Consider the following 41,917-nt stretch of genomic DNA (forward strand, 5'->3'; position numbering starts at 1 on the left):
GCTCGTGTGCCGCTCCGGACAACGCTCGAACAAGGCCCACGCTCTGCTGCGCGACGCGGGACTGACCGGCGGGCGCGGTTTTCGAGCACGTCGAGCGGCACGTTGTGAGAGTCCGCGATGTGTGCGGTCTCGAACTCGGCGGGGGTCCGCACGTCGACAACGCGTGGCGCGGTGGGCGACTCGAGTAGCTTTCGAAGCTCGACCGAGGTGATCGCGTCGGTGACTGTCGCGGTCATTGGTCCTCCCGGGGTGGGCGGTGGCGTTGTGCTCTATCTACCCCGGCCGGCCGTCGACGCCGATGTTTGGATCAATGTGAATCTGAGGTGATCTGGGTGATCTGGGTGATCTGCAGCGTTTCCGCGCCGTCACGCTCCTCGGCGGCCTCGCAGACGCACACCAGGGCGCCGTGTCGCCACGGCCCGAACTGCGTACCGCGCCTGCGCAGCAGATGCTGCCAGTAGACCTTGTCGCGTTGGTCGCGCGAGAACGCGAAGTCCAGGTTGACGGGCAGCCCCGCCCAATCGACCTGGTCACTGACCACTTCGTCGGCCGTCTCGCCGTACCGCAGCCGGCACTGCAGCGGGCAGCCGTTCTTGATGACCCGATCGGGTCCATCACACTCCTGAGCCACGATGACGTCACTCCTTCAGGTGCGCGACCTTGTGAGTGCATCGTGCGACGCAGAAGTTTCGGCTGCGGTTGTGCGATGTTTCTGCTGTGTTACGGCTTCGGCGGCAGCGGCCGATCGGCGCTAGTAGACGTCGCGGTGGTAGCGCTTATCGGCGCTCAACGACTGGACGTAGTCCTTCGCCGCCTCCGGGTCGAGCTTGCCGAATTCGGCCGCGATCTCGCAGAGCGCCCGGTCGACGTCCTTGGCCATGGGATCGGCGGTGCCGCAGACGTACACCTGGGCGCCGTCCTGCAGCCAGCTCCACAGCTGCGCCCCACGGTTGCGCATCAGGTGCTGCACGTAGACCTTCTGCTGCTGGTCCCGGGAGAACGCCAGGTCCAACTCGGTGAGGAACCCGTCGTCACGCATCTGCTCGAGCTCGTCGCGGTAGTAGAAATCGGTGGCGGCGTGCTGCTCGCCGAAGAACAGCCAGTTGGGTCCGGTGTGGCCGAGCGCGCGCCGTTCCTGGAGAAAGCCGCGGAAGGGCGCGATACCGGTTCCTGGTCCGATCATGATCATCGGTGTGTCCGAGTCGCTCGGCGGCCGGAAGTTGCTCGACTGCTGCAGATAGACGGCGACTCGATCGCCGGGGGAGCGGTCGGCCAGGTAGGTCGAACACACCCCGCGGCGCGGCACGCCCTGGAAGTTGAAGCGCACCGGGGAGACCGTCAGGTGAACTTCCCCCGGACACGCCTTGGGGCTCGACGAGATCGAGTACAGCCGTGGCTGAAGGCGCTTGAGCACGCGCAGCCACTCGTGGGCCGATGCGGACACCGGTAGCTTGGACAGCAGGTCGATGGACTGGCGACCCCAAGTCCAATCCGCCAGTGCGCGTTTGTTTTCCGGCTTCAGCAGCTCCGCGAGCGTCGAGTCACCGGTGCGTTCCTGGACGAACCGCACCAGGTCCCGGCTGATGTGGGCGATCTCGATGCGCTCGGTGAGCGCGGAGCGCAACGACATCAGGCCGTGCTCGCCGACCTCGACCGGGGTCTGGCCGTTCAGCCCGGTCACCGACAGCCATTCGTCGACCAACGCGTCGCTGTTGCGCGGCCACACCCCGAGCGCGTCGCCGGCCTCGTAGGTCACGCATTCTTCCGGCAGGTCGAACACCAAGTGCCGCACGTCTTTTGTCGATTCCGGCTGACTCAACACGGTGTTGCGGACCATGCCGGTGATCAGCGGGTGCTTCTTGCTGTAGGCGCTCGTCGCGTGGCCATTCGAGTGGGACGGTGCCGCTACCGGGGCGGTGCGGGCCGCCGCCACCGCGGCTCCGTCGCCGCCGACGGCCGTGGGCGTCTTGGTCAGCGCGTCGATGACGTCGCGCACCCACTTGGCCGCGGTGTCGTCGTAGTCGGGTTCGCAGTCCACCCGATCGGCGATGCGGGTCGCCCCCAGCTCCGCCAGCCGCGCGTCCAGCTTGCGGCCGTGACCGCAGAAATCGTCGTAGTTGGAGTCGCCCAGCGCGAGCACCGCATAGCGCGTGTCGGTGAATCGCGGCGCACCCTCGCCGGTCAGCGCCCGCCAGAGGCCTGCGCCGTTGTCGGGCGCTTCGCCGTCACCGGTGGTGCTGGTGACGAACAACAGTTCCTTCGTCGTCGCCAACTCGGCCACGGGGAAGTCGTCCATGCTCTGCAGTGCGACCGGAAGTTCGGCGGCGCCCAATTGCGCGGCGATCTCGGCGGCGAGTTCCTCTGCGTTTCCGGTCTGCGATGCCCACAGCACCACGATGGGGCCGCGCTCGGCCGCGGGTTTCGCATCGGCCGGCGCGGCGGGCGGTTGCGCGGCCGCGGGCGTCGGTTGGGCGCCCTCGGGCAGCGCCACCGGCTGAGGTCCGTCGATGCGCGAGAACAGTCCCGCCAGAAGGCCGTCCACCCATAGCCGGGTGCTGGAATCGAACGGCGCGCTCAGCGGCAGGGTGGGCACCCCGCCGGTGCGGCGTCCCGCGTCCGAGCGAAGCCCGGACAGCATGCCGGCCAGGTAGGAGCGGCCGAGCTCGTTGAATTCCGGCTTGGGTTGTGTTGCCACACCCAACAATTCACCGAGGGCGTCGACTTGTGACACGCTGATTTCTCGTACCTCCGTGGGCGCGGGTTCTGGTGTGTCGGTGGGCGCCGGAGTCTCGGTGCCCGAATCGAGTTGAGAGACTGCAATCTTCGTCAGCGTGACGGCGCACGCCTTGAATTCCGGCTGGCTGGAGATCGGGTCGACCGCATCGTTGGTGACGGCGTTGATCGACAGGTATTCGCCGAAGGCGTCGTTCCAGTGGAAGGGCGCGAAGCAGTTGCCGGGCCGCACCCGGTCGCTGACGACGGCGGGCAGCACGGCACGGCCTCGGCGGGAAGCGATTTCGACCCGATCGTCGTCGGCGATCTGCAGGCGCGCGGCATCGTCGGGGTGGATCTCGACGAACGGCCCGGGATTGAGTTTGTTGAGCTTGGCGACCTTGCCGGTCTTGGTCATGGTGTGCCATTGGTGTGGCAGGCGACCGGTGTTCAGCAGGAACGGGTAATCGTCGTCGGGCATTTCCTCGGGCATCAGGTGCGGGCGGGCGAAGAACACCGCACGACCCGTCGCCGTGGGAAAAGCGAGTCGCGGCACGCTGCCGTCCTCGCGCACCAACTGCGTCTGGCTGACGCCGTCGTTGAGATAGCGGATCGGGTTGCGGTCACCGTCGCCCTCCGGTGGGCACGGCCACTGCAGCGGGCTCTGACGCAGCCGCTCATAGCTGACGCCGCGCAGGTCGTAACCGGTTTTCGGGTTCGAGAACCGCTTGATCTCTTCGAAGACTTCCTCGGCGGAGTCGTAGCTGAAGGCCTCCGAAAAGCCCATCTCGCAGGCGATCCGGGCGATGATCTGCCAGTCGGGCAGGGCGTGGTTCGGCGCCCGGATCGCGGGCTGGAACAATGTCATGTTGCGCTCGGAATTGACCATGACCCCTTCGGACTCCGTCCACAGGGTCGCCGGCAACAACACATCGGCGTATTCATTGGTCTCGGTCTCGAAGAATGCGTCCTGGGTCATCACCAATTCGGCGCGTTCCAGTCCGGCCAGCACCGTCTTTCGGTTGGCAACGGAGGCAACGGGATTGGTGCAGATGATCCAGCATGCCTTGATCTGCCCATCGGCCATCCGGGAGAACATGTCGATGGTCCCACTGCCCACCTCGGTGCGCAGCGTACCGCGGGGAACGCCCCACAGGTTTTCCACGAATTCGCGGTCGTCGTCGGATGCCACCGAACGCTGGCCCGGCAATCCCGGCCCCATGTAACCCATCTCGCGACCGCCCATCGCGTTGGGTTGTCCGGTGAGGGAGAAGGGGCCACTGCCCGGCTTGCAGATCGCGCCGGTGGCCAGGTGCAGGTTGCAGATGGCGTTGGTGTTCCAGGTGCCGTGTGTGCTCTGATTGAGGCCCATCGTCCAGCAGCTCATGAAATTCTCGGCCTCGCCGATCATTTGGGCCGCCGCGCGGATGTCGTCTTCGGGGATGCCGGTCGCCGCGCTGACCATGTCGGGGGTGTACTGCTCCAGGAAACTGGGCATCACCTCCCAGCCTTCGGTGAATTCGGCGATGAAGTCGGCGTCGGTGTGGCCGTTCTCGACGATGAGGTGCAGCAGCCCGTTGAGCAGGGCCAGATCCGAGCCCGGGGCGATTTGCAGGAACAGATCGGCCTTGTCGGCGGTCGCGGTGCGGCGCGGATCGACGACGATCAGCTTCGCGCCGGCCTTGACCCGGTCCATCATGCGCAGGAACAGGATGGGATGGCAGTCGGCCATGTTCGCGCCGATGACGAAGAAGACGTCGGCACGCTCGAAGTCCTGGTAGGACCCGGGCGGTCCGTCCGCACCCAGCGAGAGCTTGTAGCCGGAACCCGCGCTGGCCATGCACAGTCGCGAGTTCGACTCGATCTGGTTGGTGCCGATGAAGCCCTTGGTCAGCTTGTTCGCCAGGTACTGCGCCTCGATGGACATCTGGCCGGACACGTACATCGCGAACGCGTCCGCGCCGTGCTCATCGACGATCGCTCGTAACCGCCTCGCGCACTGGGTGATCGCCCGGTCCATGTCGATGGGCTCGAGTGGTTCCCCGCGGTCGGCCCGCGCATGCGCCGAGTCCATCCGGCCCGGCGCGCCGAGCATGTCCGCGGTGGTGGCGCCCTTGGTGCACAACCGCCCAAAGTTGGCCGGATGTTCTTTGTTTCCAACCGACTTGGCGACGTGATCGCGGCCCGTTTTCGGATCCGTTGTGATCTGCAACACCATGCCGCAGCCGACGCCGCAGTAAGCGCACATGGTGTTCACGGCGTTCTCACGCGCCATGGACTCCCTAGCCACGCTTACGTCCCTCCATCGAGTGCGTACGGGGTTAGCTCCGTATCGGGTGAGTTCATTGTGGAGCAGGCATGTTTCGGCACCGCTGCTCGAAATTTCCCCCGGTTTACTTCTTCCTCTCAACGGCCAACGCGCCGGTGTGAAATCGCCGGGGGAATTCAGGGCTCAGGATCGCGTTAGCGCAGGTCACCGTTGACCGACCGCCCCGCTTGAGGTTACTCAGCGCGCGCCTCGAAACGCTTCTCAGAACGGGGTTTTTGACCAAACCGACGGGACATTCACAGTCTTCGCTAAGCTCACCGCGTGCGTCAGCTCATTGTGATCTTTCTGGTTTTGCTGGCCTCCGGCTGCGGCTGGAAGCCGACCGCGCCACCGCAGGCCCGACCCGACACCTGCAAGGACTCCGACGGGCCCACGGCCGACACCGTGCGCCGGGCCATCACCGCGGTTCCCATCGCCGTCCCCGGCACCATCTGGGTCGAGATGGGCCGGGGGCACACGCGAAACTGCCGGTTGCACTGGGTGCAGATCATCCCGACCATCGCCAGCGAATCAAGTCCGCAACAACTGCTGTTCTTCGACCACAACACGCCGCTCGGTAGCCCCACCTCGAACCCGAAGCCGTATATAACCGTGCTACCGCCTTCGGATGACACCGTCACCGTTCAATACCAGTGGCAGAAGGGAAATGATCAGCTGTGCTGTCCCACCGGGATCGGAACGGTGAAGTTCCGGATCGGCCCGGACGGCAAGCTGCAAACGCTTGGCAAGGTCCCGAATCAATAACGTTCCACATCAACGACTTCCCTGCCCACCCGGGGTGCCGCCGGAAACCAATGGCGTTGTGTAACAGTCTGATCACGCCAGCGCGGCCCCAAGGCCGTGGCCAGGCGCGATCCAGGATTCAAAACGACCCGGGGCGAAGGCATTTCGGTCCCATCACGGCGGCGGCGAACCCGCACGGCGTTGATTCAGGAAATTCTCACCGTACGATGCGGAATTGCTTGGGAAGCCCTGTCATCCTGGACGACCGGTGCCGGGCGATCATTGCGGAGCCACCGACACGGGCCGGCCGCCGGGCGCCCCGGCATCCGGGTGTGACGCCTACGAGCAGTGAGGCTGGAAGGCAGGGTTGATGGGGCGGTCACGGCGGATCTCGCACTGGGACCCCGAAGACGATGTGGCATGGGAAGCCGGTAACAAGGTCATCGCCCGGCGCAACCTGATCTGGTCCATCGCGACGATGCACGTCGCTTTTTCGATTTGGTACCTGTGGTCGGTGATGGTGCTGTTCATGCCGCAGTCCGTCTACGGTTTCTCCACCGGCGACAAACTGTTGGTGGGCGCCACCGCGGCGCTGGTAGGGGCGCTGGTGCGCATCCCCTACGCCATGGCCACGGCCCGGCTGGGTGGCCGCAACTGGGCGGTGTTGTCGTCGGTGGTGCTGCTGATCCCCACGGCGGCCGCCATCGCGCTGTTGGCGCACCCCGGCCTGCCGTTGTGGCCGTATCTGGTGTGCGCGGCGTTGACCGGCCTGGGCGGCGGAAACTACGCGGCTTCGCTGGCCAACGTCGAATCCTTCTTCCCGCAGCGTCGCAAAGGGTTCGCGCTGGGCCTGACCGGCGGAATCGGCAACCTGGGCGCGGCGAGCATCCAGGCCGTCGGGCTCGTCGTACTGGCCACCGCGGGCAACCAGGCGCCGTATTGGGTGTGCGCCGTCTACCTGGTGCTCTTGGCCGTCGTCGGCGTCGGGGCCGCACTGTTCATGGACAACCTGGATCACTTCATCGAGGTCGCACACGTGCGCTCCGTGCTCGCGGTGCCCGACACCTGGGCGATCTCGTTTCTCTACATGTGCGCCTCGGGCTCGTTCATCGGGTTCGCGTTCGCGTTCGGCCAGGTCATCGCCCACAACTTGATCGCCGGCGGGCAGACCCACGCGCAGGCGGCCCTGCACGCGGCGGAGATCGCCTTCATCGGACCGCTGCTCGGATCGGTGGCGCGGGTGATCGGCGGCAAGCTGGGCGACCGCTTCGACGGCGGCCGCGTCACGCTCACCGTGCTGGCCGCGATGATCGGCGCCGGCGGGTTCCTGGTCGCTGTGAGCATCCACGACGACCTGACCCGCGCCCCCGGCGCACCGGTGTCGATCTACACGACCGCCGGCTACATCGCCGGATTCATCGCCCTGTTCATCTTCTGCGGCGTCGGCAAGGGCTCGGTGTTCAAGCTCATCCCCTCGGTCTTCGCCGAGCGCAGCCGCGCGCTGGACCTGGACAACACCGAGCGCCGCCACTGGGAACGCGTCAGGTCGGCGGCGTTGATCGGCTTCGCCGGCTCGTTCGGCGCGCTGGGCGGCATGGTGATCAACCTGGCGCTGCGGGAGTCCTACACCACCACCGGCACCGAGACGCCGGCCTTCTGGGCGTTCATGATCTGCTACGTCGCCGCGGCGCTGTTGACCTGGGCGAGGTACGTGCGGCCGCAACGCCCGGCCGGCGCGCCCGGCCGGGAGGCGATCGCCGAACAGGCCGTCAGCTTGTGAGGGCTTCGGACAAGTTCTCCGGGTGCAGCATCTCGGCGTAACGCAACCGCTCCGGGACCCCGAACCCGTCGACGATCGTCTCGGCGTGCGGGCGCAGCGCCCGGCACCGGTCGTTGATTCCGCGGGTGACCGCCTTGGCGCGCTCGGTGGACAGGTAGCGGTGCTCGATGTACCAGGCCTTGTCGTCCTCGATCACCGACAGCGCGTACAGGTCGCACAGGATGCCGAGAAGTTCGCGGGCCTGCTCGTCGGGACAGGCATCGATCCCGGCGACGAACGCTTCCAGCACCACGCGGTCGATGTGGGCGCCGGCCGCATGCAGCACGTGATCCTGCACCGAGTTGAAAGCATCGAATTCGGACATCTCCTTGGATTTCGCCTGCAGCCGGCGCGCCACGGATGCCAGCAGATATTCCTCGCGGTCCTCGAACATCTTGATCTGGGTGCCGCGGTTGAACAGGCTGCCCTCTTCTTCGCTGTCTTGCCGCGCATCCACGATCGTTTGGATGATCGTTTCTGCCGCAGTGCGTTTGACGACGCGTTCGCCAACGGTGTTGGCGGCGAAGCGAACCCATTCGACCGGGCTCATGCTCTTGATGTCGTCGGCGTAGGCGGTCAGCAGTTCCTTGGCCACCAGCTGGGTCAGCACGTGGTTGTCGCCCTCGAATGTGGTGAAGACGTCGGTGTCACCCCGCAGCCCGATCAGCCGGTTCTCGGCCATGTAGCCGGCGCCGCCGCACGCCTCGCGGGACTCCTGGATCGCGCGGCTGGCGTGCCAGGTGTTGGCGGCCTTCAGCCCGGCCGCCCGCGCTTCCAGTTCGCGCTGCTCGTCGGCGTCGGGTGCATCCGCGCTCTGCACGTCGTGGCACTTGCCGACCAACTCGTTCTGCGCGAATTGCAGCGCGTATGACTTCGCGATCAACGGAAACAGTCGACGCTGGTGCACGAGGTAATCCATGATCAGCACCTCGGAACCGTCATCGGGTGCGCTGAACTGCCTGCGCTGCAACGCATACCGGGTGGCGATGTCTAAGGCCACCCGGCCTGCGGCGCCCGCGCTGCCGCCCACCGTGATCCGGCCGCGTACCAGGGTGCCCAGCATGGTGAAGAACCGGCGGTTCGGGTTCTCGATCGGCGAACTGTAGGTGCCGTCGGCCGCGACGTCGCCGTACTTGTTCAGCAGGTTGACCCGCGGGACACGGACATGGTCGAACACGATGCGGCCGTTGTCGACGCCGGGCAGCCCGCCCTTGTATTCGCAGTCCGACGTGGTGACGCCGGGCAGGTCGTTGCCGTCCTCGTCGCGGATAGGAACAAGGACGCAGTGCACACCGTGATTGACCGGCTTGCCGTCCTCGGTGGTGATCAGTTGTGCGAAAACCGCTGCCATGGTGGCGGTTTCGGCGGCGCCGCCGATGTAGTCCTTGCGGGCCGACGGGGTGGGGGAGTCGATGACGAACTCTTGGGTCTCCGGGTCGTAGGTCGCGGTGGTCTCCAGCGACTGCACATCGCTGCCGTGGCCGGTCTCGGTCATCGCGAAACAGCCGCGCAACTCGAGGCTGATGATCTTGGGCACGTACATCTCGTGGTGGCGTTCCGTGCCCAGGTTCTCCACGGCCCCGCCGAACAACCCCCACTGCACGCCGGCCTTCACCATCAGCGACAGGTCCGACATCGCCAGCATCTCGATCATCGTGATCGCCGCACCGACGTCGCCGGTGCCGCCGTGTTCCTTCTTGAAACTGTCGGCGGCCGCGCCGAACGCCGCCATGATTCGCATCTGCTCCGCCACCTTGGTGCGGGCGATCACGGTGTTCGGGGTGTAGTGCGGGCGGAAGAGATCCTCGGTGAGTGCGTCCCGCATCCGGTTTCTGACATCGCGCCAGCGCCCGTCCAAGGCGTTGCGCAGATACTCGGCAGTGGTAGTTGTTTCAGGCGCCATAAGCCGACAGTAATGGGCGGTTCGCGTCGCGGCGAACATCGATGACAGTTCATGTCGCCGAACGGAACTTCGCGGCGGGGGGTCAGCCGCCGGCGCCGGAAACTCAGCGCTCGGGGTGACGGGCTTGCGGCTCGGGATCGGGAGACGGGCCGCGGCTGTGGCCGAGGGGCGACCGCAGCCGATAGAGCGTGAACCCGGCCGCGATGACGCCGAACAACACGAGCATCCCCATGTCGAACACCCACCAGCCGCTGTAGTGGGTCCACGTCACGGCGTCGGCGGCCAGCGAGTCGACCCTGCGCAGATTCACGGTGGAGGCCGCGGCCGCGAAACCCCACTGGGCCGGGACGAACCAGCTGATCTGCTGCAGGCCCAGCACGCTGACCAGCTGCACCAGGCTCCCGTTGAACAGCGCGGACGCCAGGACCACCGGAACCACCAGCGGCAGCACCTCCCGCGGTGACTTGCCCAGGGACGACAGCGCGAGGCCGATGACCGCGGAGACGATCGCGGTGACGGCCACGCTCGCGTAGAGCTCGACCGTGGCGTTGTGCAGCAGAACGGCGCTGCGTCCCGGCTCGCCCTTGACCGCGGTGACGATCGCGAACACGACGGCCGTCCAGATGGCCGCGGCCAGGCCATAGACGGTGAATTTGGCGGTCAGGTAGGCGGGCGCGGACAGCCCGACCTCCTGCTCGCGCCGGAAGACGCGCTGTTCGCACACCACCGCGCGGATGGTCAGCGCCGTCCCGATGATGACCGCGGCGATGTTGAAGGCGGCCAGAATCTCGATGGCTTCGTGCGGGTTGGCGCTGCCCGGGTCGGGCCGCGTCAGGCCGGAATCACCCGGGATCAGCAGCGCGAGCCCCGCCAGCACGAACGGCAGGATCACCAGGAACGCAAAGTAGCTGCGATCGCCGAGCAGCAGGCGAAGCTCGCGCCGGGCCATCAACCGGATCTGCCGGTTTCTCGACAGCGCGGGCGGTGTCGGACCGGGCGCCGCGACTTCGGGCGGGGCGGTCGGTGCCGCCGTCTGCGGCCGCGCGCGGAAGGCGCGGTGGGCCCCTTCGGGATCGGCGCCGACCTGCGCAAGCACCCTCGACCAGTCGTTGGTGCCCATCGCGGACTCGACCTGCAGGGGCGTTCCGAGGTATGCGACTTTGCCCGCGCCGGTGAGCACCAACACCTGGTCGCACGCGTTCACGTCGGTGAGCGACGAGTGCGCCGAAATCGCGACCACGACGGCGCAGCCGATGTTGGCCTGGTGCCGCAGCATCGCCATGACGTGCCGCTGCTGGGCCGCATCCAGTCCGGCGGTGGGTTCGTCGACCACGAGCAGGCTCGGCCGGCTGACGAGCTCGACCGCCAGGGCGGCGCACCGGCGCGCCTCGGGTGAGAGTTTGCGGATTCTGGTGTCCCGGTGCGGTGTCAGCTCGAGTTCGTCGAGAACCTGGCTGACAACGCGCTGGCGCTGCTCGGCCCCGGTGTCCGGTGGCAGCCGCAGTTCGGCGGCGTACTCCACCACCTGCGCGACGGTGAGCTGCCGGTGCAGGCGGTTGTCGCGCGGGACCACCCCGATGCGGGTGCGCATGAACTCCGGCTCGGCGTGGACATCGTGGGCGTCCACGATGACGCGTCCGGCGCTGAGTTCCCTGGTGCCGGCCAGCAGCGCGAGCAGCGCGGAATTGCGTGCGGCAGACGGTCCGATGACCGCGGTCATGGTGCCGGGACGCGCGGTGAACGAGATGCCCGACAGCGTCTCGCGGCCGTCGACCGCCAGCCCCAGCTGATAGGCCGTCATACCGGTGGTGCGCGACGCGGTGAGCAGCGGCAGCCGAAAGGTGGAGTTGGGTTCCTCGGTGCGAAAGGAGGGGCGCGGGGTGCGCAGCTTGCTGGTCACCATCCGCTCGATCAGGCTCGGGCCCTTGTGCTGCTCGGGCTCCGCGGCGGGCGGCGGGCCCGGCGGAGCCGGTGGCTGAGCCGGGGGTGCTGCGGGCGGGAGAACCGCGCCGGGCGGCGGTGGTGGCGGTGGGCCGGGCTGGACAGGCCGCTGGGCGGCGGGTGGTGGAGGCATGGCCACGGGCATCCGCTGGGTTGCGCTCTGCGTGGGAAGCCGCGGATCGGGTGTGTTCGGACGGCCCGGCGGCGGCGCGCCGGGTGGAACCGGAGGCGCCTGGGGTGGATACGCCGGGCCGGGGGGCGGAGGAGGTCCGAGCGGTGCGCCCGAGGGCGCGGTTTGAAAGACCAGGCGCGGACCCTGCTGGGGATCCCCGATGCTGATTCCCAGGCCGTCGCGGATCTCGAGGGTCGGCACTCGCGACCCGCCGGCGAAGATGCCGCGGCGGCTCAGATCGATGGCCACCCAGTGAGTCCCCGTGAACCGCAGGATCACGTCCACCCGGGGCGCCGGGGGCGGTTGCGGGGGATTGCCCAGATGCGCCAGCGGAATGTCACAACCCGGGCCGTAGCCCACGATCACGTCGCGGCCCGGCGTGAAGACGTACCGCGTCGGTCCGGCCCATACGGTCAGCGAGGCCGGAAGGGCCGAACCCTCGGTCGGCATGGCCGCCACCTTTCGTCACCGGTCAGCTCGATTTGGTCTCGCCTTCAGGACTGCGTCGCCCGCGGGCGTCGGTCGCCGCACCCGTTTAAGTGTCTACCCCTGCCCGAGCGTCACCCGCCAGCGTCGCGCCGCTCACAGTGGGTTGCGGCGCCCCGCAAGGGAGGTGGCAAGCGAGGCGTTGTCGAGCAGCCGGCGCAGCACCTCGACCGCATGCATCAGCACCTGCCGGTCCGCGTCGTCGAGCAGCGCCAACTGCGGTTCGATCGCGGCGGCACGGTCGGCACGAACCGCGTTGAGCGTGCGCCGGCCCTCGGCCGTGATGCGGATTCGGACCGCACGCGCGTCCCCCGGGTCGACCATCCGGGTCACCAGGCCCGCCTCCTCGAGGCGGCGCACCTGCGTCGTCATCGTCGGTTGCGAACAGTGGTCGACGGCGGCCAGGTCACCGATGCGGGCTTCGCCGTGGGCTTCGATGGTGGCCAGCAGTCTGGCCTGCGCTGCCGGCAAGGGCATCTGGATGCGCTGGGTGGCCATGCGGTTGAGCCGCGCGACCACGGCGAGCAGGTCGGCACCCAGTCCCTGCGCTCCCTCGAGCTTTGCGGCATCGACATCGTTGTCCATGTATCCATGGTTGCATAGCTTTGCTAAGCGAGGCCAAAAAGACGACGCGTGCCGCGCAAAACCCATCTTCAGCGGACACTCCTGCTGGCGGCTGGCAGAATCGCCCAAGTGACCTTGCTGCGTTTCCGGCGATCGAAGGAAGGGGCGCTGCGGCCGAATGAGTTGGCACAGGCCGCGGTCATGGGGGCCCTCTGCGCGGCGATCGAGATCCTGGCCGCAGTAATCCCATTCGCTCAGGGACTCGGCGTGCTGGGCACCGTGCCGATGGGACTGCTGGCCTACCGCTACCGCCCCCGGGCGCTGATGGCCGCGACGGTGGCCGGCGGGGTGATCGCCTTTTTGATCGCCGGGCTGGGCAGCCTGTTCATGTTGATCGACTGCGCCTGGGTCGGCGGATTGTGCGGCATCGTCAAACGCAAAGGCCGCGGCTTGCCGACGGTCGCCCTGTTGTCGTTGACCGCTGGTGTCCTCTGGGGCGCCGGCTGGGTCGCGGTGCTGGCGGTGCTGACCCGGCTGCGGCATTTGTTCTTCGACGTCATCACCGCCAATGCCAACGGCGTCGCAGCGTTTTTGAACTGGGTCCACCTGCAGGGCGTCGGCGCGGGGCTGAAGCGGTACGTCGCCGACGGGATACAGCACTGGCCGTTGCTGATTTTCCCCTACATGGTCCTGTTGGTCGTGATCGTTGCGTTCATCAGCTGGTCGGCGCTGTCCCGCCTCCTGGAGCGGATGCGCAAAATCCCTGACGTCCACAAGCTGGACAGCTCCGGTGACGTTCAGGCGCAAGGCAGCCCGGTGGGACCGGTGCCGGTGCGGTTGGACAGGGTGCGGTTCCGGTACCCCGGCGCCGAGCGGGACGCGCTGCGCGAGGTCAGCCTCGATGTCCAGGCCGGCGAGCACATCGCGGTGACCGGCGCCAACGGTTCGGGCAAGACGACGTTGATGCTGATCTTGGCCGGCCGGGCACCGACGGCAGGCAGCGTCGAGCGGCCGGGAACGGTGGGGCTCGGCGAGATGGGCGGCACGGCAATTGTGTTGCAGCATCCCAAAAGCCAGGTTCTCGGTACCCGGGTCGCCGACGACGTGGTGTGGGGATTGCCCCCGGACGCCGAGATCGACGTCGACCAACTGCTGCACGAGGTCGGCCTCGAAGGCCTCGCCGAACGCGACACCGGAAGCCTGTCCGGCGGCGAACTGCAGCGCCTCGCCCTCGCGGCCGCGCTGGCGCGGGATCCTGCGCTGCTGATCGCCGACGAGGTCACCACCATGGTCGACCAGGAGGGGCGAGATGCCTTGCTGGGCGTGCTCTCCGGCCTCGCCAAGCGGCACCAGACGGCGTTGGTGCACATCACCCATTACGACAACGAGGCCGCATCCGCCGACCGGATCATCAAACTCAGTGATTCGCCGGACAACACGGTGACGAGCGACACCGCGACCGCGCCGGCCCCAACCACCACCGCCGTCGGTGACAGCTCGCCGACGCCGGTGCTCGAACTGATCGATGTCGGCCACGAATACGCCAGCGGCACACCGTGGTCCAAGGTCGCGCTGCGCGATATCAGCTTTGTGGTGGAGCAGGGCGACGGGGTGTTGATCCACGGCGGCAACGGCTCGGGCAAGTCGACGCTGGCGTGGATCATGGCCGGCCTGACCACCCCGACCGCCGGCACCTGCCTGATCGACGGCGAGCCCACCCACGAGCGCGTGGGCGAGGTCGCGCTGTCGTTCCAGTCCGCCCGGTTGCAGTTGATGCGCGATCACGTGGACGCCGAAGTCGCATCCGCAGCGGGCTTTTCGCACCTCGACACCGATCGCGTGGCCGAGGCGCTGACCTCGGTCGGGCTGGACCCGGCGTTGGGCAAGCGCCGGATCGATCAGCTCAGCGGCGGCCAGATGCGCCGCGTGGTGCTGGCCGGGCTGCTGGCCCGCTCCCCGCGAGCGTTGGTCCTCGACGAGCCGCTGGCGGGATTGGACATGGGCAGCCAGCGCGGCCTGCTCAGGCTGCTGGAGAACCTGCGCAAGGAACGAGGCCTGACGGTCGTGGTGATCTCGCACGACATCGTCGGGCTCGAGGAGCTCTGCCCGCGAGCGCTGTTCCTGCGCGACGGCATGCTGGAAACGGCGTCGACCGCGGCGGGGGGCGTGTCGTGACCGCACCCGCGGACACCAAGCCGGCACCGGGCCGCACCCGGCGCACGCACCGCCCGGTGGTGCTGTTGGTGCCGGTGCCCGGCACGTCGAAGATCCACGAGTTGTGGGCCGGGACCAAACTGCTGGTGGTGCTGGGTGTTTCGATATTGCTGACCTTCTACCCGGGCTGGGCCACCGTCGGGCTGATGTTGGCCTTGCTGATCACCGCGGCCCGGCTCGCCCACATCCCCCGCGGCGCGGTGCCGTCGCCGCGGCGCTGGATATGGATCGCCCTGGCGGTGGGCGCCATAACTGCCGCGCTCGGAGCCGGTCCTCCGGTGATCGAGATAGCCGGAGTGCACATCGGTTTGGGCGGAACGTTGCATTTCGTGCGGGTCACCGCGCTGTCGATCGTGTTGATCGGACTCGGCGCGATGCTGTCGTGGACCACCAACGTCGCCGAAATGGGGCCGGCGCTGGCGGCTTTGGGCCGACCGCTGCGGTGGCTGCGGATCCCGAGCGACGAATGGGCCGTCGCCCTGGCGCTGGCGTTGCGTGCCTTCCCGATGTTGATCGAAGAATTCCAGGTGCTCTACGCCGCGCGGCGGCTGCGCCCCAACCAGGAACCGCGAAACCGCAGGGCGCGGCGGCGACAGCAGGCCCGCGACATGATCGATTTGCTCACGGCGGCAATCGTGGTGACGCTGCGACGGGCCGACGAGATGGGCGACGCGATCACCGCCCGGGGCGGCATCGGCCAGCTGGCGGCCGCACCGGCGCGACCGAAGCTGGCGGACTGGATGACGCTCGGCATCACCACCGCGGCCGGCGCGATCGGAGTCCTGATCGACTCGCTATCGCCGTTCCACTAGGCAACCCGTTGCCCGGCTGCGTGAGCAGATGACCGATATCCAGCGCACGCGCATCATCGCGGCTGCCGTCGACGACATCTGGAATGTCTTGGCGGACTTCGGTTCGATCAGCGCCTGGGCCGGTAACGTCGACCACTCGTGCGTCCTGCATTCCGGTCGGAACGGACAGCCGGTCGGCACCGCCCGCCGGGTCCAGGTCAAGCGCAACGCCCTGGTCGAGCGCATCACCGAATTCGAGCCACCCCGCGCCCTCGCGTACGACATCGACGGCCTGCCCCGCCGCCTGCGCAGGGTGTCCAATCGCTGGACGCTGGCCCCGGCGGGCGGGGCGCGGCCGCTCCAGACCCGGGTGACGCTGACCAGCACCGTCGAAATCGGCCCCCGCCCAACGCAGAAGCTGGCCGAACGCGTCCTGTGCCGCTTCCTTGCGCGACAGTCCGCCGCGATGCTCGCCGGGCTGGCGAACCGATTGGAGAACGGCCGTGTCTGATCGCCCCGACGTCGTCATCGTGATGACGGACGAAGAACGCGCGGTGCCACCCTACGAGGCGCCCGACGTGCTCGCGTGGCGCGCTCGGGCACTGGCTGGGCGCAGGTGGTTTGAGGATCACGGCGTGAGTTTCGGCCGCCACTACACCGGCTCCCTGGCCTGCGTGCCTAGTCGCCCAACGATTTTCACCGGGCACTATCCCGACCTGCACGGGGTCACCCAGACCGACGGTATCGGGAAGGCCGCCGACGATTCGCGCATGCGGTGGCTGCGCCGGGGTGAAGTGCCCACCCTGGGCAATTGGTTTCGCGCCGCGGGGTACGACACCCACTACGACGGCAAGTGGCACATCTCGCATGCCGATCTCCTCGACCCGGCAACCGGCCGCTCGTTGGCCACCAATGACGATGACGGAACCGTCGACCCCGCAGCGGTGCGCCGCTACCTGGAGGCCGATCCGCTTGCGCCGTTTGGCTTCTCGGGCTGGGTCGGCCCCGAGCCGCACGGGGCGGCGCTGGCCGACGCCGGCATCCGGCGCGACCCGTTGATCGCCGACCGAATCGTCGCCTGGCTCACCGACCGCTACGCCCGCCGTCGCGCCGGAGACCCAGCCGCGCTGCGTCCGTTCCTGCTGGTGGCCAGCTTCGTGAATCCCCATGACATTGTGCTGTTTCCGGCATGGTCACGGCGGGGCCCGATCAAGCGCTCACCGCTGGACCCGCCGCCGGTGCCCCCGGCCCCGACCGCGGATGAAGACCTGTCCACCAAGCCCGCCGCCCAGATCGCCTTCCGCGAGGCGTATTACTCGGGGTACGGCCCGGCGCCCGCGATCAACTGGACCTATCGGCGCAACGCGCAGCGCTACCGCGACCTCTACTACCGATTGCATGCCGAGGTGGACGGGCCGATCGAGCGGGTGCGGCGGGCCGTCACCGAAAATGGTTCGCGTGACGCGCTGCTGGTGCGTACGGCCGATCACGGCGACCTCCTCGGGGCGCATGGCGGGCTGCACCAGAAGTGGTTCAACCTCTACGACGAAGCCACCCGTGTGCCGTTCGTCATCGCTCGCATCGGTGAGCGCACGACGCAGCGGCGGGTGGTCGAGGCGCCGACCTCGCACGTGGACCTGGTTCCGACGTTGCTCGGCGCGGCCGGCATCGACGTGGCGGAGGTGGCGGCCACGCTGGCGCAGTCGTTCTCCGAAGTGCACGAGCTGCCGGGCCGCAACCTCATGCCGATCGTCGACGGCGCTGCGGCCGACGAGACCCGGGCCGTTTACCTGATGACCCGCGACAACATGCTCGAGGGAGACAGCGGGGCTTCGGGTTTGGCGCGACAATTGAAGCGGACCGTCAATCCCCCCGCGCCGCTGCACATCCGGGTGCCGGCCCACACCGCGTCGAATTTCGAGGGGCTCGTCGTCCGCGTCGACGAGGCGACGGCCGCCGGGGGCGGCGGGCATCTGTGGAAGCTGGTCCGCACCTTCGACGATCCGGGCACGTGGACCGAGCCCGGCGTGCGCCACCTGGCGGCCAACGGGCTCGGGGGAGAGGCCTACCGGACGTCGCCGATCGACGACCAGTGGGAGCTGTACGACCTGACCGCCGACCCGATCGAAGCCACGAACCGCTGGACCGATCCGCTACTGCACGACCTGCGCCGGCATCTGCGCACCCAACTCAAACACGTCCGGGCCAAGTCGGTTCCCGAGCGAAACAACCCGTGGCCGTATGCATCTCGCCGCTCAGCACCGGCCCGCCCGCGGGGGCTCCGCCGGCGCTGACCACCGAGGGTAGGGCCGCATCCGGTCGATCAGGTTCGACAACACGACGATGCTCTCACTGCGCTCGATGTCGGCACTGGACCGGATTCGTTCCAACGCCGTCTCCAGATGCTGCATGTCGCGGGCCAGCACATGCAGGATCGCATCGGGGGTACCGGTGACCGTCGCGGCACTGAACACCTCGGGGATATCCACCCAGGCCGCTCGCAGCTCATCGGGTGCGATCCGGCCGTGGCAGAACACCTGCACATAAGCCTCGGTGTTCCAGCCCAGCGCGTTGCGGTCGATGACCGTGGTGAAGCTCTTGATGACGCCGCTGTCCAGCATCCGGTCCACACGCCGCTTCACCGCCGGCGCAGACAAATTCACCTTCTCGCCGATCTCGGCGAAGGTGGCGCGCGCATGCTCGGTCAGCTCGGCGAGGATGCGCTCGTCGGTCTCATCCAAGCGGTCCATGGCGTCCCTTCCCCGCAGCACACAACAAATCGATGATTTCAGCACTGTAGCGCAATAAATCGACCCTAGACACGCAATATGCGTGGTTTGATTAACAAGAGCGCCCCAAATATCGTTAATTCATGACGGAACAACATGTGCTAGCGCCCCGATTTGCGAGGTCAGCCGCGCCCATTACGCTCGGTCGCAGGCCGAGCGTCCGTCAGTACGCGATGACGCCGCCGGCCTTCTTCGCGGTCGAATACGCGATCAACCCCTGGATGGACATCACCACACCCGTCGATATCAGCCTCGCACAAGCGCAATGGGAGAGCTTGCGTGAGACGTATGTACGGCTGGGACATCACGTGGACGTGATCGAACCCGTGCCGGGTCTGCCGGACATGGTCTATGCCGCCAACGGCGGGTTCGTCGCACACGATGTCGCGATCGTCGCCAGGTTCCGGTTCGCCGAGCGGGCCGGCGAATCGCGTGCCTACGCACGGTGGATGTCGTCGCTGGGCTACCGGCCGGTGCGTACCCGCCACGTCAACGAGGGGCAGGGCGACCTGCTGAAGGTCGGCGACATCGTGTTGGCCGGCTGGGGATTTCGCACCGACCGGCGCGCGCATGCGGAAATCTCCGCGGCGCTTCGCGCGCCGGTGATCTCCCTGGAGCTGGTGGACCCCCGCTTCTACCACCTCGACACCGCCCTGGCCGTTCTCGACGATCACGCCATCGCGTTCTATCCGCCGGCGTTCAGCGCCGACGCCCAGGAGCAGCTGGGCGAGCTGTTCCCGGACGCCATCATCGCCGACACGGCCGATGCCTACGTGCTGGGTCTCAACGTCGTCTCCGACGGTCTGCACGTGGTGCTTCCCAGCGCTGCAACGGGTTTCGCCGCGCAGCTGAGCCGGGCCGGCTTCGAGCCGATCGGCGTCGATTTGTCCGAGCTGCTCAAGGGCGGCGGATCTGTCAAGTGCTGCACCCTGGAGGTATTCCCATGACGATTCTCGATGCGCAGACGTCGCAGAAGGTCACCGCCAACCGGATCGACTCCGCGATCAGGCTTGCGGAAAGGCGTGCAGCACATAACTATTCGCCGCTTCCGGTGGTCGCCGCAAGCGCCGAGGGCGCATGGATCACCGACATCGACGGCCGCCGCTACCTCGACTGCCTGTCCGCCTATTCCGCAGTGAACTTCGGTCACCGCAACCCGGAGATCACCGCCACCGCGCATGCGCAACTCGACACCGTGACGTTGGTCAGCCGCGCGTTTCATTCCGACAAGCTCGGACCATTCTGCGCCGCGCTTGCCTACCTGTGCGACAAGGACATGGTGCTGCCGATGAACTCGGGCGCCGAGGCCGTCGAAAGCGGTATCAAGGTCGCCCGCAAATGGGGTACCGACGTCAAGGGCGTGCCGGCCGATCAGGCCAACATCATCGTGGCCGACAACAACTTTCACGGCCGCACGATCAGCATCGTCAGCTTCTCGTCGGATCCCGCCGCGCGAAACGGGTTCGGGCCCTTCACGCCGGGATTCCGGTCCGTGCCGTTCGGTGACGCGGCAGCGGTGGCGCAGGCGATCGACGACAACACCGTCGCGGTGCTGCTGGAGCCCATTCAGGGTGAGGCCGGGATCATCGTCCCGCCCGACGACTACCTGCCGGCGGTCCGCGCGCTGTGTAGCGAGCACAACGTGCTGATGATCGCCGACGAGATCCAGTCGGGCCTGGCGCGCACCGGTTACACGTTCGCGTGCGACCGATGGCGGGTGATCCCCGACGTCTATCTGCTGGGCAAGGCGCTGGGCGGCGGAGTGGTGCCGCTGTCGGCGGTGGTGGCCGACCGCGACGTCCTCGGCGTCTTGCACCCCGGCGAGCACGGTTCCACCTTCGGCGGCAACCCGCTGGCCGCCGCCATCGGCACCACCGTGGTGTCCATGCTGGCGCGCGGCGAATTCCAGGCCCGGGCGACCGCGCTGGGCGCGCACCTGCATCGGCGGCTGCGACAGCTGATCGGCCACGGTGTCCAGGAGATACGGGGCCTGGGTTTGTGGGCGGGTGTCGACATCGACCCGTCGCTGGGCACCGGCAGGGAGCTCAGCCTGCGGCTGGCCGACCACGGCGTCCTGGTGAAAGACACCCACGGTTCGACGCTGCGCTTCGCACCGCCTTTGGTGGTCACCGCCCAGGAGATCGAGTGGGCGGTCGGCCGGCTTGCTGCGGTACTGCGGGAGGCTGCTTCATAATCAGCTGATCCGGCCACAGGAGGGGCGCTTGCCAGCCACGTCGATCAGCCTGAAAGAGCAGATGCTCCGGCGGCGCCCCGTGGTGGGCGCGCACGTCGCACACGGGACCGCCGATCACCTCAAGCGCGGTATCGGAACCTTCCAGCTGACCATGTTCGGGGTCGGCTCGACCGTCGGCACCGGCATCTTCTTCGTCATGGCTGAGGCCGTGCCCGAGGCCGGGCCGGGAGTGATCGTCTCCTTCCTGCTCGCGGGCCTCGCCGCCGGACTGGCCGCCGTCTGCTACGCGGAATTGGCTTCGGCGGTGCCGGTTTCGGGATCGTCGTATTCGTATGCCTACACCACGCTCGGTGAGGTCGTGGCCGTGGGCGTGGCAGCGTGCCTGCTACTGGAATACGGGGTGGCCACCGCAGCGGTCGCCGTCAACTGGAGTGGCTACCTGAACAAGCTGCTGAGCAATGTCCTGGGATTCCAGCTGCCGCAAGCCTTATCGGCCGCGCCGTGGGATTCCCAACCCGGTTATGTGAACGTGCCGGCGGTCCTGTTGATCGTGATGTGCGCGTTGCTGCTTATCCGCGGCGCCAGCGAGTCGGCCAAGGTCAACGCCATCATGGTGATGATCAAACTAGGGGTACTGGTCGTGTTCGCCGTCGTCGCTTTCACGGCATTCGACGCGAGCCATCTCCGCGACTTCGCGCCCTTCGGTGTTTCCGGTATCGGTTCGGCCGCCGGCACCATCTTCTTCTCCTATATCGGCCTCGATGCTGTATCCACCGCGGGCGACGAGGTGAAGAATCCGCAGACAACCATGCCGCGCGCCCTGATCGGCGCGCTGCTGACCGTCACCGGCGTCTACGTCCTCGTCGCGGTGGCCGCGCTGGGCACCCAGCCGTGGCAGAACTTCGCCGGCCAGCAGGAAGCCGGGCTGGCCGTCATTCTCGACAACGTCACGCACGGCGGCTGGGCCGGCACGATTCTGGCTGCCGGAGCGGTCATTTCGATTTTCAGCGTCACGCTCGTCACCATGTACGGCCTGACCCGCATCCTGTTCGCGATGGGCCGCGATGGGCTGCTGCCCGCGAGGTTCGCGACGGTGAACTCACGCACCATGACGCCGGTGAACAACACGGTGATCGTCGCCATCGTCGCCTCGGCTCTGGCCGCGTTCATACCGCTGCAAAAGCTCGCCGACATGGTATCGATCGGCACGCTCACCGCGTTCGTCGTCGTTTCCATCGGGGTGATCGTCCTGCGGGTGCGCGAGCCCGACCTGCCACGGGGATTCAAGGTGCCGGGTTATCCCGTCACGCCGATCCTGTCGGTGGCGGCCTGCGGCTACATCCTGGCCAGCCTGCACTGGTACACCTGGATCGCGTTCAGCGGCTGGGTATCGCTGGCGTTGGTCTTCTATGTCGTCTGGGGTCGCCACCACAGCGCGCTCAACGACGCGGCGGTCGAGCGGTCAGCGGACGACGTTCGGTGACGGGCCCCTACTGGCGCGCCGCGGCGGTGTTGGCGGCCGCCTGAGCCCGCCGCAACGTCGCCGCGACATCGCCGCGGCCCAGGAACATTTCGTCGAAGTACGGCTGCAGGGCGTCGTTGCCGGCCGCGAAGCCCGCACCGCCGGGCGCCGCGATGCGTGGACCGTTCAGCACGGCGAAAAAGGGTGTGACGTCGACACCCCGCGCGGCCCAGTAGTCGAAGTAGACCGGTTGGGCCGAGGTCACCGCGGGAATGGCCGCACCGGAACGCCCTAGGTATTCGTTGCCCTGCTGGCTGCCCATCCAGGCCAGCACCTGGCGCACCGCGTCAGGGTGCTTCGTCGCCGCATTGCCCGCCGCGGCAATGCCGTTGGTGACGCTGATCCGGCCCGCCGGCCCGGTGGGCATCATCGCCACTCCCCAGTGGAAGCGGGCATCGCGCGCGACCGGCGCCAGGTTGTACGTACCGGACTGAAAGAGCGCCATCCTGCCGGCCAGGAACTGATTGCGGGAGAAGTCGCCGTTGTCGTTGGTGTCGGCGGCGGGCGGCGCGACGTGGTCGCGGTTGATCAGGTCGACCAGATACCGAAAGGCCGTCACGGCACCGGGATTGTCGAACGCGAACGTGTCGCCCCGCTGGAACACGCCGCCGGCCGATCCGATGTAGTTCAGGTAGATGCCCTGAGGGTCGTTGGCCGCGTTGTACGCCCACTGCCGCACCCGTCCAGCGTCGAAACGCGATGTGTCGCCGGAGTTTCCGTCGGCGTCGACGGTCAGCCTGCCCAGCAGGGGACGCAACGTGTCGCCGCCGTCGGGGCTCCACCGCAAGGTATTCAGCTGGGCGGGATCGACGCCGGCCGTGGCGAGAAGATCCGCGTTGTAGTACACCGCGATTCCCGCGTCGGTCAGTTGCGGCACGCCCCACAGGGTTCCGTTGCGGGTGAACTGCTCGACGACCGGCCGCTCCCAGCCCGAGGCCGCCTTGGGCCCGAGCACGTCGCCGATGTTCAGCAGCCGGCCGCTGTCGGCATACGCCGCGAGGTAGGCATTGGACAACCAGAAGATGTCGTCGGCGCTGCCGCCTGCCACGTCGGTGCGCAGCGTATTGAAGTATGTCGAGTACGCCACCAGGTTCAGGTGCACCTCGATGTCGGGATGCGCGCGGCTGAAGGCCTCGAAGGATTGCCGATAGGCCGCGCCGATCTGATCGCCCCAGATGCGCACCGTGACGACGGTCTTGCCGCCGTGGGGCTGGCCGGAGTAATCCAGCAGCACCGCCATCGCCGCCAGCAGCACCGCCACCAGCGCAACCGATCCCGCGACCAGTGTGGAAAACCGGGGCCGGGTCATTTGAGTCCCGAGACGACGATCGACGCGACGATGTGGCGCTGGAAGACCACGAACAGCGCGATCAGCGGGGCGATCGCGACCGTGGTCGCCGCCATCACCAGCGTCCACTGCGAATTGAACCGCGACTGCAGGTCGGCGGTCGCGACGGTGAGCACCCGCCATTTGTGACCGCTGGTGATCACCAACGGCCACATGAAGTTGTTCCACTGCGAGACGACCGTGATCAGTGCCAGCGCGGCCAGGACCGGGCGACTGGACGGGATCACCACGTGCACGATCACGTCCAGGGTGTTCGCCCCGTCCAGGCGGGCGGCGTTGATCAAGTCGTTCGGGACGATCCGGAAGTGCTCGCGCAGCAAGAAGATCGCGTACGGCGAGCCGAACATGAACGGCAGCACCAACGCCCAGAACGTGTTGCGCAGGCCGAGCTGGGCCATCATCAGATACATCGGCACCACCGTGACCGTGCCCGGCACCATCAGCGTGGCGATGTACACCCAGAACAGCGTGTCGCGGCCGGGGAATTGCAGGCGCGCGAAGGCGTATCCGGCCAGCACCGAAAAGGTCAACTGGCCCACCAGGATCACCGCCGTCACCAAGGCGGTCACCGCCGCCGCGCGGCCGAACCCGGCCCCGGCCAGGTTGGCGAAATTGGACAGCGTGGGTGGCCGCGGCAACTGCAACGGGGTGCCCGTGACGAATTGGTGCGCCGAGGTGAATGACGTCATCAATCCAAGTGCGAACGGCGCCAACGTGATCAACGCGCCCAGCGACAGCCCGGTGTAAATCACGACGTTGGCGGCGCGACTAGACGAGGTCATAGCTGATCCGTCGCCGGAAGTACAGGTGCTGAACCAGGGTGACGCCGATCAGGATGACGAACAGCACCACCGCCATCACCGACGCCCGGCCGATGGACGCCGAACCGAACGCCTCGGCGTAGATGCGATGGGCCACCAGGTCGGTGCTGCCGGCCGGTCCGCCGCCGGTCAGCGCGTACACCATGTCGAAAACCTGTGCTGTGCTGACGATCCCGGTCACCAGCACAAAGAAGGTCGTCGGCCGCAGCATCGGCATGGTGATGCGCCAGAACCGCTGCCACGCGGTGGCGCCATCGGTGCGTGCCGCGGCATAGATGTCGTCGGGAATGGCCAGCAGGCCCGCCAGGAACGACAACGAGACGTAGCCGACGTTGGTCCACACCACCACGGCCGAAACGAGCGGCAGCGCGAAGCTGGGATCCGACAGCCATACGATGCTGTGCCCGAGCACGGTGCTCACCGCGCCGTCCGTGGGAGCCAGGATCCAGCGCCACAGCACCGCGATGGCCAGCGGCGCGCAAATCCACGGCAGCACGAACAGGGTGCGAAACAGATTGGTGCCGCGGAGCTGGCGGGCCAGCATGGTCGCGGCAAGCAGTCCCAGCGCGGTCTGGGCCGGCACCACGATCGCCACGAAGATGACCGTGACGGTCAGCGAGTTGCCGAACCCGGCGTCGGTCAGCACCGACCGCCAGTTGGCCAGGCCCACAAAGTGCAGGGGGCCGAGCAGATCCCATCGGCACAGGCTCAGCCAGAGCACGACCAGGATCGGCAGCAGCAGGAAGGCGAGCACGCCGAACAGGCTGGGCGCCAGCAGCGCGTAGCCCAGCGCGGTGGATCGAGGTTGTTTCCTCAGCACCGCGCTGGCCATGGGGTAATTAAAGCGGGCGCCGCCGGGGTTTGGGGCGACCGGCCGTTACGGTGGAACCGTGACACCGAACCGGGGGATCGATGCCGACTTCCTGGACCTGCCGCGCCACGACCTGGCCGACGCCGCGCTCTCGGCGGCGAAGGCGGCCGGGGCGACGCACGCCGACCTGCGGGTTCATCGCATCATCACGGAGATCATCCAGCTGCGCGACGGCGAGCTGGAGACCGCGGTGATCAACCGTGAGGTCGGCCTGGCGGTGCGAGTGATCGTCGACGGCACCTGGGGATTCGCCTCGCACGCGGAGCTGGTGCCGTCGGTGGCGGCCGAGACGGCGCGGCGTGCGGTACACGTCGCAACCACTTTGGCGACGCTGAGCAGCGAGCGCGTCGAGCTGGCGCCCGAACCGGTCTACCCGGACGCGGCCTGGGTGTCGGACTACCGCATCGATCCATTCGACATTTCCACCACCGACAAGATCGCCGTGCTGGAGGACTACTCCGGGCGGCTGCTGAGCGCCGACGGGATCAACCACGTGTCGGCGATTCTGACCGCCGTCAAGGAACAGACGTTCTACGCCGACACGTTCGGATCCTCGATCACCCAGCAGCGCGTGCGGGTTCTGCCGTCGCTGGAAGCGATCACGGTCGACCCCGCGGCCGGCAGCTTCGATTCGATGCGCACGCTGGCGCCGCCGATGGGCCGGGGCTGGGAGGTTCTGGCCGGCGACGAGGTGTGGAACTGGACCGACGAGCTGGCGCAGCTGCCGTCACTGCTGGCCGAGAAGATCAAGGCGCCCACCGTCGTCCCGGGGCCCAAAGACCTGGTGATCGACCCGACCAACCTGTGGCTGACGATTCATGAATCAATCGGGCACGCAACCGAATACGACCGCGCGATCGGCTATGAGGCGGCCTACGCCGGCACGTCGTTCGCGACGCCGGACAAACTGGGCACCATGCGGTATGGATCGCCGGTGATGAATGTGACCGCCGACCGCACCGTCGAATTCGGTTTGGCCACAATCGGTTACGACGACGAGGGAGTGGCCGCGCAAAGCTGGGATCTGGTGCGCGACGGCATCTTCACCGGCTACCAGCTCGACCGTGTGTTCGCGCAGCGGCTGGGGCAGCCGCGCTCCAACGGATGCTCGTATGCCGACTCGCCGCACCATGTGCCGATTCAGCGGATGGCCAACGTGTCGCTACAGCCGGCGCAGGACGACGTCAGCACGGACGATTTGATCGGCCGGGTCGAGGACGGCATCTACATCGTCGGCGACAAGTCATGGTCAATCGACATGCAGCGCTACAACTTCCAGTTCACCGGCCAGCGGTTCTTCCAGATCCGCGACGGCCGGCTGGACGGTCAGTTGCGTGACGTCGCCTATCAGGCCACCACGACCGAGTTCTGGAATTCGATGGAGGCCGTGGGAGGCCCGTCGACCTGGCGTCTGGGCGGTGCGTTCAACTGCGGCAAGGCCCAGCCCGGGCAGATCGCCGCGGTCAGCCACGGCAGCCCGTCGGCGTTGTTCCGCGGCGTCAACGTGCTCAACACCCGCACCGAGGGCGGGCGATGATTCGATGATCACTGCACAGCATGTCGTCAACATCGTGCTCGACGAGGCGGCCAAGCTCGGCCGCGCCGATGAGACCATGGTGCTGGTCACCGACAAGGTCGAGGCCACCTTGCGTTGGGCGGGCAATTCGATGACCACCAACGGGGTTTCGGTGAGCCGCAGCGTGACGGTGATTTCGGTGGTGTGTCGCGGGTCCGGCGCGCGCATCGGCACGGTGGTGTCCGCCGAGGCCGATCCGCGGGTGCTGCCCGGGCTGGTGGCCGCGTCGCAGGAGGCGGCCGGCGCGGCGCCGGAGGCGGGTGATGCCGCGCCGCTGCTGAGCGATACCGGGGTGCCCGTGGATTGGGACGCGCCGGTGCCCGGCACCGGGCCCCTGGTCTTCTCCGACGTGGCCGACTCGCTCACCCGCGGCTTCCGCGGCGAAGATCGGCTATACGGCTTTGCCCACCACAGTGTTTCGACCACGTTCCTGGCATCGTCGACCGGATTGCGGCGGCGTTTCACCCAGCCCACCGGGGCGGTGGAGATCAACGCCAAACGCGGCGATGCCAGCGCCTGGGCGGGCACCGGCACACCCGACTTCGTCGATGTGCCAACCGATTCGCTGCTCGAGCAGCTGTCGACGCGGCTGGGTTGGGCGCAGCGCAGCGTCGAGTTGCCGGCGGGACGCTACGAGACGATCATGCCGCCGTCGACGGTGGCCGACATGATGATCTACATGGCGTGGTCGATGGCAGGCCGCGGCGCCCAGGAGGGCCGGACCGCGTTCTCGGCGCCCGGCGGCGGAACCCGGGTGGGGGAGCGGCTCACCGATCTGCCGCTGACGCTGTACTCCGATCCGATGGCACCCGGCCTGGCCTGCACGCCGTTCGTCGCGGTCAGCAGTTCGTCGGAAACGGTGTCGGTGTTCGACAACGGTGCGGAGATCGGTCAGGTGGACTGGATCCGCGACGGGGTGATCAACGCGCTGGCCTATCCGCGGGCCACGGCCGCCAAATACGACGTCGACGTCGCTGTGGCCGCCGACAACCTGGTGATGACCGGGGGGACGGCCAGTCAGGACGACATGATCGCGGCCACCGAGCGCGGCCTGCTGCTGACCACGCTGTGGTACATCCGCGTCGTCGACCCCACCACCTTGTTGTTCACCGGACTGACCCGCGACGGTGTCTACCTCATCGAGGACGGCCAGGTGACCGCGGCGGTGAACAACTTCCGGTTCAACGAGAGTCCGCTGGACCTGCTGCGCCGGGCCACGGAAGCCGGCGTCAGTGAAAAGACCCTGCCGCGCGAATGGGGAGATTGGGCCACCCGCGCCGCGATGCCGTCGCTGCGGATACCCGACTTCCACATGTCATCGGTGAGCCAGGCCCAGTAATTCATTGCCGCCGGGCAGCGCGCGTTCTAGCGTGTGACGGATGGCGGCTCCGGTTTCTGTTCGAGAAGACCAGCTCACGCGCTTGGTGTCGCTAGCTCCGGGCGACGGTCGCCTGACGGCGCTGGTTCGCCGGGTATGCGCACAGACGATGTCGCTGCCGCCGCTGCCCGCGAGCGTCGAGGTCGGCGAGGCGGAATCGGAAGCCGAGGCCGCCGTCTCCGAATTCGCCGAACAATTCAGCGCCGACGTCTCGTCGGTCACCGCCGAGCAGCGGTCGCGGTTGTGGAAGCAGCTAGGGGACCGCACCTTTGGCGTTGTCGTGCAGATGTACATCGCCGACTTCGTCCCCCGCGTGCGGGCCGGACTGGAAGCGCTCGGCGTCGGCGCGCAATACCTCGGCTGGGTCGGTCAACCAATCGCCTGGGATCACACCACCGATCCGTCGGATCCGGTGTTCAACGACTTTTTAATCGCGGTGGCGCGAATGCGTGCGCTCGACCCGGTGACCTCCGAACTGGTCCGGCTGCGTGGGGCGGCGCAGCACGATTGCCGGTTGTGCAACTCGCTCCGCGAGGGCAACGCGCTCGATGCCGGCGGTTCGGAAACGCTGTATGAGGAGATCGCGCGGTTCGAATCGTCGAGTTTGCTCGACGACCGCGCTAAAGCAGCGCTGCGCTATGCCGATGCGTTAATTTGGACACCTGCGCACCTCGTCGCCGACGATGTCGCCGAGGTGCGCTCCCGGTTCTCCGACGCGGAGGCCGTGGAGCTCACCTTCGACATCATGCGAAATGCCAGCAATAAAGTCGCCGTGTCATTGGGCGCCGACGCGCCGCGCGTCGAGACCGGCACTGAGCGATACCTGCTCGACGCCGACGGTCAGACGGTATTCAGCTGACGTTCGCACACCCGCGCTCCGTGACGCTGGCCCGGACCGGCCTTAGCTGACGGCGCGCGAGGGGCGGTCGTAGCTGGTTACAGGTGTTGTGGCGCCGCGTAGTTGAGGGCTCGGCCGTCCGCCTGCCCGGACGCGAAGGCACGAAATGTTAACCATTCGTACACTGCCGCGCAAGCGTGCGTTTCCGCTGTGTGTGGGGGTCATTCGCTACTTTTAGCGCGTTCACTGAGACTCATATGAACACATATGTGACGGTAACGAGATGGCAGCGTGGCCGAGCCGGATGGCTTTCCGTATCAGTTGTTTGCAGGATTTCTAGCTCGGGTGCGTCGGAGGCGGCTGCGTTCCCGCGCAGAGGGAGGTTCGGAAATGACAAGCACCCGTACACGCTCGCGCGTTCGAGTGTCATCGGTTTGGGCTGCCGGCGTCGCGCTGGGCGCCTCGATGCTCGGCGGCGCCGTGCTGTCGGCTCCGCTCGCCTCCGCTAACTGCAGTTTGAGTCCACAGGACGACCAGTACATCAACCTGCTCGCGCAAAACAAGATGGTGCACAACGCCGACTTCAGCGATTGCCATGAGGCCGCCGAGGGACGGTGGTTCGCGGACCAGGTGCGGGCCAATCCCAACCCGTTCGGCGAGGGTCAGGAGCTGGTCAACATGATCACCAACACCACGCCGTTGAACCAGGCTCAAGCCGAGTGGGAGGTCGAGTCGGCGATTTTCGTCTACGCGCCCGACCTGATCCCCAAGATCAAAGACCAGGCCGCGAACGCAAACTGGCCGGCGGCTTAGCGACAATCACTGGGGCGCAACGGGTTTAGCTCTGAACGTAACCGGCCGTGAGGGCGTCGCCCTCCGGCCGTTTTCGTGTTCGTGTGGCAGCTAACTCGCATTTGCGGCACAGCCCCTTGGTCCGCGGGGTCGGCGAGGCGGCGCCGCGTTGCTCGCATCCGGCCCGCCGCTGTTACCGATTTGGACCCGAATAGTTTCTCGCACAGTAATTTTAGCTAATTGCTGTTCACGCGCTGTTTGTTGGAATCGTCGTTTGCCACGCTGAACACCGGTGGTATCCGAACTCTGTTGAGGAAGGAACGCGGCAAATTCCACGATAAGGGGGTCTGGAGAAGTGAGAACGACACGATCGCGCACGCAGGTGCTGGCGGTGGGGGCCGCCGGGGTTGCGCTCGGCGCCGCGATGGTCAGTGGCGCCGTGCTGTCGGCGCCGCAGGCGTCGGCGGCGTGCAATATGAGCCCAGCCGACGACCAGTACATCAACCTCCTGGCACAGAACAAAATGGTGCACAACGCCGACTTCAATGATTGCAGCGAAGCCGCCGAGGGACGCTGGTTCGCCGATCAGGTTCGGTCCAATCCCAATCCGTACGGAGAGGGCCAGGAACTGATCAACATGATCACCCGCACTACACCCATGAGTCAGGCCCAGGCTGAGTGGGAGGTCGAGTCGGCGATTTTCGTCTACGCGCCAGAGATGATCCCCAAGATCAAGGGTCAAGCCGGGCAGCCGGGACCGGCTCCCGCCTGACTTCGAGAACATAAGCGCAGTGCCCGGTGGGCGTTCCCGATATGGGGCGCCCACCGCGCATGCCGGCTCACGTCGAAGCGGCATCGCCGGCCGACGCACCCTGACTCCGGTCTTCCGCTACGGTTTCCTACGGAACTACTCCGTCGGGGCGGTAGCTCAGTTGGTTAGAGCCGCGGACTCATAATCCGTTGGTCGCGGGTTCGAGCCCCGCCCGCCCCACCAAGTGCCTGTATGACGTCGGGTGATGCTTGACATTTCTATTTCGGGTGATGCCTGACAGTGTTTCGGCTGATGCTTTACACCTACTTCGGTTGATCCTTGACACTCCTTCAGATGAGGGAGTTGAGCGTGGCCGAGCAGCGGTATCAGGCCGTGTTAGCGGTGATCAGTGACGGATTGTCGATTTCGCAGGTCGCTTCGAAGGTTGGGGTGTCGCGTCAGACGCTGCACTCGTGGTTGGCCCGATATGAGGCCGAGGGTCTTGAGGGGCTGATGGATCGGTCGCATCGGCCGATGAGTTGTCCGCATCAGCTCGGCGCCGAGGTGGAAGCCAGGTTGCTGGAGCTGCGCCGCTCCCGGCCGTATTGGGGGCCGCGGCGGCTGGTGTTTGAGTTGGCCAAGCGCGGTGTGTCGCCGCTGCCCTCGGCGGCCTATCGGGCGTTGGTGCGGGCGCAGTTGATCGATCCTCATCTGCGGGATCGGCGCTCACGGAAGTGGAAACGCTGGGAACGCGCCACGCCGATGGAGCTATGGCAGATGGATGTGGTCGGTGGCTTCCCGCTGGCTGATGGCACCAGCGCCAAAGCGCTCACCGGGATCGATGACCATTCCCGGATGTGTGTCTGTGCGGTGTTGATGACCCGGGAACGCACCCGGGCGGTCTGCGACGCATTGCGCGCGGCGCTGGCCACGTATGGGGCGCCCGAGCAGATCCTGACCGATAACGGCAAAGTGTTCACGGGCCGGTTCTTCCATCCGCCGGTGGAGGTGCTCTTTGATGCGATCTGTCGTGCGCATGGCATCGAACACCTGCTGACTCAGCCGCGTAGCCCGACGACGACAGGCAAGATTGAGCGGTTCCACCGCAGCCTGCGCGCCGAGTTTCTTACTGACAGAGCGCCTTTCACCAATCTGAAGGTTGCTCAGCAGGCGCTCGATGAGTGGGTCGAGGACTACAACACCCGCCGGCCGCATCAGTCGTTGAAGATGGCCACCCCAGCCGAACGATTCCGTGCCGGCATACCGGCCTCACCTCCATCGAATTCGGCGGGCGCCGCCGATCACCGCAGCGGTGATGACTGGGTCAGCCGCCGCGTCTGCAGCAACGGCATCGTGTGCGTGTCCTGGCAGCAGGTGTGCATCGGACGCCACTACGGCGGGCAGCGCTGCGACGTCCACGTCGACGGCCAGCTGCTGCGCTTCTGGATCGGCGACCAACTAGTCAAAACCGCCGCCCGCACCAGCACCGGCGCGGTACGAAATAAACGGGCCCTCCGCACCAGCGAACAGGCCTAACCACTAACCCAGAGTGTCAAGGATCCACCGACATAGTTCCGTCAACCATCAACCGACTCTGAACAGCCCCACACGATATCGCCTGTTCAGGCCGATGACAGGGCGTGGAGCCAGCCATCTAGGACGTTGACGTACGCAGCGCGTTCGACGATCGGCGTTGCAGGTGCGGCTAGCTAAATGGCGAAACTCCCCCGCACGCCGCCTTATAGCCGAAACGGCCGTGGAGCGCCGGTCGGTTGGGCGGGGGAGAACGGTACGCTCGTCCGAAAATTCTGCCGAATCCATGCGGGCTGTGCTGTCAGCCCGTTACGCTGCCGTCCGGGGTGGGCACCCGTTAATCTAAAGATCAACGTTGTGGGTGGGACATGCGCGTGCAACTTTTAATCGCTGCTGCGGCTATTTCGGGTGGGGCGTCGAGCTTAGCGCCAGTGATCGTCGCGGGCGGGCCGACCACGGTTCTGGCTAGTTGTGGCACGGGTTATTACCAGAATTCGAGCGGGCAGTGCATCCCCGACCCATCGTCGGGTCTGCCGCCTGGTGGTGCTCCGGGCCTCGTGAGTAGTGGGCCGCCTGCGGGCGCTACCGCGGTCTGCCGTGATGGCGACTACTCGTTCAGCACGCACCACACCGGCACGTGCTCGGGCCACGGCGGCGTTAAGCAGTGGCTTGGCAGCTGACGCATCTCAGTCGTCGTCTTTGTGGCTGGACAGATGAGAGCGATGATGATTCGACCACTGGCGGTCGCGCTAGCGACCGGCTAGTTCGGCAACCATGGTGGTGCTGTAAAGCGGCAAAGCTAGTGCTGTTCAGCCAAACGGCGAGGCATCACGCCAGCCAGCCTGGCTGAGGGTGGTCAATGGAGATTGTGTTGTCCGGCAACCTAGTTGGCTGACGAGGAGCAAGCGTGCGAGGTAAGCACTGGGTTAGTATCAAAACCCGACTTTTAGGTTCAATTCTTGCCCTCTTCGTGACCGCAGCTGCACCCGTGGCGAATGCAACACCAGGAGAAGGCGATTCGTTTTTTATCCCTTATATGGCGAATCTCTTCAAACCTTCGCCGCCGGAATCATCGATACGCGCAATGATTCCCTTTGCACATCAAGTCTGTGACGCGAGAGCAAGCGGACAAGATGACCTCCAGGCCGCAGACCTCGTATGGTCCGGCAAGGGAGTAGACACACTTGGAATCGCGCGAGGCTCGACTATCGGACTCGAAGCCGCTGCGCTGGACATCGTGGGCGCAGCAACGCTGGCGTATTGCCCGAAGTACAACAACGGCAACTGGTGAGGGTTCTGATGAAAACCGAAATGCAGTGAGCCTCCGCCTGCACCGACTTATCGTCGCTCGAACACCCTGGTTGAGTTTCGCGCGGGACCTCTCTCGCCTCGCGGCCTCGGCGCGTGCGCGGGGTGGTTCGGGCATCGGCACGTATTCGGCCCTGGCACCAAGAAAGTCGTGAAGCCTACCGTGGAGTGATGGCATCTCGAAACATGTTGTTCCGTGCGATGTACCGAGTCGGTTTCACACCGTGGGATGGCCATCCGCAGCCGAAAAGTCTGCACGACCTGGTCGAAGGCAACGACTCGCCCGCCCTCCCGGCGGCCACTGCACTCGATATTGGGTGCGGTACCGGCGACACGTCCATCTATTTGGCACAGCACGGGTGGCAGGTCACCGGCGTGGACTTCGTGCCGAGGGCGCTGGCCAAGGCGCGCGCCAAGGCGCAAGCCCGCCAGGTCTCCGTCAACTTCGTTCATGCCGATGTCACCCACCTCAGCTCGGCCCGGGGCGTGGGGACCGGGTTTACGTTGATCGTCGACAACGGCTGCCTGCATAACCTGACCGACAAGGACCGCGACGCGTATGTCCGCGAGGTCAGCGCGGTGGCAGCGCCGGACACGCGGCTGTTGATCGGCGGGCTTGATCCTGGTGAGCAATTTGGCGTCCAGGGCATCACTCAGGCCGAAATCGAACGTCGCTTCACTCCCGCGTGGACGCTGCTGTCCGCTGGCGACGCACCGGAAATGGCCCGCTTTGGCAAGGGCCACTACTCCCTCTTACAGCCCCGCCAGTAAGCCGCCAGACGCAGAATCGCATCCACGCTTGGCCCGTCTGAGAACCGAAACGCATAACTCCGGCTGCGGCATATGCGCGGAATTGTGCTCTCCGTAGGGCAAAGGACTATTTCAACCTCAGACGATGTTGCGCCATCAGGATGCTTTGGGCGCGGCCATGCGGTGATGAACGGACATGGCCATGATGCCTTCCTCGCAAGCATCCACGCGCACGAAGGAGTCGAACCTATGAGCACGCGGCCTCTGCACTTCAATGCGTTCATCTGGCCGAACGGCTATCACGAGGCCGCTTGGCGCGTCGTCGACGGCGATGCGCGCAATGTCCTGGGCCTGTCCTACTACACGGATATCGCGCGGATCGCTGAACGCGGATTGATGGACTCGATCTTCTTGGCCGACAACATCGCCATCGCCGAATATCGCGCTACGTATCTTCCTCAGACGCAATTCGACCCGATAGCGGTGCTCTCGGCGCTGGCCGCGGTCACCAGCCGCATCGGGCTGATCGGGACGGGCTCGACGACGTACAGCAAGCCGTGGGAGCTCGCTCGCCGGTTTGCGACGCTGGATCATCTCAGCGGCGGCCGCGCCGCCTGGAACATCGTCACCACCGTCACGCCGCTGGCCGCGGCCGCCTTCGGCGAGCGGTTTCACCCCGAACACGCCGACCGTTACGCGCAGGCCCACGAATTCGTCGACGCTGTCACCCACGTCTGGGACAGCTGGGAGGACGACGCGGTCATCGGCGACCGCGACCGCGGCGTGTGGGCAGACCGCGCCAAGTTGCATGCGCCGCGTTTTCACGGCAAGTACTACGACGTCGAGGGTGTCCAGCCATTTCCGCGCAGCCCGCAGGGCCACCCGGTGCTCGTTCAAGCCGGACAGTCCGCCGCGGGCGTCGGGCTTGCCGCGCGATACGCCGAGGTGGTCTTCTCCGGGCCCCCCTCACTCGCGGCGGCGGTCGCTTTCCGGGCCAACCTGCATCAACAGGCCGCGGACATCGGTCGTAAACCCGACCACATCAAGGTGCTGCCCGCGCTGATGATCACGCTCGGCGGCACCGAAGCCGAAGCCCGAGCACGAGCACAGCGCCTCGAAGACCTGGAGAACCCTGAGTTTCGTTGGCAGAACACTCTTTACACAGCGGGGCTCGACCCCGACGGCGTCGATCCCGACGCTCCGCTGCCCGCCGAACTCTGGGCCGAGCGGTCGGCGCCGTCAAGCCGCGCCGAGCAGCTCTTCGCGGCGGCGCGTGCGCGACCCAAGGCTTCCTTGCGGGAGATCGCCCAGGAAGCGACTGGCGGGCTGGCGGGGCAGACGCATTTCATCGGCACGCCCGAACAGCTCGCCGATCATGTGACCGCGTGGCAGGACGCAGGCGCAGTCGACGGGTTCACGATTATGGGATCGACACTGCCGCATGAGCTCACGACGTTCGTCGATCATGTCGTGCCAATCCTGCAGCGCCGTGGACGATTCCGCACCGAATACGCCGGGCCCACATTGCGTGATCATCTCGGGCTTGAGCGGCCGGCCAACCTTCAACCCCGAATCGCGCGGCCCGCCTGACCGATGCGACCCGGCCACGCTAGAACGGGAATGCCGTTGCGAATCCTTGCGATCAACAACGAAGCGAAACGCCGCCAAACCGGTGCGGCGTGGACCTGATCCCCACCTCGGGTCGGTCGCGGTGGCGCGAACCGCTACCGAAACGTGGGCGCGCTAATTCCCTAGTCGGTGAAATCGATCCGGACCGACACTGGAGTCGTCTCCAGCGCCTTTGCCACCTTGGCTCCCAATCGCCCGAACTTGCGGCCACGCGCGACAACATCGTCGTCTGGCCTGAATGCCGCGACTCCGGCGCGCCATCGATTGCCCTGTCGTATACGGATATTCGGGTTGTCGGCGATATTTCTGCCCCAACCAGAGCGGCTGCCGTGTTGGCTGATAACCCACGCGCCGTTGGTGTCGAATTGGGCCGACACGGGGACGCGGCGTATCTGGCCGGTCTTACGGCCGATGGTCTCCAGTTCGGTGGCCAATGCAGTGCGCACCCCCAGTCTGCTCAATCCCTGCACCGCCGGGTTGAGCAGATAGCGTCCGAGCGCACGTTCTCTGCGGAACTTTCGCAACGTCTTGTTCTCTTTGGGGCTCGTCATGGTGTCTCCGTAGTCGAAATGTGCGGCCCGTTTTGGTGAAGGGGTTAACGCCTTTTGAAATGCTAGTAGACCGATCAGTATAGTTCAACCCAAGAGGTCGAGTTCTGGTGAGACACACTGAACGACTCAGGAGCGCCCGGGTGACGAGCTCGGCGAAACCGAAAGGCGGTGAAAGATGTCTGCGCGAGATGCTCTCATCGCCAGTGTCACCGGATTGGTGCGACGGCGCGGCGTCGCTGGAACTGGCCTCAACGCGATCCTCGAGGACAGCGGAGTCGCCCGCAGAACCGTCTACCTGAATTTTCCCGGCGGCAAAGCGCAACTCGTTGCCGAAGCCACCCGCCTCGCAGGGGAGGCGTTGACCGCGGTGATCCGGTCAGACGACGACGGGGCCGATCCCGCACAGGCGGTCCAGACTTTCGTCGAGGAATGGAAGGCGCAACTGAGTGCGACTCAGATGCAGGCTGGCTGCCCGATTGTGGCGGCGATCCTCGGTCGTTCTGAAGCGCCGGCGGCCGCGCAGGCGGCTTCCGAGGCGGTTGGTGAGTGGCAGATTGTCCTCGCCGATCGGCTGGTCAGGTCCGGTGCCTGTCGTGACAGCGCGCGCTCGCTTGCGGCCTTGATCGTGGCCGCGGTCGAGGGTGGCGTCATCCTTGCACTGGCGACACAGTCGACAGCTGTGCTTGACGATGTTAGGCGTCACCTGGTCGAAATCATCGAGCTTCATCTGCCCGCCACGCACTAAGCTGCCGCTCATCGAGTACTGAGCTTCCGCTCATCTCATCGCGCTACAGCAGACGAACCAACGAACAGCGTTGAAGCGCAAGCAATCTAGATTTCCTTGGGTGGCTTAAGGATCACGTAAGTTTCTCACCGAGAAGGAACCGCAGAATCATTAGCCTCGTTACCCAGTCGAGAGAATGGCCTCGCCCGCCGATTGGGCACATGCCGGTGCATATCAACGCTGAGGTCCTGACGCACGAGGCCCCGGGGAGGAAACATGGCGATTACTGACGTTCCGGCGTTCGCCCACTTAAACGAGACCGACATCGAGAGTTTGGCCGTTGAGCTGGATGCGATCCGGCAAGACGTCGAGGATTCTCTGGGTGATCGCGACGCCCGCTACATCCGCCGCACCATCGCCGCGCAACGTGCCCTCGAGCTGGCCGGTCGGCTCATGCTGGCCGGTAGCTCGAAGCGTTGGGCCTGGTGGACCGGAACCGTGGCTCTGGGCTCGGCCAAGATCATCGAGAACATGGAGATCGGTCACAACGTCATGCACGGCCAGTGGAACTGGATGAACGATCCCGAGATTCACTCCACGAATTGGGAGTGGGACATGAATGCGGTCTCCAAACACTGGGTTGCGGGCCACAACGTCAAGCACCACAAGTACACAAACATCCTCGACATGGATGACGATGTGGGCTACTTCATCCTGCGGGTCACCCGTGACCAGCCATGGAAGCCGTACAACCTCGGCAATCTGCTGTTCAATACGCTACTCGCGCTGGGGTTCGAGTGGGGAATCGGTTTGCAGACCATCGATCTGGAGAAGATCCTGAAGCCTGGCTCAGAACGCGACTTCACCCTCGAGCAGACGCGCGAATTCTCCGCCAAGGTCGGCGGTCAGCTGTTCAAGGACTACGTCGCGTTCCCAGCGCTCACCTCGCTGTCGCCGGCAGCGACCTACAAGTCGACGCTGAAGGCCAACGCGGTGGCCAACGTCATCCGCAACGTGTGGGCCAACGCGGTGATCTTCTGTGGGCATTTCCCCGACGGCGCCGAGAAATTCACCAAGACCGACATGATCGGCGAAACCAAGGGCCAGTGGTATCTGCGGCAGATGCTGGGCAGCGCCAACTTTGAGGGCGGGCCCGTGCTGCGGTTCATGAGTGGCAATTTGTGCCACCAGATCGAACACCATCTGTTTCCCGACCTGCCGAGTAACCGGCTGCACGAGGTCTCGTTGCGGGTGCGCGCGTTGTGCGCCAAGTACGACTTGCCTTACACCACAGGCTCGTTCGCGATGCAGTACGGCAAGACGTGGCGCACCATCGCCAAACTGTCGTTGCCGAACAAATACTTGCGCGACACCGCCGACGACGCACCGGAAACCCGCAGCGAGCGGATGTTCGCTCACCTCGAACCCGGTTTCGCCGGGACGGGCCGGGTGACAGGGCGCCGCCGCGGGCTCAAGACAGCGATCGCAGCGGTGCGGGAACGGCGTGGGGTGAGAGTGAGCCGGTAAGCTCGCAGCTACCCCGTGGCTATTCGCGATGCTCCGGCTCGATCCGGGTGTTCCGCCGGATCATCGATCGCGCCTGATGCAGGTGCTTGGCCGCCCACCGGCGATACGTTCGTCGAGCCCAGGACATCCGTTCCTGCGAGTGCTCCGTACGGCGTACCAGCTCGAGGTCGACGTGGTCGAGGTCCTCGGGTCCGATCTCGATTCGGTCGCGACCGTGGACGAATTCCAACACCAGCGCATCGGGGTCCAGTAATTCGCGTTCCCATGCCTCGTGGTCGTCGAGGTCGGCGATGCCCAGCGTGTCGGCGGCGTTGCGAAGCACCTCGCCCAGCTCGCCGTCGAGCAGTTGACGAAACGCGTCGGCGCCCTGCCGCGGGTTGGCGATCATCCACGAGTGGTACGCGGCCGGCACCTTGTACAGCGTGGCATCGGATTCGTCGGCGATGTCGCGCGCGTGCTGGAACGGCACGATCAAGTCATTTTCGGCGTGTACCACCATGGTGGGCATCCCCTCGTCGCGCATGGTGTGCAGCATCGGGGTGTAGTCACCGGATTCGATGATGGCCTTGATCGTCCGGACGGCCCCGAGGGGATAACGCAGGTTGGGTATCGCCACCGCGCCCAGCACGCGGAAGTATCCGAGCTGCTCGCCGGGTGAGAGCTGCGTCGGGTCGCCCAGTGTGTCGCGGACCGCGGTGTAGGCCGCGCCCAACGCCTTGGTTGGGGACTTCACCAGTTTTGGAATGGTGGTGTCGAACCGGGCTCCGGCCGCCGGATCGAACAGCACGGCGGCGAGAACCCGCTCGGGCGCGCGTGCGGCCAGCTGGATGGTCATCCGCCCACCCATCGAATGGCCGACGAACAACGCTTGCCCGATGCCGAGGGCGTCCAGCGTGCGCAACACCGAATCGGCGCGATCGGTGAAGGCGCATGCGCCGCTGGGCAGTCGCCCGGTGTCGCCGTGACCGGCGGCATCGACGGCGACGACCAGAAATCCCATACCGGCGATCCGGCTGAGCATCCGCAGATATGCCCGACGACTGAGCAGGAGCCCGTGCATGAATAACAACGGCACTCCGCGGCCGCCGACTGAAAGTCCAATCCGGCGCCCGTCATCGAGTTCCACGATGTGATGGCTCAGGCGGATGCGGCTCGGTGATGTCTCCGTCATGGCCACGGCGGAATTCCCGGCCGACCAGGCGTTAAAACGGATTGCAGACCAAATCCCGTGAGCCGGTGTCGAGCAGCAAGCACCGCGCTTGTCCGGCCGCAACCGGGGTATCCGGTTGAGCAAGATGACGAAAACGGCCTATCCGAGCACTGACGACATCGACCCTTGTGTGCGTGTTTACGGCGCGCGGGTCCACAATCTGCGGGGTGTCGACGTTGTAGCGCCGCGCGACGCGCTGGTCGCGTTCACCGGAATCTCCGGATCCGGCAAATCGTCGTTGGCCTTCGGGACGATCTATGCCGAGGCCCAGCGCCGCTACTTCGAGTCGGTCGCCCCGTACGCCCGTCGGCTGCTTTTGCCCACCGGCGCACCAAAGGTGGACGACATCACCGGGCTACCGCCTGCGGTCGCCCTGCAGCAGCGCCGGGGTTCGGCGACGTCGCGGTCGACGGTCGGCACTGTGACCACCCTGTCGAACCTGTTGAGGATGCTGTTCTCCCGCGCCGGCACCTATCCACGGGGGGCCACGGAACGACTGGACTCCGATGCGTTCTCGCCGAACACCGCGGTGGGGGCGTGCCCCGAATGCCACGGGCTGGGACGAATCCACCGGGTGACCGAGGAGACTCTGGTACCGGACCCTTCGCTGACCATCCGCGAAGGCGCGGTTGCCGCATGGCCGGGCGCGTGGCAGGGCCAGAACCTCCGCGACATCCTCGTCACGATGGGATACGACATCGACAAGCCATGGAACAAACTCCCTAAGCGGCAACGCAATTGGATCCTGTTCACCGATGAGCAGCCAACAGTCGAGATCGATCCGAGTCAGCACCCGGTGCAGGCCGACTACTACTACAACGGCACGTTCTCCAGTGCCGAACGCCATGTCCGCCACACGCTGGCCAACTCCCATAGCGCGATGATGCGTCGACGGGTACTGCAATTCGTCGACAGCGTCGAGTGCCCGGTATGCGACGGTTCCGGGTTGCGGCCGGAGGCGCTGCAGGTGACATTCGCCGGTCGGACCATCGCCGACTACACGGCGATGCCGTTAGCCGAACTTGCTGAAGCGTTGCGCCCGACGGCTTCTCGGACCGATGCCGCGGCCGCCTACGAGTCCACGAAATCCGGCGAGCTCACGGAAGTGGCGACCATGATCGCCGCCGATCTCGTCGCACGCCTGCAGGTACTCATCGATCTCGGCCTCGGCTATCTCACGCTGAGTCGCCGCACTCCGACGGTGTCGCCCGGCGAACTGCAGCGGTTGCGGCTGGCCACTCAACTGCGCGCCGGCTTGTTCGGCGTGCTCTATGTGTTAGACGAGCCGTCGGCCGGACTGCACCCCGCCGACGCCGAACCGCTACTCGAGGTGCTCGATCGGTTGCGGCGCGCGGGCAATTCGTTGTTCGTGGTCGAGCACGACATGGACGTGGTGCGTCGCGCCGACTGGATCGTCGACGTCGGGCCCGGGGCCGGAGAGCTCGGCGGGGGCGTGCTCTACAGCGGGCCGGTGCCGGGTCTCGCCGACGTCGAGGGGTCGGTCACTCGCGAATACCTTTTCGAAGAGGCCAGCCCGCCGCCTCGTCAACCGCGCACGCAGTCCGGGCGGCTGCGGTTGCGCGGGATCTGCTTCCACAATTTGCGAGACCTCGATGTGGACCTGCCACTTGGGGTCTACACCGCGGTCACCGGAGTGTCGGGTTCGGGCAAGTCGACGCTCGTCGTCAAGGTCCTCGGCGATGTCGTGCACAGCCATCTCGGCACCGGGCGGGCAGCCGAGCCGGCCGAATCCGATGACGACGAAACCGACAGCGGGATTGTCGATCTCGATCGCGACGCGAGTGTCGGTGTGACGGCAGAGGGGGCCGAGGAGATCAAACGGTTGGTATCCGTCGACCAGCGCCCGATCGGACGCACACCGCGCTCGACGCTGGCGACCTACACCGGCTTGTTCGACGCCGTGCGACGTGAATTCGCGGCGACCCCGAAGGCGCGTCGCCGCGGGTGGACGGCGGGCAGGTGGCGTATGTGCCTGGCAGGAACAATAATTCGACCGAGACGAACCCCTCCCCCTGACAGGTGGGGCAGCGACCTTCGGCCACGTTGAACGAGAACCTGCCCGCCGTCCACCCGCGGCGACGCGCCTTCGGGGTCGCCGCGAATTCACGTCGCACGGCGTCGAACAAGCCG

At 66.4% G+C, this 41,917-nt stretch carries 33 protein-coding genes, 1 tRNA gene and 1 pseudogene; 23 read left to right on the forward strand and 12 right to left on the reverse strand.

The features are described 5' to 3' along the window. The 3 genes from A5708_RS25900 to A5708_RS02990 all read right to left on the reverse strand — a co-directional run. The coding region (locus tag A5708_RS25900; RefSeq protein WP_196772516.1) for a rhodanese-like domain-containing protein at positions 1-236 on the reverse strand (236 nt) is incomplete at its 3' end. 71 nt (positions 237-307) lie between these two features. Next, positions 308-598, reverse strand: a complete 291-nt coding sequence (locus tag A5708_RS02985; RefSeq protein WP_331250431.1) for a hypothetical protein — start codon at positions 596-598, stop codon at positions 308-310. Between the two features lie 153 nt (positions 599-751). Then, on the reverse strand, positions 752-4,987 hold the full coding sequence (locus A5708_RS02990; protein WP_065027203.1) for a bifunctional nitrate reductase/sulfite reductase flavoprotein subunit alpha: 4,236 nt from the start codon (positions 4,985-4,987) through the stop codon (positions 752-754). 330 nt (positions 4,988-5,317) lie between these two features. On the opposite strand from A5708_RS02990, the gene A5708_RS02995 reads away from it, so the two are divergent. Then, positions 5,318-5,785, forward strand: a complete 468-nt coding sequence (locus tag A5708_RS02995) for an LppP/LprE family lipoprotein (protein ID WP_065027225.1) — start codon at positions 5,318-5,320, stop codon at positions 5,783-5,785. Positions 5,786-6,134: 349 nt separating this feature from the next. Then, positions 6,135-7,544 carry an MFS transporter gene (locus A5708_RS03000; RefSeq protein ID WP_155765866.1) on the forward strand — a complete coding sequence of 470 codons (1,410 nt, stop codon included), beginning with the start codon at positions 6,135-6,137 and terminating at the stop codon, positions 7,542-7,544. Here A5708_RS03000 and A5708_RS03005 read toward each other — a convergent pair. The 3 genes from A5708_RS03005 to A5708_RS03015 all read right to left on the reverse strand — a co-directional run bounded on the left by A5708_RS03005 (position 7,534) and on the right by A5708_RS03015 (position 12,670). Beyond that, complete coding sequence (locus A5708_RS03005; protein ID WP_065027204.1) at positions 7,534-9,486, reverse strand: acyl-CoA dehydrogenase; 1,953 nt, start codon at positions 9,484-9,486, stop codon at positions 7,534-7,536. The genes A5708_RS03000 and A5708_RS03005 overlap by 11 nt on opposite strands. A 103-nt stretch (positions 9,487-9,589) precedes the next feature. Continuing rightward, a complete protein-coding gene (locus tag A5708_RS03010; RefSeq protein ID WP_065027226.1) occupies positions 9,590-12,049 on the reverse strand; it encodes an ATP-binding cassette domain-containing protein in 2,460 nt (819 codons plus the stop codon). Positions 12,050-12,181: 132 nt separating this feature from the next. Then, a complete protein-coding gene (locus A5708_RS03015) occupies positions 12,182-12,670 on the reverse strand; it encodes a MarR family winged helix-turn-helix transcriptional regulator (RefSeq protein WP_065027205.1) in 489 nt (162 codons plus the stop codon). Between the two features lie 108 nt (positions 12,671-12,778). Between A5708_RS03015 and A5708_RS03020 the strand changes: the two genes are divergently transcribed. From A5708_RS03020 to A5708_RS03035, 4 genes are read left to right on the forward strand one after another with little or no spacing between them, the layout of a single operon-like run. After that, positions 12,779-14,824, forward strand: coding sequence for an ATP-binding cassette domain-containing protein (locus A5708_RS03020; protein WP_196772517.1), 2,046 nt, complete (start codon positions 12,779-12,781; stop codon positions 14,822-14,824). Further along, positions 14,821-15,675: an energy-coupling factor transporter transmembrane component T family protein gene (locus tag A5708_RS03025; RefSeq protein WP_065027206.1), complete on the forward strand. Its 855-nt coding sequence runs from the start codon at positions 14,821-14,823 to the stop codon at positions 15,673-15,675. Before A5708_RS03020 ends, A5708_RS03025 begins: the two co-directional genes overlap by 4 nt. A 28-nt stretch (positions 15,676-15,703) precedes the next feature. Next, the gene (locus A5708_RS03030; RefSeq protein ID WP_065027207.1) at positions 15,704-16,165 is read left to right on the forward strand and encodes an SRPBCC family protein; all 462 of its coding nucleotides are present in this window, start codon (positions 15,704-15,706) and stop codon (positions 16,163-16,165) included. Then, a complete protein-coding gene (locus tag A5708_RS03035; protein ID WP_081292795.1) occupies positions 16,158-17,948 on the forward strand; it encodes a sulfatase-like hydrolase/transferase in 1,791 nt (596 codons plus the stop codon). The genes A5708_RS03030 and A5708_RS03035 overlap by 8 nt, the downstream gene beginning before the upstream one ends. On the opposite strand, the gene A5708_RS03040 is transcribed toward A5708_RS03035, so the two are convergent. Then, positions 17,910-18,404 carry an Lrp/AsnC family transcriptional regulator gene (locus A5708_RS03040; protein ID WP_065027208.1) on the reverse strand — a complete coding sequence of 165 codons (495 nt, stop codon included), beginning with the start codon at positions 18,402-18,404 and terminating at the stop codon, positions 17,910-17,912. The two genes, A5708_RS03035 and A5708_RS03040, sit on opposite strands and share 39 nt — an antisense overlap. 122 nt (positions 18,405-18,526) lie before the next feature. Here A5708_RS03040 and ddaH point away from each other — a divergent pair, with 122 nt between their 5' ends. Genes ddaH through A5708_RS03055 form a run of 3 tightly spaced genes read left to right on the forward strand, consistent with a single transcriptional unit; the run spans position 18,527 to position 22,120 of the window. Beyond that, positions 18,527-19,390 (forward strand): dimethylargininase, encoded by an 864-nt coding sequence (ddaH, locus tag A5708_RS03045; protein WP_065027209.1) that lies wholly within the window; start codon positions 18,527-18,529, stop codon positions 19,388-19,390. Further along, entirely contained in the window at positions 19,387-20,637 is a 1,251-nt protein-coding gene (gene rocD, locus A5708_RS03050) for an ornithine--oxo-acid transaminase (protein ID WP_065027210.1), read from the forward strand. The genes ddaH and rocD overlap by 4 nt, the downstream gene beginning before the upstream one ends. Before the next feature lie 28 nt (positions 20,638-20,665). Beyond that, complete coding sequence (locus A5708_RS03055; protein WP_065027211.1) at positions 20,666-22,120, forward strand: amino acid permease; 1,455 nt, start codon at positions 20,666-20,668, stop codon at positions 22,118-22,120. A gap of 7 nt (positions 22,121-22,127) precedes the next feature. Here the strand turns inward: A5708_RS03055 and A5708_RS03060 are convergent, their stop codons facing one another. Genes A5708_RS03060 through A5708_RS03070 form a run of 3 tightly spaced genes read right to left on the reverse strand, consistent with a single transcriptional unit; the run spans position 22,128 to position 25,145 of the window. Further along, positions 22,128-23,468, reverse strand: coding sequence for an extracellular solute-binding protein (locus A5708_RS03060; RefSeq protein WP_065027212.1), 1,341 nt, complete (start codon positions 23,466-23,468; stop codon positions 22,128-22,130). Continuing rightward, the gene (locus A5708_RS03065) at positions 23,465-24,289 is read right to left on the reverse strand and encodes a carbohydrate ABC transporter permease (RefSeq protein ID WP_065027213.1); all 825 of its coding nucleotides are present in this window, start codon (positions 24,287-24,289) and stop codon (positions 23,465-23,467) included. Before A5708_RS03065 ends, A5708_RS03060 begins: the two co-directional genes overlap by 4 nt. After that, a complete protein-coding gene (locus tag A5708_RS03070; protein WP_196772520.1) occupies positions 24,276-25,145 on the reverse strand; it encodes a carbohydrate ABC transporter permease in 870 nt (289 codons plus the stop codon). The genes A5708_RS03065 and A5708_RS03070 overlap by 14 nt, the downstream gene beginning before the upstream one ends. Positions 25,146-25,218: 73 nt before the next feature. Between A5708_RS03070 and A5708_RS03075 the strand changes: the two genes are divergently transcribed. The 11 genes from A5708_RS03075 (at position 25,219) to A5708_RS03115 (ending at position 35,715) form a co-directional block, all read left to right on the forward strand. Next, on the forward strand, positions 25,219-26,736 hold the full coding sequence (locus tag A5708_RS03075) for a TldD/PmbA family protein (protein ID WP_065027215.1): 1,518 nt from the start codon (positions 25,219-25,221) through the stop codon (positions 26,734-26,736). A gap of 4 nt (positions 26,737-26,740) precedes the next feature. Further along, a complete protein-coding gene (locus A5708_RS03080; RefSeq protein WP_065027216.1) occupies positions 26,741-28,114 on the forward strand; it encodes a TldD/PmbA family protein in 1,374 nt (457 codons plus the stop codon). A 40-nt stretch (positions 28,115-28,154) separates the two neighbouring features. Further along, positions 28,155-29,012 carry a carboxymuconolactone decarboxylase family protein gene (locus tag A5708_RS03085; RefSeq protein WP_065027217.1) on the forward strand — a complete coding sequence of 286 codons (858 nt, stop codon included), beginning with the start codon at positions 28,155-28,157 and terminating at the stop codon, positions 29,010-29,012. Between the two features lie 369 nt (positions 29,013-29,381). Beyond that, entirely contained in the window at positions 29,382-29,804 is a 423-nt protein-coding gene (locus tag A5708_RS03090) for a hypothetical protein (protein ID WP_065027218.1), read from the forward strand. A gap of 370 nt (positions 29,805-30,174) precedes the next feature. Continuing rightward, positions 30,175-30,555 (forward strand): DUF732 domain-containing protein, encoded by a 381-nt coding sequence (locus A5708_RS03095; protein WP_065027229.1) that lies wholly within the window; start codon positions 30,175-30,177, stop codon positions 30,553-30,555. A gap of 145 nt (positions 30,556-30,700) precedes the next feature. Further along, positions 30,701-30,777: transfer RNA gene (locus A5708_RS03100), tRNA-Ile, on the forward strand. Between the two features lie 111 nt (positions 30,778-30,888). Then, positions 30,889-32,070 carry an IS481 family transposase gene (locus tag A5708_RS03105; protein ID WP_065027219.1) on the forward strand — a complete coding sequence of 394 codons (1,182 nt, stop codon included), beginning with the start codon at positions 30,889-30,891 and terminating at the stop codon, positions 32,068-32,070. A 365-nt stretch (positions 32,071-32,435) separates the two neighbouring features. Further along, positions 32,436-32,747, forward strand: a complete 312-nt coding sequence (locus A5708_RS25905; protein WP_081292796.1) for a DUF3761 domain-containing protein — start codon at positions 32,436-32,438, stop codon at positions 32,745-32,747. Positions 32,748-32,974: 227 nt separating this feature from the next. Next, positions 32,975-33,358, forward strand: a complete 384-nt coding sequence (locus A5708_RS25910) for a DUF732 domain-containing protein (RefSeq protein WP_081292797.1) — start codon at positions 32,975-32,977, stop codon at positions 33,356-33,358. Positions 33,359-33,546: 188 nt separating this feature from the next. Further along, the gene (locus A5708_RS03110; RefSeq protein WP_065027220.1) at positions 33,547-34,146 is read left to right on the forward strand and encodes a class I SAM-dependent methyltransferase; all 600 of its coding nucleotides are present in this window, start codon (positions 33,547-33,549) and stop codon (positions 34,144-34,146) included. Between the two features lie 228 nt (positions 34,147-34,374). Continuing rightward, on the forward strand, positions 34,375-35,715 hold the full coding sequence (locus A5708_RS03115; protein WP_065027221.1) for an NtaA/DmoA family FMN-dependent monooxygenase: 1,341 nt from the start codon (positions 34,375-34,377) through the stop codon (positions 35,713-35,715). Between the two features lie 161 nt (positions 35,716-35,876). Here the strand turns inward: A5708_RS03115 and A5708_RS03120 are convergent, their stop codons facing one another. Then, a complete protein-coding gene (locus A5708_RS03120) occupies positions 35,877-36,305 on the reverse strand; it encodes a nitroreductase/quinone reductase family protein (protein ID WP_065027222.1) in 429 nt (142 codons plus the stop codon). Positions 36,306-36,480: 175 nt separating this feature from the next. On the opposite strand from A5708_RS03120, the gene A5708_RS03125 reads away from it, so the two are divergent. Next, a complete protein-coding gene (locus tag A5708_RS03125; protein ID WP_065027223.1) occupies positions 36,481-37,050 on the forward strand; it encodes a TetR/AcrR family transcriptional regulator in 570 nt (189 codons plus the stop codon). Between the two features lie 255 nt (positions 37,051-37,305). Continuing rightward, positions 37,306-38,556: a fatty acid desaturase family protein gene (locus A5708_RS03130; RefSeq protein ID WP_065027224.1), complete on the forward strand. Its 1,251-nt coding sequence runs from the start codon at positions 37,306-37,308 to the stop codon at positions 38,554-38,556. 19 nt (positions 38,557-38,575) lie between these two features. On the opposite strand, the gene A5708_RS03135 is transcribed toward A5708_RS03130, so the two are convergent. Next, on the reverse strand, positions 38,576-39,727 hold the full coding sequence (locus tag A5708_RS03135; RefSeq protein ID WP_196772519.1) for an alpha/beta fold hydrolase: 1,152 nt from the start codon (positions 39,725-39,727) through the stop codon (positions 38,576-38,578). A 124-nt stretch (positions 39,728-39,851) separates the two neighbouring features. Here A5708_RS03135 and A5708_RS03140 point away from each other — a divergent pair. Further along, positions 39,852-41,765: pseudogene (locus A5708_RS03140) on the forward strand (ABC transporter); the annotation flags it as partial. Between the last annotated feature and the right edge of the window lie 152 nt (positions 41,766-41,917).

This window comes from Mycobacterium colombiense, from assembly GCF_001672755.1.
Lineage (GTDB): Bacteria > Actinomycetota > Actinomycetes > Mycobacteriales > Mycobacteriaceae > Mycobacterium > Mycobacterium colombiense_C.

Bases quoted from the DNA above. Each gene is read 5' to 3' on its own strand.
- A5708_RS03040 (WP_065027208.1), bottom strand. From the start codon at position 18,404: ATGGACCGCTTGGATGAGACCGACGAGCGCATCCTCGCCGAGCTGACC.
- A5708_RS03115 (WP_065027221.1), top strand. From the start codon at position 34,375: ATGAGCACGCGGCCTCTGCACTTCAATGCGTTCATCTGGCCGAACGGC.
- A5708_RS03065 (WP_065027213.1), bottom strand. From the start codon at position 24,289: ATGACCTCGTCTAGTCGCGCCGCCAACGTCGTGATTTACACCGGGCTG.
- A5708_RS02990 (WP_065027203.1), bottom strand. From the start codon at position 4,987: ATGGCGCGTGAGAACGCCGTGAACACCATGTGCGCTTACTGCGGCGTC.
- rocD (WP_065027210.1), top strand. From the start codon at position 19,387: ATGACGATTCTCGATGCGCAGACGTCGCAGAAGGTCACCGCCAACCGG.
- A5708_RS03105 (WP_065027219.1), top strand. From the start codon at position 30,889: ATGAGGGAGTTGAGCGTGGCCGAGCAGCGGTATCAGGCCGTGTTAGCG.
- A5708_RS03030 (WP_065027207.1), top strand. From the start codon at position 15,704: ATGACCGATATCCAGCGCACGCGCATCATCGCGGCTGCCGTCGACGAC.
- A5708_RS03005 (WP_065027204.1), bottom strand. From the start codon at position 9,486: ATGGCGCCTGAAACAACTACCACTGCCGAGTATCTGCGCAACGCCTTG.
- A5708_RS03085 (WP_065027217.1), top strand. From the start codon at position 28,155: ATGGCGGCTCCGGTTTCTGTTCGAGAAGACCAGCTCACGCGCTTGGTG.
- A5708_RS03110 (WP_065027220.1), top strand. From the start codon at position 33,547: ATGGCATCTCGAAACATGTTGTTCCGTGCGATGTACCGAGTCGGTTTC.
- A5708_RS03015 (WP_065027205.1), bottom strand. From the start codon at position 12,670: ATGGACAACGATGTCGATGCCGCAAAGCTCGAGGGAGCGCAGGGACTG.
- A5708_RS03130 (WP_065027224.1), top strand. From the start codon at position 37,306: ATGGCGATTACTGACGTTCCGGCGTTCGCCCACTTAAACGAGACCGAC.
- A5708_RS03010 (WP_065027226.1), bottom strand. From the start codon at position 12,049: ATGCCGACCGAGGGTTCGGCCCTTCCGGCCTCGCTGACCGTATGGGCC.
- A5708_RS03000 (WP_155765866.1), top strand. From the start codon at position 6,135: ATGGGGCGGTCACGGCGGATCTCGCACTGGGACCCCGAAGACGATGTG.
- A5708_RS03120 (WP_065027222.1), bottom strand. From the start codon at position 36,305: ATGACGAGCCCCAAAGAGAACAAGACGTTGCGAAAGTTCCGCAGAGAA.
- A5708_RS03080 (WP_065027216.1), top strand. From the start codon at position 26,741: ATGATCACTGCACAGCATGTCGTCAACATCGTGCTCGACGAGGCGGCC.
- ddaH (WP_065027209.1), top strand. From the start codon at position 18,527: ATGACGGAACAACATGTGCTAGCGCCCCGATTTGCGAGGTCAGCCGCG.
- A5708_RS25905 (WP_081292796.1), top strand. From the start codon at position 32,436: ATGCGCGTGCAACTTTTAATCGCTGCTGCGGCTATTTCGGGTGGGGCG.
- A5708_RS03135 (WP_196772519.1), bottom strand. From the start codon at position 39,727: ATGACGGAGACATCACCGAGCCGCATCCGCCTGAGCCATCACATCGTG.
- A5708_RS03060 (WP_065027212.1), bottom strand. From the start codon at position 23,468: ATGACCCGGCCCCGGTTTTCCACACTGGTCGCGGGATCGGTTGCGCTG.
- A5708_RS03125 (WP_065027223.1), top strand. From the start codon at position 36,481: ATGTCTGCGCGAGATGCTCTCATCGCCAGTGTCACCGGATTGGTGCGA.
- A5708_RS03090 (WP_065027218.1), top strand. From the start codon at position 29,382: ATGACAAGCACCCGTACACGCTCGCGCGTTCGAGTGTCATCGGTTTGG.